Consider the following 57,671-nt stretch of genomic DNA (forward strand, 5'->3'; position numbering starts at 1 on the left):
CGACTACGGCGACATTGATTTTATCTGTGCGCCGTTTGTCGATTAATCTTGTATTTTTTATCTGCTTTCGGATGGTTCTATATGACTGAATCAGCGTTCCCAATTAGCACCGTAGCGGATCAAGTGCCGCCGCGGGCAAGAAAATCTTTGTATCCGCAAGCCATTTGTGACTTGCATGGCGCCGGGGGCGATACCGGCTTTGCGCCACGCACATAGCAAGCAGGACGAGTTCACCTACATCTTGCAAGGCTGTCCGAAACTGTACACCGACGCTGGCCCCACGCCGTTGTTGACGGTCATGTGCACCGGTTTTAAAGCCGGCATCTTAGACAGGCCGCCGCCGGAAACAATGGCGGAAATGCACCATCCTAACTACGTGGTGTGCAGCGACTTGTGGCGCTCGGTCGAATCGGCTCATGCGGTGGGGTTGGCCAATATGCATGTTACGGATAGCTTGTTTCGCGAATCGGTGCTTCCGCATTTCGGCGGCGGCCCGGTTACATTGCCCATTGCGGTTTGGGTGACATTTTGCCGGTTACTCTGGTTGGCCGGTTTCTCGCAAAACGGCAAAGCTTATGCAGCCGCCAATTGTCGGGCTCGACAGGCCGCAACCCGGCTGGCCGGGTTGGCGGAAGCGCATGGCAACGTTCTGCTGAACTGCCACGGCCTGATGAATTACCTGATTGCCCAACAACTGCGCGCCAACGGCTGGCCCGGCCTGGCCAAGTCGGGAAAGCGGTTTTGGAAGTGTGGGGTTAATGATTGTGGTGCCGTCAATTGTGGGCTGCGTGAGAACGTAAAGCTCTAGTTGCGTAGAATGCCATAATTACGGGATAGTAGTGGCTGGTGTCTGAGTAAATCTGACCATTGCAGTCGAACGTTCCATCTGACTCAATGGTTGAAATTTGATCTTTACCAATCACTGTTACTTTGTACCGATGGTATACGGAAGAGGAAAACAAATGCAAATCAAGGCTTTATTGTGTTGATGTAAATTTTGCGGTAAATATGTTGTTAACTATCTAATTCCCTGGGGAATTGCTGAATAAATCGATTCCGCTCATGGTTCGACAAGCTCACAACGAACGGAATCAACCACTTACCGTTCATCCTGACCTTGTCGAAGGATTTAACCAGCGCTTCCTTAGGTAAATAAACCAAAAGTCGAGCACCTTATATAAATGATTAAAGTAATACTGATAACTGGCGGTAGTCGTGGAATTGGTGCAGCAACGGCGCGGCTTGCAGCTGCTTGCGGATATTATGTGTGTGTCAATTATCATAAAAACCAAACAGCTGCTCACACAGTCGTTGAGGAGATTGAAGCAAGCGGCGGAAAGGCCATCGCTGTTGCAGCAGATGTTTCTTTGGAATCGGAGGTTAAAAATCTATTTAAAATCATTGATGAGAAAATGGGGCCTATTGCGGCACTGGTCAATAATGCCGGCATTCTTGAAAGGCAAATGAGGGTTGAGGATATTGATGCTGCCCGACTAAATAGAATTCTAGCGGCGAATGTAGTTGGTTCTTTTTTATGCGCAAGAGAGGCCGTGAAACGCATGTCCATAAAACATGGAGGGCAAGGCGGAGCTATTGTTAATGTATCATCTGCCGCATCAAGACTTGGGTCAGCGGGTGAATATGTTGATTATGCAGCATCCAAGGGCGCTATCGACACGCTTACTATAGGTCTATCCCGCGAGGTGGCGGAAGAAGGCATTCGCGTTAACGCTGTGCGCCCTGCATTTATTTATACCGACATGCATGCTGATGGTGGTGAGCCAGGGCGTGTAGATCGGATAAAAGAATCTTTGCCAATGAAACGAGGTGGACACCCCACCGAAGTAGCAAATGCAATCATGTGGCTGCTATCTGATGAGGCATCATATTCAACAGGCACATTCATTGAATTGGCAGGTGGAAGATAATGCCTAAGAGGCGCTCTCTGCATGACCTTAGCTCAACCTGATTGAACGCAAATCACTGGCGATTTCAATATTTCTACGTTTTACACGGCCTGGGTCGATCTGAACCATTGAGTTCTCTTCAATTTTGTATTCGTGGATGACTGCTTTACGGCTTGCTCTATTTTTCAAGTTGAAAAATGCCAAGCTAAATCCCTAAATAAAAACTGTATCGTTTTTCAGCCTGCCGATCATCTCGAATTGAATTATTTTGTTTACCTTTACAAAAAATGAAACGACCATCAACAAAAAATTCTCGGTAACGACATTTATTGCGGCCGACGAGAGCTTTCAAGTCACCAAAATAGTGATCATCCCTCCCGGAGATCATTATGGAACCCGTTGCCATTCCTAAAACCATCGACGACCCGATCCACCTTTTGCTGTGGAGCGCCGATGAAATCGTGCCTTTCATGGTGTGCATGCTCACCGGCATGCTGATCGATCAATTCATTCCCGCCCTGGCCATTGGCGCCATCGCCGTCAAATTCTACCGGCGCTTTCGGGACAATCGTCCTGACGGTTATACCCTGCATGCGATTTATTGGCTGGGTTTGCTGCCCAGCAAAGCGATCACCATTCCCAATCCCTTTATTCGGCGGTTCTACCCGTGAGGCTCTCGGACTTTCTGCGGACCTGGGAAGGGCACGAGGCCGAGAATCGCTTCAGCCGCATCATCATTCTGGGGCTGCTGGCGGTGTGCGTGATTACCTCGCTGGCCGCCTGGCGTACCGAACGCAGCATCATTCTGGTGCCGCCAACCTTGACGAAGGAAGTCGAAGTGACCCGGACGGCGGCTTCCAGCGAGTTCAAGGAGTCCTGGGGCCTGTTTCTGGCCGAGCTGTTGGGCAACACCACACCGGCCAATGCCGATTTCCTCAAAATCGCTATCGAGCCGTTGTTGGCGCCCGAGATCTACCGCACCGTGCTGGATGCGATGACCGATCAGATCAAGGCGATCAAGATGGACCGGGTCGCGATCAGCTTCACGCCCCGGCATGTCGATTATGAAGCCGAGACCAACAAGGTCTTTGTCAGCGGCGAACTCAAAAGCCAGGGGCCCAGTTCCAAGCCGGACATCAAGCCGCGCACCTACGAATTCATCATCGCCATCAAAAACTACCGGCCGCGTCTGGAGTTCATCGATGTCTATCCCGAAGACCCCAGAACATTGGAGCGCCTGAAAGCCGGGCCATCGCCACAGAGAGCCGCAACGCCATGAAAAGTGCCTGTTATCCACTCGTTTTATTGCTGATCATCAGTATGCCGTTATCCGCCGAGGAATTACCGGCTAACGGATTAGCCGCGCGTCCGCATCAAGACAATAAGGCTCTGGAAACCATGCCCTTGCAGGATGTGCCAAATATGGTAATTGATCAGTCTCCGCTGCAAGTCGAATTGCCGCCCGTCGATGCCAGTGTCCTGAATACGCCTCCTCAGCAGGCGGTCACTTCCGTCGCGCCGCAAACCCTTCAAGTCAAGCCCGGCATCAACGAGCTGATGCCGATTGCGGTCGGTCATTTGAACCGGCTGGTGACGCCCTTCGATAACCCGGTGGTGACCACGACCAGTCAGGCGACCACCAGCACCAAAGGCAAGATCGTCTATGTCGCGACCGCCGATGAAACGCCGGTGACCTTGTACATCACGCCCGGCGACAATCAGGACATCGCGCTCTCGCTGACGCTGATTCCCAAACGGATACCCGCCCGGGAAATCCATCTCAGCCTGGATCAGGAGACGTATAAACGGCTGACGCAATGGCAGCGGCAAAGCACGACTTCGTCCGAAAAATCCGCGAACCAGGAACAGGACTACATCACCACCTTGAAGCAGTTGTTCCGCGATTTGGGATTACAAAAAACGCCCGCCGGGTTTTCATTACGCGATCCCAGCCAGACCGAACAAATTCAGTGTCATCAAGACCGGCTAAGAATACACACCGGCCAGCTTCTGGAAGGTCAGGAGCTGCTGATATTCGTGGGTGTCGCCCGCAACACCGGCGTCATCCCGATCGAATTCGATGAACGCACCTGTGCCTCCACCCAGGACGAGGTCCTGGCCGTGGCTGCCTGGCCGAAAGTGGTGCTGGGACCCGGTGAATCGACCGAACTCTATGTCGCGGTCAGACGAAAAGACGAGGCTGCCACCATGGTCAGGCCGTCCTTGCTGAACGGGAGGATGCCTTGATGGCGGGTATCGATAAGGGGTGGTCGGCGCTGAGCCCGACTGCCAAACGGAATGTCGTCGTGGGCAGCATCGGTACCGTGTTGACCGCGACGATCATCGGCTTGGCTTCGGTGTCTCCGGAAGTGGTCAAACCGTCCAGCAAGCAGGCTACGATCCAGCACATACTCACCGATAGCGATCCACGGTCGTTGGGCATCGACGGCATTTCGGCCCAGTTACGCGACCTGCTGCAGAAAAATGAAGAGCAGGGCCGCCGTCTCGGGGCGATTGAAGAGCAGCAAAAACGCCAGCAACAATCCGATGAGATGCGCTTAAAACAATGGACCCTGGCCGAGCGGGAGGCCTATGACGCCAAGTTGAAAGCCGTCTCCGGCGAACTGGAAGCGCTCCGGAACAAACCGGCAGCGTCGGGGGCTTTGCTTCCGGATACGGGCTCGACAGCGGGTACCGTCTTACCTCTGCCCAATACGTCCGATCGACGAATGAGTGCATCGCGCACCACGCCGTATCCCAATGATCTGAGCCGTGTTTTCGAACAAGCCGCCGTAGCAGGTCCGAATTCAGCCAATCCCGGCATATCCGGAGGACGTGCGTCTTCTAATACCCCACCGCAGGCGGCCTTGCAGATTCGCGTGATCAAGGATGACAAGGCGTCACCGACAGGATCGGAAGGGAAACCCTCGCCCGAGCCATCCGCCCGGCACAGCGACGTCTTTATCCCGGCCGGCAGCATTCTGACCGGCGTCTTGTTGAACGGACTGGATGCGCCCACCGGTAAAAAGGCCAAGAAGGAGCCGATGCCGGTGCTTTTTCGAATCAAAAAGGAAGCCATTTTGCCCAATCGCTTCCATGCGGATTTGCGTGAATGCTTTCTGTTGGCCGCTGGCTTCGGTGACTTGAGCGCCGAGCGCGCCTATTTTCGCGGCGAGACGTTTTCCTGCGTGCGTCAGGACGGCGGCGTGATTGAAGTACCGATGAACGCTTACGCGACTGGCGAGGACGGCAAAAACGGCGTTAGAGGCCGTGTTGTGTCCAAACAAGGCGCCTTGCTGGCGCAGTCGATGATGGCCGGATTTCTCAGAGGCTTTTCCGATGCCTTCGGTCGTAACCAGGTTCCGGTGCTGCTGACCGGCGGTCTGGGGAGCCTAGCCGGCACGACGCCGTTTCAGAGCGCTTTTTCCGCCCAGTCCATGGAAGGCGGTGCGCTTAAAGGAGCCGGTTATGCGATGGAGCGCCTATCGCACTTTTACATGGATATGGCCGAAGAGATTTACCCGGTGATCGAAGTCGATGCCACCCGACAGGTGAATTTCATCGTGCAAAAAGGCACGGCGCTCAAACTGAAAACCCCGGCCTGATGCAAAAGATGGGTATTTTCGCCATTTATTGTCCGTGTTTGCTTGGCGGCAACCCGTAAGCTGTTGCCATCACTTCAATCCCTAACGATCGTCATCATGAATAGCCTTAACCGATTCGCTTTTCTGTCACTGCTTTGCATAGGCGCTGCCGCGATGGCCGCTGATGCGCCCAAGATTTCACCGGCCGATATCGCCGCCGGGTTGATGTCGGTCAAAATCGATGGCATGCAGGATTTGCCGATTACCGGGCTCAAAATGGTCAAGACCGGCGACCAGATCGTGTTCATGTCAAGCAACGGCCGTTTTGCTCTGTACGGCGGCAAACTACTCGATGTCTGGACCCAGCAGGAAATCAAGGATCTTCCCGACATCGATCGGATCGCCAGGCGGATTGATCTGTCAAGGATGAAACTCAATATCGACGATTTGGGTCCTGTCACCGTCGGTCGCGGCAAAGATTCCGTGCTGATCTTCATCGATCCGCGCTGCCCGTATTGCGGCAAGGTCATGAAAGACCTGCAAGCCTTGCAGGAACGCTATACCTTCAAACTGGTCATGGTGCCGATCCTGGGGCAGGAGTCGCAAAACATCGTCGTGCAACTGGCCTGTCAACAAGCCTCCAAAGATCAAAAAGTTCAGGACAGCGTCCGCCAGCGCCTCCTGAAACAGGATTATGCCGGTCTTCCAACCGATAATCCTGCGTCTTGTAACAAGGAGCCGCTGCAACGGGCGATCGTGACCGCCAAACTGTTTGGCCTGCCCGGCGTGCCGTTTCTGATTGCCCCGGATGGCCGCACGCACAGCGGCGCGCCCGAATCGCTGTCCGACTGGCTGGAAAACAAACCTGATGTCGTGCAAGCGCCTGCCAAGATCGACAAGCAGGAGAAAAAGCCGTGAGCCCGCGCCGGTTGATTCTACCGGTTCTCCTGGGATGGGTCGTCTTCCTCAGTGTCGGCTGTGCCACACAATACGGCTGCAAGGGCATGCCGGACGATCCCCAGTGTCTGTCCACCACTGAAGCTTATCAGGTGACCGACAAAGCCTTGCCGGAACCGCCCAAGCCTGAGCCCAACAAAATTGAGTTGGTTAAAGCTGGCGCGGCCACCGATTTCCCGCGCCACGCCCGGCAACCGGTCCCCAAAATCGACGATCCCACGCCGATCCGAACGCCGGCTCAGGTCATGCGCATCTGGATTGCGCCCTGGGAGGACAGCGACGGCGACCTGATGGTCTCGGGCTATGTGTATACCGAACTGGAACCCCGTCGCTGGATGATCGGTAAAAGCGCCCCGACGGTCAGCCCGTCGCTGATCCCGCTGCAAATCGAGCAACGTCCCCCGGAAAGGCCGCTAGATCGGGATCAGGCCGGTACCGACACCGAAGGCATGCCGCCAGGTTCATTGAAAGCCCCGAACACGCATTAAACCATCCTTCCGCCAATCCTTACCGGAATGAGCGAGATGCCGCGGGCAACCGCTTGGGCGAGCCGGACATTGGGTCCGAGACAGGGCGGGCAACCGTCTTTTCATTTCCCCATGAGGTCGTTTTTATGAGATTGTCACGTCAAACGGGCGCGTCGGTGGTCCTGGCATCCCTATTGCTGGTCATGCTGGCGCCCGATGCGCTGGCCGGAGCCGGCGGCACCGAGTTCAACAATGTCTGGACATTGCTCACCGGCTGGGTAGAAGGGCTGCTCGGCCGCATCATCGCCATCGTGTTTGTGATCGTGGGTTTAGTTGCAGGCGTCGTGCGAGGCAGCATTATGGGCTTTGTGCTGGGCATTGCCAGTGGCGTCGGCTTGTTCGCCGCCCCGACGATCATTACCAATATCGTCACCGCCACGCTGTGAGTTCGACATGAACGAGTTAACCGGAAGCCATTCCCATTCCGAGAAGGCGGCGGGCAACTGTCGAATTTCAACTCGGGTTTCCAATGGGGTGCGTGTGCAGGTCGTGGCGAGCGATGGGCGGGTGCTCAATGCCTGTCATCCGGCACGCGCCCGTGAACTCATCCGCAAAGGGCGTGCCCTGCGACTCAGTCGCCGTCCTTACACGATTTGTTTGATAGGGACGGCTATTCAGGAGGCTGAAGCCCAATCCATGCTGCAGGATGCCTCATGAAACCCTCCCGCATTCATCCTGCCGATTCCCTGTTTTCGGCCTTGGCGTATGATCCCGATCACCAGCTTTTTCTGCTCGCGGACGCAAGCATCGGCTTCGGTTTTATTTGCCGGCCGCTGACCGGCGCCGATCCGAGCGTTTCGGCCCGGGTCAATGTGTTGCTGAACCAGGACTGGCCGGCCGAGACCCTGCTGCAGGTCAGCCTCTGGACCTCCCCGGACATTGAGGAATCGTTGGCCATCATGCAGACCCGCCGTCTCAAACAGCAGAAGACGATCTATAAAGCGATGACGCAAGCCAGCATCGACTTTTTGCGGCAGGGAACCGGTAAAGCGCCAGAAACGGTTTCAGGCGCTCGCCTGCGCCGCAGCCAGGTGATCGTAACCGTCAAGCTGCCCATCGTTAACCCCCGGCCCAGCGAAAATGAATTGGTCAGGGCCTCAGAATTGCAGCGGGCGACCCAACAATCCTTGACCACGATCGGACTCACTCCTGACGTGCTCGATGCGGATCACTATGTGCGGGTGCTGAATACGGTCCTCAATTGGAATGATGATGCCGGCTGGAAAGACCGGGTGGTTCCCGAATGCGACCCGACGCAACTGATCCGCGACCAGCTGCTGGATTATGACAATGCGCTGGAGACCGACGAGAAGGGCGTTTGGCTGGGCCCCAAGCGGGTCAAAACCCTGTCCGCCAAGCGCACGCCCGATCATTTCTATTTCGGCAGCGCCAAAAGCTATCTGGGCGATATTCTGTCCGGCACGCGCGGCATTCGCCAGAATGCGCTCATCAGCCTGACCCTGCATTACCCGGATGCCGAATCCACTCGCGCCCGCCAGGAAGGCGTCAGACAGTTCATCACCAATCAGGTCAATACGCCGATCGCCCGTTTCCTGCCGGCGCTGATCCAGCGCAAGCATAATTTCGATGTGCTGTTCGATGCCTATGGCGATGGCGACCGGCCGATCCGGAGCTATTTTGGCCTGGTGTTGTTCTGCGACGACGGTGAGGAATCCGCGGCGATTTCCAATGCCCGGGTGTATTTCCGGGAGCTGGGTTTTCAGCTGCTGGAAGACAAGTATTTTTGTCTGCCGTTCTTTCTCAATTGCCTGCCGTTCGGGGCCGAACGAGCCGCGATAACCGATCTCAAACGCTACCGCACCCTGGCCACCCGGCATGCGATTCCGTTGCTGCCGCTGTTCGGCGATTGGGCCGGCACCGGCACGCCGACATTGAATTTTGTCTCGCGCAACGGCGAACACATGGCGGTGTCGTTGTTCGACACCACCGGAAACTACAATCTCTGCATCGCCGCCGAATCCGGCAAGGGCAAATCGTTTCTGACCAACGAAATCATCGTCAGCTACCTGACCGAAGGCGCGCAAATCTGGACGATCGATGTCGGCCGCTCCTATGAAAACCTTTGCGAAGTGCTGGAAGGCGATTTCGTCAAATTTACCCACGGCTCGGGGATTTGCATGAATCCCTTCGAAATCGTGCAGAACTTTGAAGAGGAAGCCGACATGCTGGCCGGACTGGTCAGTCAAATGGCCGCACCCACGGAAAAGCTCAGCGATTTTCAAACGGCCGGCCTGAAACGCGTACTGAAAAACCTTTGGACCGAGAAAGTCCAGGCAATGTCGGTCGACGACATTGCGGCGATTCTCTGCCGGGAAGACGATCAGCGCCTCAGGGATGTTGGCGAGCAGTTGTTCCCGTTCACGAGCCGCGGCGAATACGGGCGTTATTTCAACGGCCGCAACAACGCGCGCTTCAGCAACGATTTCACGGTGCTGGAGCTGGAGGAACTGAAAGGCCGGAAACATCTGCAGCAGGTTGTGTTGCTGCAACTGATCTATCAAATCCAGCAGGAGATGTATCTCGGCGAACGCAACCGCCCCAAGATCGTGATTATCGATGAAGCCTGGGATCTGCTCACCGAGGGCGATGTCGCCAAATTCATGGAGCACGGATATCGACGCTTTCGAAAGTACGGCGGCGCCGCGGTCACCATCACCCAGTCGGTCAATGACCTCTACCGCAATGCCGCCGGCCGGGCCATTGTCGAGAACTCGGCGAATATGTATCTGTTGGGCCAGAAAGCCGAAGTCATCGAAGGCATGAAGCAGGATCGACGGCTGCCCTTGTCGGACGGCGGTTACGAATTGCTCAAGACCGTCCATACCCTGCCGGGCGCTTATTCCGAAATTTTTTTCCTGACCGAGATGGGCTCGGGAATCGGCCGACTGATCGTCGACCCCTTCAAACGGCTTTTGTTTTCCACCAAGCCGGAAGATGTGCAGGCGCTGAAACAATTGCGCCGCCAAGGATTGAGTCTGGGCGATGCCATTCAGCAACTGCAAAGCAGCCGTAAAGCCAAAGAGCGGGAGGTCTACCATGGCCGCTAAGACCCAGTGGCTGGGTATCGGCCTCATGGCTTTGGTCTTGGGTCTCATGGGCGGCACGATCGCGGCCACTCAGATACTGAAAGAGCCCTTGCAACGATTGAACCTGATCACGCCGGTTTTTGTGCTGGATCGTGCCCGCCTGATCCAGGCGATTCCCCCGAATGCCACCCCGGATCAAATGGCCCGCACCGTCGAAGACTGGCAGCGTCTGGCCACCAAGTTGAGTAATGCCGGTTACCTGGTGCTGGATTCGACGGCCGTGGTCGCGGCACCGGACGATACCTATGTCAGGCCGGAAGGGCCGTGAAGCCATGAAACGAAAGACGATGTTTCGAAGCATCCAGCCCAAAGTCCCGCTCGGGCCGTTTCTGCTGAAAGCCTTGCCGCTTCTGATTCTACTGTTGTCCGTGGAGCACTACGTCGGCCAGCGGTTTTTGATCGGCGGCGATGATCAGGTCGACCGCTGTTTGCCGGATAAGCGCATTTATCTCATCGATACCTACAACAAGGATATCTGGCGCGGCGATTTGATCGCCTTTCGGGCCGAACGCATGAAACCGTATTTCAAGGACGGTCAGACCATCGTCAAGATCGCCGCTGGCGTCACCGGCGACCGCGTCCAGGTTGATAGCCGTCAAACCCGAATTAACGGCGCCGTCCTTATTGAGGGGCTGCCGCTGGCCGAGAAACTCAGAAAACCATCGTCCGCCTTCAAACGCGACGAAACCATCCCGACGGCCGCGTATTGGGTTACGGGTTTAACGCCGAAAAGTTTCGATTCGCGTTACTGGGGATACGTCTATGATCACCAGGTGATTGGCCGAGCTTATGCAATTTTTTAAGCACGCGATGCAATCACGTTCGGTGCGCCGGATGACCGGATTTATCATGCTGGCTACTTTGTTGATTCAGAGTCTCGCGCAGGCCGAAGAGGACTGGCTGGCTAGATCACAACACATTCTCGATCGTCTGGAAGGACAGCCAAGGGCAGACTGGCTGGACAGTAATCCCCATCAGGCCGAAGCCAACGGGCAAGCGTTGGAACTCGTCAACGCCTCAAAATCCAAAACCTTGGCTGCGATGCCCGATGGGCTGGCAACCCAGCCACAAGGCAAACCGGTACGGGTCATGTTCGTCTCGTTCTCACTGGGGGATCCGGTGCTCAAAGGCATCTTTCAGGAAGCCTCGGGTCAGGATGACGTTTTGCTGGTCTTCCGTGGCCCCAAGCCCGGGCAGAAATTGCCGGGGTTTTTCGCCGAGTTGAAAGCGCTGTTGAAAGACATCGGTCCGGTACCGAATATCGTGATCGATCCGACGCGCTTTCAGAAATGGAAGGTGACTACCGTCCCCGAAGTCGTCGTCGAGGCGCAGGGCAGGGCGCTGCTTCGGGTCAAGGGGGTGACCAGTCTCGATTGGGTCAAGGCGCGGCAGAACGCCGGACGCCAGGGCGATCTGGGGCGATTCGGCGAGGTGTATGACATTGCCGAAATCGATCTGCTCGAAGCCATCAAAAGCCGATTGGCTACGCTGGATGGGCCGCGGCTAAAACAGCAGGCCATTGCCCGTTTTTGGCAAAAACGTCCATTCGAAGTGTTGCCGGCGTCTCGGGAAGATCGGGACCGAACCATTGATCTGACTGTCACCGCGCCGCGGGATCTGATGGCGCCCAACGGCAACTTGATCATTCGTGCCGGACACACCGTCAATCCCCTGGACCAAATGGCCTTTGGGCTGTGCCTAATCGTCTTCGATGCCACCCAACCAGCCCAGCTCGATACCGTCAAGCAGTTGGCCTGCCGGAACAAGAACGCACGCGTCTTGTATCTTGCGACGCAGCTGTCGCGTCAGGACGGCTGGGAAGGCTTAAAGAATCTGGAAACAACGCTCGATGCGCCGGTGTATTTGTTGACGCCGGATGTGCGTCAGCGTTTTCAGTTGCAGCAGGTGCCGGCCGTGGTCGAACAGTCCGGCAACCGGATCGTCGTCCGGGAACGCAAAGTCCTAAGATCAGGGGCAGGAGCGCGGTCATGAAACGGCCGGTTCCAGCATGGCTGTTTGGGCTGCTTTTGAGCCTGGCGGTTGCCGGTCATGCCGAGACGACAAGCAAATCGGTGGATCCGCTCTGCGCCGATGCCGAGCTGTGGTCCGGCAAACTGATCACCGATATTTGCTGGAGCTGTTTGTTTCCGATCCGTGCGGCCGGTGCGTCGCTCGGAGGAGGCAATGTGCCGAGTATCGCCACTGATCAGAAGTTTTGCTTCTGCACCGACCCTTTGGGGCTGCCGCAATTGGGTATGACCGTCGGGCTATGGAATCCGGCTCGGTTGATCGAAGTGGTCAGAAATCCCTGGTGTTCGCCGGCCTTGGGCGGGCACACGTTCAGCGCCTCGAAAGTGCGTTTGATCGCGACCACCGGCAAGGCCGATTTCGATGCCAGCGAGATGGCGTTTTTCAATTACCACTACTTCGCGTTTCCGCTCACCATTCTGCTCGATCTGTTTTGGGATGATCGTTGTAACGCCGACGGCTACCGGGATTTCGATCTGTTGTATGTTTCGGAACTCGACCCCACCTGGAACAGTGACTTGCTGGCGTTTTTCACCAGTCCCGAAACGGCGCTGTTTGCCAATCCGGCGGCGATTGCCGCCTGTGTCGCCGATGCGGCCGCCGCCGCGACCGGCAACCCGCTCGATGCCTTGTTCTGGTGTGCCGGCGCCTGGGGGCACATGTATCCCTTGTCCGGGATTTCACCGACCAGCTACGGCACCGATCCGCGCATTTCCAGTTTACTGGCCACCCGGGCAACGGCGGCCTTGCATCGCCGGGGCTTGGCCTGGAAGACCTCGGGGAACGATGCCTTATGCGGCGGGCTGATTTATCCCTTCATCCCGAAGTCGCAATACCGGCTCAGCATGTTTTATCCGGTCGCGGAAACCGAATCCAATCATGCGATTGGCGAAACCACGTTCACCTGGGGTGCGGGGCGCACTTTCCCCGGCCCTGGGGAGGATCACCTTTATATCTTGTGGCGCTGGCAGGACTGCTGCGTGGGGCTTTAGATGGGTTTGGGAGCGTTTTTTGATCGTCATCTCTGGTTGACGCGCTCGCTCGCCATGACGCTGAGCGTCACCATGGCCTGGACGCCGTTCGCTGTGACCTGGGCGGATCCCATGCAGGCCGCGGGCAGCGAAGGGCAGCGAACCGGACAACAACTTTTGGAGGTCTTTCAGTTTCCCGTGGATGCTGGCGGTGGCACGATGACGCTGAATCCGGGCACGGCACAGGAAAGCTCGATTAATGTCAGCACCCTGTCTCCGGATGCAAACAATGCTAACAGTGTCGCGACCAACCTCACCAGTCTGTATGGCAATAACCCCGGCACGATCGCCGCAGGGCTCAATGCCCAAACGATCTTGAACGCTGAAAACAGCGCCACCGGCGAGGCCTATCGGACCCTCGTCAACAATGCCCACCAATCGCATCCGGACTTACAAAATGACCCGCTCTGGAAGGCCGGCGATCAGGTGTTTGTCGATTTTACGCCGTGGGCAGCGTCGTTCTCGGACTGTACGTCCACCACGACCCAAACCACGACCACGCAGCCGGTCCACATTCCCGACTATCAGCTGTGTTTAAGACAGCCAACCGTGCCGCAGAACTGTACCGCAACGCATGAGGTGAAAGTCGAACCGCTGCTCAGTTACGTGTCGGGAAATGGCGGATTGTCCAGTTGCGGGCCGGGCTGCATGGATTTGTATGTCGGCGTGGTCGGCGATAATTACTGGTCAGCGAGCTGCGCCGTGTTCAGCTGGCAGGTCACTTATCATGTGCTGCATCCCGAGGCGATTATCAGCGCCACCCTGGAGGATGTCGAGTTCGACGATCATGCCAGGGTTTTCTATGGCGGCAGCCTGATTTATACCGGTTCCAGCGGCTGGGGAGGTTCTTGCGAGCTCAGCAACAGCTGGGTCGATCATCCCAACAAGGATGTCACGTATGCGTTTAACAGTACTGGTAACAAGGTCTTTCGACAGGACACGCTGGTCGGCGGCAATGGCGAAGGCTACTCGCGCATCCGGCTACGTTACGACTTGTCGAAACTGATGACCCAGGACGAGTGGAGCTGGAGCGGTCCGAACTGCCAGAATCTCGCCAGCGCCATTACCGATGGCATTTGCCAAGCGGACAGCCAGCTCATCTGTACCAACGATCCGGCCAACGCATCCGGATGTTATGTCGATCCGGTCTCGCAAGTGATGATTTGCGAGTCCGATCTGGCTAAGGCGCCGGTGGCCGCTTCCGCAGGGATTCGCAATACCTGCATGAGCATCACCGCGGCCGGACAGTGCGATCTGAACAGCACCGGGCAATGCTGGACGGACTCCGCAGGCACCCATTGTCTGTCGCCGCCCGACACGGGCACCCCGAGCACGACATGTGCTGATCTGGAAAACCAGGGCTGCGCCTTCATCAAAAGCCAATGCCTGGACACCTTGGCCTCGGGGACCTGCTGGGACAGCGTGGATACCTATGATTGCGGCCAAGAGGTCGGCATTCCCGGCATTCAAAGCAGCACGCAACAGCAATGCTCGGGCCCGATTCGCTGCATGGGTGAAGATTGCATTGCCGTGAATCGGACGCAAAGTCAGGATTTTACCAAGGCGCTGGCGTTGCTCAATACGGCCCAGCAAATGGCGATGGATTTGAGCTGCGATTATGCCAATGCCGAGCTGCAACAAAAAGATCCCAGTTCCTGCGAGGTATTCAAAGGTGAAGACGCCAGCTGCAAAATGGTCGGCGGCGTGGTGACCCTGGTCGATTGTTGTAAAACGCCCGCCGGCAGCATGGGGCTGAGTCAATACATCGATTTGATCCTGGCCACCAGTCAACTGGACAATGCGGTGATGCGCATGGATGCCACCTCCGCGGTGAGGGGAGTTTGGGAAACCATGCGGACGCCCTTTTCCGTGGCGGGAGATGCCTGGAACAGTTTCCAGGCGGATTTCGCCTCGACCGTCAATGATCTGGTCGGCACCGACATGCTGAGCACCACCGATATCGCCTCGCAGGGCTTGTTGGATTCGTTGAAAGGCGAATTGATGAAAACGGTGGCGGAATGGATCGGCAGCACCTTTGGTGAGGCGGCCGGCAATGCGCTGTTCAGTGCCGGGGGGCAAGTGGCGTTTGATTCGCTGGGCAACCTGACGCCGGCCGCGCAATCGGGTGGTGTTCAACTGGGGGGCGGTGCGGCATTTGCCGGCACGATGTTGAGCACCCTGATGGCCGCCTACACCGCGGTCATGATCGCGATCATGATCATCCAGATTGTCTGGTCGTGCGAGATACCGGAGTATGAATTGGCGGCCAAGAAACAGTTGAAAGTCTGTAAGGACTTGGGTACCTACTGCGACAGTAAGGACCCGATTACTGGGCTCTGTTTGATTCGTAAGGAAAGCTACTGCTGTTACAATACGCCGCTGGCAAGGATCCTGAACGAACAAATCAAACCCCAATTGGGCATGGGCTTTGGTACCGCTGAAGCGCCCGAGTGTACCGGCATCAAAGTCGAGGATCTGGACAAAGTCGATTGGACTCAGGTCAATCTGGACGAATGGCTGGGACTCTTGGCGCAAACCCACCATTTACCCACGGCGGAAAATGCCGCTTCGATGCTCAACCTCGGCCAATTGACCGGCACTGGCAGCCGACTCAATCCGCAACGGTATGGTGCGGCCACTGGCAACCGGCAAGACACCTTGACCCGCACCCAGGGCCGCATGACCGAGTTGGATGTGCCTACGGTCAAACGGCAAGCGGAACTGGAAGGTTGGGGAATGGGACCACAGTAATTAGCCCCGAAGTAATCAAGCGTTAACCGCGTCTTTCAATCCTTTGCCGGGCTTGAAGGAAGGGGTTTTGGCGGCGGCAATCGTAATGGCAGCACCGGTTTGTGGGTTGCGGCCCGTGCGTTCCGCTCTTTCTTTAACCTCAAAAGAGCCAAAGCCTACCAAGGCAATCGAGTCACCGGCTTTCAAGGCAGATTCGATGGTTTTGGTCAGTCCGTCCAGCGCCCGGCCTGCGTCGGCTTTGGTCAGGTTGGCATGGCTGGCGATGGCATCGATGAGTTCGGATTTGTTCATATCATGTTCCTGTGGGCAGTAATTAAAAGCGATACTGAGTTTAAAGAGTTGATAATAGCTGAAAACCGTAGAAATTAAGGAAAACTTCTATACAATTGGCGTTTGGTAGCTATAGATACGGCCCTATGAAGTTTGAACTTTCATGAGGGGTGTTTATCCGAACGGCATGGATAAAGAAGACGCAAGAAATCAAACCCTGGAGCAATTACACGAGCGGCGCAAGCAAGTCGTGCGGTTGCATAACCAAGGCCACAAGCTCATGAAGATTGTCGCAATGACAGGACTGAGCTACCCGACAGTTCGCTATACCATCGATTTGTACACAGCCGGCGGCTGGTCGGCCATTCGTCCGACAGCGCGCGGGCGAACGCCAGGGCAAGGGCGCATCCTCACCGGAGAGCAAGAGCAACAAATTCAGTGTGCCCTCATCGACAAATGTCCTGAGCAGTTGAAAATGGATTTCTGTTTGTGGAGCCGGGCGGCGGTGAGGCAACTGATCGAACAGGCATTCGGCATTCAATTGCCGGTCAGAACCGTAGGCAAATACTTGAAACGCTGGGGCTTTACACCGCAAAAGCCGATCAAAAAAGCCTACGAACAACGCCCTGAAGCGGTCAAAGCCTGGCTGGACGAACGCTACCCATCGATAGCCGTTCGCGCCAAAGCGGAAGGCGGTGAAATCCATTGGGGTGATGAGACCGCCTTGACTAACACCGATGTCCGAGGCAGAAGTTATGCGCCCTCAGGTCAAACGCCGGTTGCCTATGCGCCTGGCGGGAAGCGTGAAAAATTGTCCATGATCGCCACCGTCACCAACCAAGGCAAAGCCCGCTGGATGATTATTGACGAGGCTTTCAATGCCGACAAGCTGATCGAATTTCTCAAGGCTTTAATCAAAGAGGTGGGCAAAAAAGTGTTTCTGATTGTCGACAACCTGCGCGTCCATCATGCCAAACCCGTCAAAGCCTGGTTGCAAGACCGCCAGGATCAAATCGAAATGTTTTACTTGCCTAGCTACAGTCCAGAGCTGAATCCAGAAGAGCGCCTCAATGCCGATTTGAAACAGGCCATCGGCAAAAAAGTACCGGTCAGAACCAAAGCCAAATTACGCGAGGCTGCCAATGAGCATATGACTCGATTGACTCAATTGCCTGACCGGGTTAAAAGCTTCTTTCAGGATCAACCAGTAAAGTATGCCGCTTAAAACTTCATTGGGCCGGATCAATAAGCAATCTCAAAAACGGCCCTTTTCTTTTAAAGAGATAGTCAGATCATGACTTTATTGCAGTCATAGAAAACGTGAACCTGCTTTGACTACCAGCTTGAATCCCTTTGCTTGGGTTTCAAAATTGAGGCTATTTCAGGGTGACTGTTCAGGAAAAGTAAAACCTCCGTAGCAGCCCCAAAGGCCCGAACTAAGGCAACTCCGGCGCGCCCAAGACCACGAAAGGCGCCCAGTAAAAAGGATGACGAAAAGGTCGGCTGGGAAGAATCTCTCCGTCGTCACTGCTGATCACATGGTTGTTGATCCTGTTGTGGGCGAAAGATTGGCCCTTGGTTTCGGGAATGAGCGCAATGGCCTCCTCATCGGTCAAGTTCTGCAGCCGTTCCTGGGCGATGGCAATCAGCTCCTGCCAATTGCGGGCCTTCGTATCGCGGGCAGCCTCGTATAGAAAATGATGGAACAGCCAGGAGGCGTCCTGGTTGACCTTCCATAGGGTGCCCAGGACCTGACGAGTCCCGGCAGCGATCAGGGTCTGGCCGATGCCGACCGGGGCCAGCAACGCTGCGCTGGAAAAGCCGCACAACGCCGATTCGCAGGCGGTCAGCGCCAGAAAGCGCTGGTTTTGCGGCAGGGCGCCTAACAGCCAACAACGCAGATTTTCCTCGCGGAGGTTATCGCGGTACAGCGTCAACGCCGAACCGCGCGGATCGGCGAAGTGATAGCGCCCGTGGCCGATGAAATGGGCGGCCCGGCTGCGCTTCAGGTGGATCAGTGCCTCCACGGTGGTCAATTCGGCGGCATCGCGGCAGGCTACCGGCTTTAATCCCAATCCGTGTTCCAGATAAGCGCCAGCTTGCCGCGCCTCGGCCTCGCGATGCAGGATGGGATCGGCCTCGGTGTGCCGGTCGTCTCCGAACAGCACCGAGCCGCCAGCAGCCGGACCGAATGTGGTTTCCGTCGTACGCCAACAACTTAAACTGACTGCCCGCTCGAAGGTCAAAGCGCTGCCGGGAAACCACTCTCCCAGCAAAGCCTCCCAAGGCAGTTGCGCCAGTTCGCCGTCCAGCAGCAAGATGAGGTGACTTACCTCGGCCTGTTGTGCCCAGGCAAGCCAATGCGCCAGCAGCCGGCGCGGCACGGCATGGTCTTCCAGCCGTTGCCACAGCTCTTCAAAAGGCTCCGGCGCACCCCCGTAGTCCTGCCGCCACCGCCGCCAGGCATGGAGCAGCGGCGCGATCGAATCGGCCTTTGCGCCGCGCCCGTTCTCGTCCGTGGCGTGGGAGACGACCTCCAGCTCCCGCAGGCTTAAACCGCCGTGATCCAGCCACAAGACGTGCACCAGCCCGTCGCCGGGGTCGAGAAAGCACTGCGCCAGGGCCTCGCCGGGCCGCAGTTTGGCCCGGCAATCCTCCGCGGAGGGTTTGGCCGGCAGCCAGGGTGGTTCTTTGAGCTTTCTGTCAACCCTGATCGCCCCGGTTTCGGATTTGACTTCCTGTTCCTCATACAACGGCGCGTTCAGGCCTGCCAGCCAGGCCTTGAGCAGCGGGGTAAAACAATCGCGGCCGGGCTGGAAGGGTGTAGTCCGAAATTCGTCGAAAATCTGTTTACCAATGAACTCGTGCCGTGCCGGACTCAAAGGCCGAACCTGCATGCCGCTCAGCGCAATGCGGCTGCGCTCCAGGGTTTCCCAGAGCTTGTCCAGGTCCGGTTGAGGCTGTTTAAGGATGACGCCAAGCAGATTGCGGCAGTAATGGTGCAGGCGCTGGGTCAAATCGTCATCGTCGCGCGGGCCTGGGTGGCGGTTGAGCAGACGGGTGCATTGCCGTTTGAATGTTTCAAGTGCCGTGCCCAAGGTCGTTTGATCCGTATCGGGTTCCTGATGCTGGAGCCATGCGCCAATATGTTCGACAAGCAAATCTTGGATGCGGCCCTGGATGACGGCCCGTAAGGCGGCGGCGTAATAAGGCGCCGCCTCTTCACCTAGTTTCGCTTCAATGAAAGAGTCCGGTGTAGCCTGCAGGGGCCCCAACTCACCGCCGCAGGCCACGGCAGCCAGCACATGCGCCAGTTCGAGCGCGGTCCGCTCGGCCTCGAGCCAGGCGCGATTCAAAACATCGGCGAGATCGCGTTCTTCCATAGAATCCATGGACGTAGGCGAAGCAGCAAACTTAAGAGGCGATCTGGCTTTTAGCAATTCGACATGACGGCGTACGGCGGGAACATAGCCTTCCGGCAAATTTTGCTCGAAATCCGGATGGGTTTCGAGATAGGTCAGTAATTCCGCGGCATAACGTTTCAGCCAGCCGTCCATAGCTGGCCCCTGACTTTTCAGGAGCTGCGGGGAGATGTCTTGCAGGCGCAAACCGGGAACGAGCCAACTTGCCAACGTCGGCCGCGTGCCGTCATCCTGAAGCCAGTGGACCCAGCCGTTCTGCGCCATTAGCCGATGAATGGCGTAGGGATCGCGCCAAAGGCCGGGGTGGGGCGTCGCCTCGTTTAAGCTTCCGGCCAACACATTGGCCAGCAACAATGTACTTTCTTGCGACAGACCGTCAGACCAGTGATGAAACCGTATTATGCTCTTGGCCAGCCAGCCGATCCCGGCGTCGCGTACCCGCTTCACGTCCAGTCCGTCCTTTTCCGCCAGGCGCAATGATTGGGCGGAACGGTTTTGGAGGGCTTGCCATTCCCTGAGCGTGTTGCGCACGCGGACATCCCGGCCGCGTTGCCACCAGCCCTTGCGGCCGGCCAAACGCTGCGTCCAGGCGTCGAGCGAGGATTCTGGGGCTAACCCTAAGCGCTGCCTTGCCTGCGCCAAGCGGTTCCGAATCAAGTTTTCTTCTCGTGCAGCCTGTGCCTGCCCCGCGTCGAGTTGGCTTTGCAAACGGTCAACCCGCTTTTCGACCGACGCCAGCCAAGCGTGCAAGGGCGCGTTTTCCTCGGCGTGCGCCAACAGCCACAACGCTTCCACAGCGCGGCAACAGTGGAGCAGGTTGCCGTTTAGGCCCACGGTATCGTCTACCAGCCGCCAGTCGAGGAGCCAGTCCAACAGTTCCTGTTGGAACAGTGTGGCGAGGGAGGCGTCGTGTATCCGTCCTTCGTTCAGGCAATACTGGTGATCTTTGTTTAAATTTGAATAGGCCTTTGTCCCATTATCCTGAAAGGGAAGTTGAGGGTTGATCGATGTCAAGGCGTAGCAGCGGAATACGGATTGCCAAGTGGAAATAGGACGAGGGAAAAGATTGAAGTAATTAATTGTTAAGGGAAGTAATAAGAGCGTAATATTGGCTGTTGGCGGGGAGAGCTTCAAGAATTCGGCACCGCAGTTCAGCCCTTGCCAGTACAGGGCGAGCGCTTTTTGCGTCGCCTCGGGCTCCGCCAGTTTGCTTTGCGTTATTCCCGCATTGTAAAACAGCTCTAGCGCTCCTTGCTGAATGCCTCCGTGATGGGGGTTGTCCAGAAGAAACGCGGGGACGTTTTCTAATCCTTGCCGGAGTAACGCGAATGCTTTTTGCGCCGCATCAGGCTCCGTCAGTCCACTTTGCGCTATGCTCGCGTTGAGGTGCAGTTTAAGAATTTGTGTTTGAACGCCGGCATGGTGGGGGTTGTCCTGAAGAAACGCGGGGACGTTTTCTAATCCTTGCCGGAGCAACGCAAATGCTTCTTGCGCCGCATCAGGCTCCGTCAGATGGATGTGCACGGTACCGGCGCTTAAGAATAGCCGAAGCACCAGTTCCTGCATTCCGGCGTGGTGGGAGTGGTCATGAAGAAACTTGGGGACGTTTTCCAGCCCTTGCCGATACAGCGCGAGCGCTTTTTGCGCCGCCTCGGGCTCTGCCAGTCGGCTTTGTGAGAGGCCCGCGTTGAAAAATAGCCGAAGCGTCCACTCTTGAATACCGGCATGATGCGGGTGATCTTGGATAAATGAGGAGGCCAGTTCCAGCCCTTTTAAGAAGTAAAGATCAAGGGCTTTTTGCTGTGCATTGGGCTCCGCCAGTTGTGTTTGCGCGACACCTGCGTTGCAGAAAAGCCCAAGCGCCATCTCTCGAATGCCGATATGGTGGGGGTGGTCTTTGATAAACCTGGGGACGTAATACAGCCCTTGTCGGTACAGTGCGAGTGCTTTGTGTGCCGCCCCGGGCTCAGCCCGATGGATTTGCGCGACGCCCGCGTTGAGGAAATTGAGAAGCTTCTGGTACGACATGCCTGCGGAGGTCCATTCCCACGCCGCATTCAAGCCCGCCCAATCGCGGTGCTCTGGCGGCACCTCCGGCAGGCTTTCGATATGGCGGGTAAGCTGCTCGATCTGTTCCGTTAAGCCGGGTTCTGTCGGTTGCGGTGGGGCGGTCATGGGTGGTCTCCTTGAGCGGAAGGGTTCAGGCGTCGGGTAACAGCTTGATGCGCAACACGTTGCGTTCGTCCTGCCAGTTCAGCGCGATCAGTATGCGGCCTTGCGCGCGGGCGGCGTCGAGCCGGTCGGCGCTCAGGCCGCAATGCTTGATCTCCAGGATTTGCGCGCTGCGCGGCGCGGCTTGCCAGTTGTGCCATTGGGCGTCGGCGGGTTGGGCGGGAACGTCGCCCAATTCTACGGCGGGTCCGTATTCAGGCGTAGCAGATAGCCAGTTCAGATACACGGCCAGACCGCCGTTTTTTTTAAGCTCCAGGCCGCGCACGGCCAAAGGCAGTCCGTCCGGTAAGCACGCTTTGCTCTCGCCATCGGCTAGCAGGCCACCGGCCAGCGCCTGGCTGCACAAGCGGGTGCCCTCCGCATCGAATTGAAACCATTCATTGAACCTGTCCTCGGTATCGAATTGTAACCATTCTTTGACGCGGCGGATGCCCTGAGCCAATGATTGCACCAACGGGGAGAGGGGGGCCGGTTGCGCCGCGTCTTGGCGAGCCCAATAGTCGGCCGCCGCGAACATCGCTTCGAGTTGGCGTGCGCATGCGGGGCAGCTTTCCAGATGCCGTTCAAAGCGGCTGAGATGATCGCCGCTCAAGGTCTCCTCGACATAGCAGGCCATCTCGTTGACGTCGAAGTGGTCGCCTACCGGAGTTTTGGGCAGGGCGTCGAGGTGGGCGAGCATGCGTTTTAAGCTTTCTTCGATGGATTTTTGTTTAGTTTGAGACATTGAATTGCTCCTGAGATTAAAATGATTTAGCGTACTCGGCATGCTCGTTATCGAGCACAGCGCGCAGTTCTTGTGCTGCCCGGCTGACGATGGTTCTCGCGTTGCCTTCCCGAATGCCGAAATGTTTAGCAATTTCCGGATAGGAAAGACCTTCCACGTGATACAGAAGCCAAGCTTCGCCATAGCGGGCCGGCTGAAGACTGTTGATGAGGTTGAACAAATCGGCATAGGCGAGGATTTCTTCAGGACTGCGCCGATGCAGACTGACGGGAGGGAGCGCGTCGTTGATTTCGTCTTCCGTCTCTACCGCATCGATTTGCTGTCTTTCTTTGGCGCGTTGATCCACCGTTCCCTTGCTCTTTTGAAGGCACCAAAAACATAGCGCTCCCCGATCTCCGGCAATATAGCCATATAAAGAATTCCGCAAGGGATCGAAGCGGTCGATGAGCTTGTTCGCAAAAAAATCCTGGAGAAATTCTTTGACCCATGCATTCAGATCTACCGATTCGATCAGATAACTCATTTTTTTTTGTTTTTTTTGTTTTTTTTGTTTGATCAAAAAACCGATCAGCAGCGTTCTGAAGTGTTTACGCCGGCATTCGTGATTTAACCACGTATGCAGGCTGTTTCGTTCCGCTGCCGACAGCTCCGCATAGGGTTTGAAAAACAGTTCGGCCACGTCAATATAGGATAATCGGCTTTGGTAGTGCCTCTGCGCGGTTTCGGGATCGAGCTTGGAATTGTGCAAGGGTTCATCGGTCCAGATTTTCACGATCGCATGATCTTCGGGACTCCATTGCGCCTTGGGTTTTCGGAATACGGCTTCCACATTTTTCGGTACAGGTTGGTCGCACATGGGGGCTCCTTGGTCGGGTTTGGATAAAGGTGAATTACATAAACATAATGACGGGAAAAAGGTGTTTTGTTACAGTGCCATTTCGGCCTGTAAAAATAGCCTGGGCGAATCGGCTGGTTTAAAACATCGAAACGCCCCGAACAGAGCCCTATTTTTTCAGAAAATGGGGTGGGCGCTTAGACCCACCCCATCCTCTACAGAATCTCGCTGAGCAAGGCCGGATCTCCCCAAGCCAGCACTTGCGCTTTGGCGGCGGTGAAATAGGCTTGCCAGAGGCTTTTTAAGGCTTCGCGCTGCTTCAAGCCGACATGGTTCTTGGGGGCGGGCATAAAGGCGGCACCGACCACGTAAACCTTTGTATTGGGCAGGGACGCCAGCAAGCCGTGATGCTTAACGGCGACCAGCACTGCTTTGGGATCGCTTACTGCCAGACTGTGTTTTCGGTAGAGCACAGCGATATCAGAATTTTCCACTAAATCACTGACAGCCACTAGGATTTTCTCGGGAACGGCAGGGTCGGTTATCGAAGCGATGCTGTGAATGGCTTTGAAAATTTCCGATTTAGCGGGGGTGTGGGCAAGGTTTTCGGACAACAGTCGAGTCAATTCTTTTTGCACCTTGCTCCGTGCCAACGCTATTTGCCGGGTAAAGCACGTTTTGGCGGCGTCGACCTGGGCCGCGGGGATGGCCGTGTCCCACTCGTCCTCGCTGGGAGGCACATCAATCCTAAGCTCGAGCGCGATAAAAGTAAAATAATGCTGACTCATACCGCTGAAGGTGACGATTTTGACGTGATCGCCGGGTTTAAGCGATCGAACCACACGTTCGACCGTATCCTGGACCAGCATCGGACTCAGGCGGGTGGTTTGATCTACGGCAATGGTGTAACTTCTTGAAACGGGCGTTTGTTGCAGCCGAAAATGAGTGCGGCAGGATGGGAAGCTTTTATTGCCGCCGTTGTGGCCGGCCGAAGATGTTTCGGCTTGGGCCAGGGCTGCATACCACAACGCGGCGAGAAGCAGTGCCAGTGTGAGGATTTTGTGCATAGTTGTTCTCCTAAAGTCAGGTGTGATCAAAACGCGCGGCCTTCGAGGCCGCGCGTCTTCAATCCTTTAATTCGCGCAGCCCTCGGTTTTGTTACACAGTCGGACTACGAATTTGGCCAGAGCGGCGGATTAGCTAACGGTCGAGGAACTGCGCGTGGAAAGGACCTCTTCCGGCGACCGCATTTCTTGGACGTAGCGCCGAAACGTTCTCTTGTCGAGATCGTTATCGTAGCCGCCGCCGTTGGCGTATTGGCGTTGGCGTTGTTGCAGTTTCTCCAACAGCCTCTGCGCCGTGTAAATTACGTAATCGTCACGGTGGCGATTGTAGCTTTCGAAAGCTTCCTTGTTTTGCGCGCATTTGAGGATCTGGTAAGCTTCCCGTGCCTGCTTTCCTATGAACCCGAAGTGATAACCGCATAAAAATCCAAGCGCTTGGGCCCCTAAAAAGATAAAGCCAAGCCCTAAGAAACCCCAGCGAGCGGTGGCTTCATTCACTTGGAACGCCGCCGACGCCGAAGCGTCGGAACCGGAACTCAGCAGCAAGGCTTCCTCCTCGGTCAGCGGGGGAGTTGCTGTTTGCTTTTGTGTTGCCACGGTTTGATCATGATGCAACGATTCTCTGAGCTTGTAAGTCGTGACACCCACTGTGCAAACAACGGTCAACGCCATGACGGTAGCCCAATGACGGGGTTGCACTTTGCCGCGATAGTCCAGCCGGCTCAAATGCTGGATGTAACTGGGCAGCCCGCTGTCGAGCGGATGGTCCAGGCTGACATCTGGAAAAGGCCTTAACCCCATCTCGGTCTCGCTCGCAGGCCGGTTGGCATATTCGTCTCGAATTTTCGCGATATGACTGTTTAAGTACTGCTCGCGCCCGGCGCTGTGGGTCAGATACAACAAAACCCCCGAAATCACGCAGCCGATGGCTACCCCGGCCCAGAGCTTATACCGTGCCGGGAGGTTTTGAACCACGAAGTCAGACAGTAGGATGCCAAAGGCCGATGCTTCCAGACACAAAATCAGAAATATCGCCGCACCCAGCCATAACGGACAGGGTTTTCGGCCCAGTTCGGAGCAGCGTTGGAGGTAGAGCGTCGCTTTGTCCCATAGGGAGCCGTAGTCGATCCATTCGGGGAGATACGGGTAGAAAATCGAACACAACACTCGCTCGGCCCGTGTCCATAAGGCATTGGCCGGTTTCTCGGCATCCTTCGCCAAACGGGTTATCAGCCCGATGAACGGCAACAGGCAGTAGATTTTTTTGAGTTCGAACGACACATGGTGCCTATAATGCCAAAGCAGGGACATCAGCAGCAGTCCGCCGAACATCCACCACAGCCAGATCGGTACGCCTTGAAAAAAAGCGTTAGATACTTCCATAAAGCCTCCTTCATTAAGCTTCAAATTTCAGTTAATACAATCAAGATGTAATGCTCCTGCCGAGCCGAGGTTTGGCGGGAATGTCTTCCTTGTCACATCTATAATTGCCTCGGGAAATCGATTTGTTACACGCGTTTACAAAGAACAGTAAGAGCCGACCTTTGAAAAAAATAGAAATCGCTTCGAGTCCCCTTCCTTTTCTTCATGGCGTTAAAAACACCTTAATCGCTTGCTCCGCCATGCCGAGGCTTGACGGAAAACGTCCTGGTCATATCTCTAATCGATTGGGAAAGTTGATTTGTTACGTGCGTTTATAAAAAAATGGCATAAGCACCTCTTTGTAAAACGTGGGTCTGAAGCAATAGCACTGGCACGGAGCACAGCGATGTGCGTTTCTGAGCCCCGTGCGGCAATGCCTGATGGGATGGAACGGTCTTATTGATCGCGGTCGAAATATTGGTAGTCGTTTTGCGAATTACAGGTGGGTTGAATATGGTTGATGAATGATGCGCCGGTTTGCTCCGCCTCTTCCGCCATTTTGGCATCATAGAACTTGACTATGTCGCTACCATAGCTGCACGTTTCGTGATTGACCTGAGCGATCCGCTCAAGTGTTTGCATCAAGGAACGTTCAATTTGTGGATTGGAGCGGGCGCAAGCCTGAATTTGCTGCAAAAACGCAGGGCCGTTGCGGTCCACATTCTTGCGGAAATCCTGATTGCCTGCGACGGTATAGAGACACGGCGGACTGACTTCCCGGTTCAGATTTTGCAAGATAAACGTCAAGGCCTGCCGGCGTTGGCTCATGATTTGGCACAATTCAAAATCGCGATTTCGAACCCAAGTGCCGGGTTTAGCTGCGGCATCCTCCAGCTTTTCCTGCGTGGCGATCCCATACAAAGCCATTGCGCTTCCGGTGGCGAGTGTGGCGGCGCCGGCCCATCCGATGCCTTTGCCGGCACTGTGGGACATAAGCCCCGCGGGAATTCCAATCGTCGCGCCCATCAAGAAAGGCAATTGAGACGTGAACGCGCCTTTCAGCTTTTCAGCCGGGGATGAACACGGGTTGGCAGTTCGATAGGCTTCGAGAAAGCCCAGTCCCGAAGTCATTACGCTTCCCGCCTCGGCGTGAATTTGTGGGCTGCATGTGACGAATGCCGTAATAGCTAAGAAAGGCATCAAAATTCGCTGTAGCATGGCACTGCTCCTAAAAGAAAAGAGTGAAAAACAAACTCCGGAAATCCGGCTAAGGAATTCACCTGAATTCCTCAATGCTTTAATTAAGGAATTCAGGCTCTTTGTTACAGAAGCAATGGCCTATTTTACCGATCCAGGTATTCGGGTGGATTTTGTTAGGGTGCGGAAACGTGAGAACGACATGAACGCAGTCGTTGAAGTCATGCAAGACGGGACAGTTGTAAATCTGGTTTTGGCTAAACTCAGGACCTCAGGATTCCGCCCGTTTTTAGAAGCGAAGGATGCCAGCCGAAATATTCACCGCGCCTATTCGATTGCCTACGGCCAAGACCTTTTCGGCAACTGGGTCGTGGAAACGACTTACGGGCGGATCGGCGGCAAAGGACGAACCCTGGTGACGATCGTCAATAACGAGTACGAAGCGCTTAAATACGTGCAAAAAGCTCTTAAACGCAAACAATACGCCCCTAAGCGGATCGGGGTAGGCTATGAAGTCCGAGCAACATCATAACCCCGGGCTATGATTTTGAGCTGAGGTAATTCCGAAGAACTAATTTTGAATAAGTACCTAAACAAGGATAGTAAACACACTTTACTCTATAATTACCAAATTCTTCTGGAAGCCACTTAACCAAAATAATAGGAACGGATCAAGCTTGGCCACGCATCAACAATTTGCATCAGGATTACGTATAGAAGCGCGCGATGCCGAATGGTGCATCAAGCGAGTTGATCACTCCTCCGATGGGGGCTATCTTCTGACATGCGAAGGGCTGTCGGAGATTGTGCGCGGGCGCGAAAGTTTGTTTCTTACCAAGCTTGAGGAACCCCCTTATGGTCCCAGCATCCGCATTCTTGATCCGGAAACCACGCAGTTGGTGGACGATCTGACGCCCAATTTTCGGGCCAGCCTGCTTTATTTGGATACATTACTGCGGAAGACGCCGCCCACCGACGAATTTATCCATATCGCTCAACGCGCAGCGATGGATCAGTTGCCTTTCCAGCTCGATCCAACTCTACAAGCATTAAGTCAGCCCCGCCAACGCATTCTGATCGCCGATTCGGTCGGCTTGGGAAAAACGCTCGAAGCGGGCATTCTGGTCAGCGAATTGATCGCTCGCGGCCGTGGCAAGCGCATCCTGGTATTGGCGGTAAAATCGATGCTGGCCCAGTTTCAGCAGGAGTTCTGGAACCGTTTTTCGATTCCGCTCGTTCGCCTGGATTCGGTCGGATTGCAGCGGGTCCGGAACCGCATACCGGCCAATCACAACCCTTTTCATTATTTTGACCGATCAATCATTTCCATCGATACTCTGAAGCAGGATATCGAATATCGGCACCATTTGGAAAAAGCCTATTGGGACATCATCATTATCGATGAAGCACACAACGTTGCTGAACGAAGCGCCAATTCCCAGCGCGCAAAACTGGCCAAGTTGTTGGCTACCCGTTCCGACACGCTGATTATGCTGTCCGCCACACCGCATGACGGCAAAGCGGCGAGCTTCGCTAGTTTGATGAACATGCTCGATCCCACCGCTATTGCCAATCCCCGCGATTATTCACAGCAAGATTTTCGCGATAAAGGCTTGGTCATCCGCCGTTTTAAAAAAGATGTGCGCGAGCAACTGAAACAAAACTTCCCGGAACGCGAAATCGATACCGTTCGCACCCCAGCGAGCGCTGTCGAAGAAGCCGCTTATGACCAACTGGTCGCGGCGAAATTTCATACCTTGGACGGGCCAGGCGCTGGGCAATTATTTCGAACCGTTTTAGAAAAGGCATTGTTTTCGAGCCCTGCAGCTTGTTTGTCGACGATCGAAAACCGTCTGAAACGGCTAAAAGGGAGAAGCGAAAACGACGATATTTTGGCTGACATCAGCACACTGGAGGGGTTACGCTCAGCCATTCAAGCCATAACATCCGATCGATTCAGCAAATATCAACGCTTGGTGGAGCTCCTGCGTCCGGACGGCTCAAAAAGTCTCGGTTGGAGCCCAAAGCATGCCGATGACCGCCTAGTCATCTTTACGGAAAGTTTGATTACGCTCGACTTCTTGGAAAAGCACTTGCCGGACGATCTCGGCTTGAAACCCCAACAAGTCTCTTCACTGCGCGGCGATATGAAAGATCGGGACCTGATGGAAGCCGTCGAACAATTCAACAAACTCGACAGCCAGGTCCGTCTGCTGCTTTGTTCGGATGTGGCTTCCGAAGGCATCAACCTGCACCATCTGTCCCATCGGATGATCCATTTCGACATCCCATGGTCGCTGATGGTCTTTCAGCAACGCAACGGCCGGATCGACCGCTATGGGCAGCAGCGGCAGCCGCAAATTCGTTATCTGTTGACCGAATCGGAGAATGCTCACGTCCACGGCGACCTTCGCGTTCTGGAAATCCTGATCGAAAAAGACAGCCAGGCGGGAAAAAACATCGGTGACCCTTCCGAGTTCATGGGCAAATTCAACCCCGAGGAAGAAGAAGCCTTAACCGCCATTGTTATCGAGCAGGATAAAAAAGACGATGACGATATTTCCGACATTTTTGCCGATCTACTCGGCGATACCGAATCATCCGGCGATCTGTTGGGGCATTTCACCCCGGACAGCGCACCCAGCACCGATTTTGCACAAGTCCTGAAACAAAGCCCCAGGCTATACCCGCAGGACCTGGATTATGCCGACCAAGCCTTAAGATGGCTGCGCGACAGCGGCGTCGATCTGCAAGCCGATATCGAAGGTGACCTGCTGCGTATCACCGCGCCTAATGATTTGGTGCAGAGACTGCGCTATTTGCCCAGCGAAGTGCGGCCCGACAATGACCGCTTCCTGCTATCCAGCAATAAGCAGCGCATCTATGACGAACTCAAGCGCTGCCGGGAAGAAGACAGCCCCTGGCCCGACATTCAATATCTCTGGGAGCAGCATCCTGTGATGGAATGGCTGGCCGATCGGGCGCTGAATGCCTTTGGCCGACACACTGCGCCGATTCTGCGCTTGGGCAGTTTACAGGCGCAGCAGCACATGGTGTTGATCTACGGCGGTTTTCCGAATAAACGCGGCCACATCATGGTGCATGACTGGCTAGGCATCGAGTTTCAGGAGCAAACCGTCGTGGGCATTCACTCGCTTGAAGCCGTTCTTGATAAACTTCAAATCCAGCCCGGCAAATTGGCCAATCGTGGCGAAGCGGGAGATTCCTCGGTATTGCAAAAACTGCTTGCCTTGGCCATTCCTCCGGCAAAAGAATCATTGCAAGCCTTACGGCAAGAAAAACAGGCAAGTCTCAGTCAACGTCTTAAAAAGTTGTCGGATAACCTGTACGAACTGAAAAGCCGCCACGTCGAGCAGCTTGAAATCGATTTTAGCGGCAGTGATCAACCCGAAGCGATCAAAAAGCACCGCCGCGAAGACCGTCTGTCGCATATCGAGCGCGTTTTTCAAGATCATCTTGCCTGGTTGGAAAATACGCAAACCACCGAAGAAGAGCCTTTTATTCAAGTCGCGGCGCTATTTACCGGTCAGGCCGCGCGGTAGAATCCCATCTTTCATTTTAGGAGCTAGATCATGCAACCCCAAGCCAATAACCGCGACCTCATGGCCCCCGAGACGGAGCCGACCGACGCGGAACTGCATCTGGTCATGAGCGAAGCGCTTAATTTAGCGATGGAACGCAAAAAAATGTCCGACGCCATGATGCGGCAACGCCTTTTAGACGAAGTTGCCCAAGTACGGGCCCGTTATCAAGCATCAAAATGACCGAAGCCGATTTGCAAAAAACTATCAAACGGCGTCTGCTTCGGTGTAACCCATCATTGAGTCTTTGGAAAAATAAAGCGTGAACTGGATCGGCATCACCAACGAAAACGAGTTTTACAGCCAGCATTACCTGTCGGAGATCTTTACCGGCGACGTGCGCGGCGTTCTGGAAGCCTGGGCCAATCAGGAAAGTGAATCCCGCGAAACCGCCCGCCAGCAAAACCTTAAGGAACCCGGTTATCGCGCGCCCCACAACCGTCTGAACGCGCAGTGGCGGGAGGCGCTGAACCAACTGGATAGTATTCAACGCCCACAGCCGCCGATTGAACGACTCGCCAAAGGGCGTACCTTGATTCGGCAACTGCTGAACATCTTCGATTTACCTTATCAGGCCACACGACAACCTCTCGGCGGCAATGACGACCTGGAATTGCCCTTGCTCGGCGAATTGCGCACACCGCAGGGTGAGCCTTTATTATGGGTGTTCGAAGCGCAAGCGCTCGACGAAGGTGACGAATTCGACGCCGATCCCTTGAGCTTGCGCGTCCATCCGGCGCAACTGACCAGCGTGAACACTATTCCGGTCGCTAAAACATTGACTGGAACCGACGCACCGGACTGGCAAAAGCTGCTGTCCACCTCCGTGTTTACCCAAACCCGGCCGCCGCGCTGGGTGCTTCTGGTCAGCCCGTTTCAATGGCTGCTGCTGGATCGCGCCAAGTTTGCCCAACACCGCTTGCTGCGTTTCGACTGGAAAGAACTGTTCAGCCGCCGCGAAATAGACACCCTGAAAGCCGTCTCGGTATTGCTGCATAAGGAGTCACTGCTCGACGCCCAAGGCCAAAGCCTGCTCGATACGCTGGACGAAAACGCCCACAAGCATGCTTATGGCGTCTCCGAAGACCTCAAATATGCCTTGCGCGAATGTATCGAATTGCTCGGCAACGAAGCCGCGCAGCAATTGATCGAACAGGCGCGCATCGATAAAAAGGGCATTTTCACCGGCAAGGGTGCGCTCGATCCGGCGGAATTATCGTTGCAGTGCCTGCGCTACATGTACCGGCTGCTGTTTTTGTTTTATATCGAAGCCCGACCGGATCTGGGCTATGCGCCGACCGATTCCGATGTTTACCTGAAAGGCTATTCGCTGGAGGCCTTGCGTGATCTGGAACTAATGCCGTTGACCAGCGAAGCGGAACGCAACGGCCATTATCTGCATCATTCGATCCAGATGCTGTTTCATTTGGTCGGCGAAGGCACCGAACATAAGCCTGAGCAAAACCTCTTCATGATCGGACAACAAACCGGCCGCGACGCTTTCGAACTGGCGCCACTCAAATCGCACCTGTTCGATCCGAACCGCACCGCGTTACTCGATAAAGTCGTCTTTCCCAACCACATCCTGCAACGCATCATTCAGCTGATGTCGCTGAGCCGCCCAGCCAAGGGCAAGCGTCGGCGCGGACGGATTTCCTACGCCCAGCTCGGCATCAACCAATTGGGCGCGGTGTACGAGGCGCTGTTGTCCTATCGCGGTTTTTTCGCCCAAGATGACTTGTACGAAGTCAAAAAAGCCGATACCGATCCCGACGATCTCGATACCGGCTATTTCGTGACTCGCGAAGCCTTGGAAGATTACGCCGACAACGAACGGGTTTACGACCGCAACGAGCGCGGCGAGAAAGTCCTGCGTCTGCACAAGAAAGGCAGTTTCATTTACCGTCTGGCCGGCCGCGACCGGCAAAAGTCCGCCTCGTATTACACCCCGGAAGTGCTGACCCGCAGCCTGGTCAAATATGCATTAAAAGAACTGTTCAAGGAACAACTCGAACCGCTCGCCGACGACCGCGCCCGCGCCGAAAAGCTGTTGACGCTGAAAGTCTGCGAGCCAGCCATGGGTTCGGCGGCGTTCTTGAATGAAGCGATCAATCAACTGGCCGAAAAATACCTGGAACTGATGCAATCGGCCATGAACGAGCGCATCCCGCAGCATCAATACCGGGAAGAATTGCAAAAGGTCAAAATGTACTTGGCCGACAACTGCGTGTTCGGCATCGACTTGAATCCGGTCGCGGTAGAACTGGCGGAAGTGTCGCTCTGGCTGAACGCCTTGTCCAAGGACCGTTTTGTGCCCTGGTTCGGGTTGCAACTCTATTACGGCAATTCGTTGATCGGCGCTCGCCGCGAAGTGTTCAACAGCGACCGGCTCAACCGTAAATCGAGCGACGAAGACTGCTGGCTCAATCAGGCGCCTCAGGCCGTGCCGATGTCCGTCCCACGAAAATCCGGGCAAATCTGGCATTTCCTATTGCCTGACAGCGGTATGGCAAACTACAGCGACAAGGAAGTCAAATCGCTCTATCCCGATCACATCAAAGCCATCAGCGCCTGGCGTAAAGAATTTACCAAGCCGTTCGATAAAACCGATTTGGCGCGGTTGGAAAAACTCAGCGACAAGGTAGAGGAACTGTGGCAGGAACATGCCCGGTCGCTGGCCGGGCTGCGTAAAAAAACGACCGATCCTTACCGGATTTACGGTTTTGAATTGAGCGGACAGCCCACTTCGCTGGGCTTCAAGGATCAGATTTTGGCGCAGGAACTGGAAGCCAAAGGTTTGGAAAATGCCGGCGCCTTCCGCCGCCTGAAGCTGGTGATGGACTATTGGTGCGCGCTGTGGTTTTGGCCGATCCACGACGCTCTCGATTTGCCTAGCCGCGAGGAATGGCTGTTCGACCTGGAAACCCTGTTATTGGGCGATACCGTGCCGGTGGGGCCCAGCGGCGAACAAATGGAATTGTTTACCGAAACCCAGCCGCGTCAGGAAGCCGTGCCGTTCGTCAACCGCTTCGGCGTGGTCAATCTCGGCAAGCTGTTCAAGGCTTCGCCTCGTTTGAAGCGAGCCGATGAGATTGCCCAGCAAAGGCGCTTTTTTCACTGGAATCTGGCTTTTGCCGATGTGTTTGCCACCAACGGCGGTTTTGATTTGTTCTTGGGAAATCCGCCCTGGCTGAAAGTGGAATGGAACAGTGGCGCGGTACTGGGTGACTTCGAGCCAAGTTTTGTGTTGAAAAATTACAGCGCCAAACAGATGGCGGACTTGCGGGAGGAAACATTTCATCGTGTTCCAGAGTTGGAAGCGGCTTGGCGGTCGGAGTTTGAGGAATCGGAAGGAGCGCAGAATTTTCTGAATGCCGTCGCCAATTATCCCGAACTCAAAGGCATGCAAACCAACTTGTATAAATGCTTTTTACCGAGGGCATGGGCAAATGGCTCAGTTAAAGGTGTTAGCGGTTTTCTGCATCCTGAAGGTGTTTATGATGATCCCAACGGAGGGGTGTTTCGGCGATCCCTTTATTCGAGGCTGCGGTCTCATTTTCAGTATCAAAATCAACGAATCCTTTTCCCGATTGGGCATCGTGTCAAATTCAGCACGAATATCATTGGGCCGGTATCACCCACACCTCGATTTGACACCATAGCCAATCTTTTTATGCCTAAAACGGTTGACCTTTGTTATAGCCACGATGGCAATGGCATAGTTGGCGGTATCAAATCGGACGAGGGTGATGACTGGGATGAAAGTGGGCATCGTGATCGTATTATTTCAGTGGGTGAAAAAGAACTTGCCTTGTTTGCTGAACTATATGATGAGCCTGGAACCGCGCCATTAGAAGCCCGATTGCCCGCCTTACATGCTAAGCAATTACTCGGTGTACTTAAGAAGTTCGCCACACAGCCGAAACGCCTGGGTGATTTGCAGGGGGAGTATGTTTCCCTGGAAATGTGGCACGAAACTAATGCTCAAAAAGACGGCACTATTCGCCGCGAAACCCGTTTTCCAAAAGATAGCCGCGAGTGGATATTTTCCGGTCCACATTTTTATGTTGGTTCGCCGTTTTACAAAACCCCGCGAGCAAAATGCACAGAAAAAGGGCATTACGACGTGCTGGATCTGGAAACCCTGCCTGATGATTATTTGCCGCGGACGAATTATATGCCTGCGTGTTCGGAGGAAGACTATCGGGTGCGGACGCCGAGGGTGAGTTGGGTTGAAGAGGAGCAAGCCGAAGCAAATTTAGTCACAAACTATTTTAGGCACATCAATAGACGAGCAATTGGGACATCGTCTGAAAGAACGGCCATAGGATCAATAATCCCTCCATCAACAGCGCATATTGACGGAGGATTTACTCTTTGTTTCAAAAATATTAGCAATCTGATAGATTTCAATGCGGCATTTTGCTCAATTCCCTTCGATTTTTTTATTAAAACAACTGGTAAATCCGATTGCAGAGCCGACTTAATTGGAATGTTACCGCTTGTGTCATCGAATAAGTCCAAAAATGATATTAAGCTTCGATGTTTAGTGCTTACCTGTATAACGCAAATGTACACTGATCTCTGGAAACAGTGCTGGCAACCAGAATTTCAACAAATAAGTTGGTCTAAGGTTAACCAAGACAATAATTCTGGTGTTCGTTTATTACCACTAGATTTCTTCGCTAATCTCACCCCTAATTGGCAACGCCACTGCACTCTGCGCACTGACTACGCTCGCCGCCAAGCGCTGCTAGAAATCGACGTACTGGTCGCACAAGCGTTGGGCATGACACTGGACGAACTGCTGACCATCTACCGTGTGCAGTTCCCGGTGATGCGCCAATACGAAGCTGACACCTGGTACGACCAAAACGGCCGCATCGTCTTCACCCCCAGCAAAGGCCTGGTCGGCATAGGCCTGCCGCGCAAAGCCCGTAAATCCGATCTCAACGAAGGCATACGCTACTGCATCCAAAGTGACGACCGTAACGAACAAGACATCGCCCTCGGCTGGGAAGACATAGCCAGCCTCAAATCCGGCCAAGTAAGCAAAACCTTTCTGGATGACACTCTCCCCGGTGGACCCACCGAACGGACGACCACTTATGTCGCCCCATTTTTCAAACCCAATCGCGAAGAAGATTATCGTATCGCCTGGAAGTATTTTACAAAGGCTAATGGAGAACAGGATAGTGCATAAAAATAAGTAAGAGATAAATTACATTAATACTTAATATAACTTTAAAAAATGAGTTTCTCCGTATGATTCAAAATGCCAGATTAGGCACCCTCACACAAGGGACAATATTTTCATGCGCATATGCAGAACGTTATCAAAACTGCTCAGTGTGGGGTGTAGTAATAACAGCTAGATGTGATATAGCTCATGCAAAAGCGCCAGTATATAGTTACCTTCCAATTGTATCTATTGAGGATTGGTTTATACACGATGGTAAAGATATTTTAATTTCAAGGATAAAGAAAGAGATAGAAGGAAATATTAAAAACAAGCTTGCGGCATGTGATTTATCAGATAGCTTGTTAAAGGTATATAATCCACGATTAATTTATGAGGTAAATATAAAAAAATTAGAAAGCGATAGCAAGAAAAAGAAGCTTGCAAATGATTTTTCAGACTTAGTGGAAAATTTTGAAAAAATAGATTCTATATTAAGTAGAACGCCAACTCTAGAGGAAATGCAGGACTTGGGTTCAAAATACCCTAAGCTATTGGAAGGGATAATCAAAGAACTTATTTCCTTTAATTTGGCTGGTTATTACTATATTCCGAATATAGAACTTAAATCAACTAGCCTCGAATATGTCGTAATTCTCAGAGAAGTTCACCATATCAGTTCAGATGCTGCATTGTTGATTGGAAATGGCATTGATAAAGACACTTACAAATCTGATTTCAAAGACTTAAATAAAAAAAATATTTGCCCTAAATTTGGTTTAGAAGATGATTTTGCAATGCCAATATCTCACCTACAATCTCCATGGATTGAGCATCTAATGCAAAGTTTTTCCAATTTATTTATTCGCATCGGATTACCCGATTTTCAAAAAGGGGCGGTTTCTGAAATTTCCAGAAAACTCAAAAAAAAGGAAAATAAATAATGAAATTTATCTATATAGATGAAAATTCCGCCTCTGAGTTAGTATCAGAACGATTTTTACAGTCAACTGAGTTTGATCAGGGTAGAGACTTAGTTGATTTTTTATTCGGCAAAAAAGTCCCAGAGAGACCGACACCTAAAACAATTTACCATAAGTATGATGATGGGCTCTATATTTTACCTTCTGACATAAAGCCATCAATTAATTATCTAGTAATTGATCTTGAGAAAGCAGGTTATTTCCTAACACTTGGTGATGAAGGCTGCCTTTTTGTTTTACAGAAAATACTGAGATTTGCTACAAAATACTGGAAAGATTTAAAACCAAGCATTTCTGAGCGATTTATTCCAAATAGTTCTAAAACTGTTATTTTTCCATACCCTATTGGTCAGCAAACGTCACTTCGAGTGACAGTGGAAAGAAATCCCGATGCGAAACGACGTGAAAAAAGAGAAAAGGGAAAAGCACTTCTTGTATATAGGATAGGCACTGACGAAGGTGGTGGACCCAATGAAGAAGCCAGTGTAACGAATTTTAGAAGGTCAATGGAAGGACTTCAAGGAGCCATTGAGGAAATTAATTCAAAAAAAACTCTCGATCAGAAAAGTGAAAGTAATATAACTGCTATGTCAGTAACTTGCCTTTCGCATGAGCCAATAGAAAAGCTTCCAGGAGAAATAGGCTTTGATACTTGGCTTAAAAAACTTACGACTCTACAGAAGCAATTCGTATCCTCTTCGTTCACTACACCTCAAAGAATAGAAGGTCCAGCTGGCACAGGCAAAACACTCTGTTTAGTCTTAAAATGCCTTCATAATTTATTAGCGGCAAAAAACAATGGTATTCCCTATAAGGCACTATTTATCGCACATAGTGAAGCGACAAGACAATCGATTCAAGATTTGTTTTTTGCAAACGATCAATGGGGATTTAGTAATCAATATTCTTCTAATACTTCTCAATCCGTCAAAATTGCAACATTGCACATACTGTGCGGCGATGTTCTTAATACTGACATATCAGAAACAGAATTTTTAGATAGGGATGCATATGAATCGAAGATGGTTCAATTACTCTATGCATATGAGTCCCTTATAAAAATTATTAAGGGTGATCTAGAGTCTCATAAACCTTATTTATCTACTCAATTCTTAGATTTCTTAGCAGAAACAGATGAATGGGTACTTGCTGAAATGTTGCAGCATGAAATAAGCATAAAAATTAAAGGTCGCGCAGAAGAAGATTTAGATAAGTATAAAAAACTTCCTCGTCTTAATTATGGATTACCCGTTGAAAATGATGGCGACAAAACATTTGTTTTCTTGATGTATGACGCCTATCAGGAACTTTTAAAGATCGGGGGGCAATTTGACACAGATGATGTTGTGTTAAGCGCATTAGCCCAATTAGGTACTCCTATCTGGCGACGTCGTCGTTCGCGAGAAGGATTCGATAGTATTTATATAGATGAAACACATTTATTTAATCTTAATGAGTTGTCTGTATTTCATCGACTTACAGTTTCCGAAAGTCGTTTTCCTATTGCTTACTCTGTAGATCGATCTCAGGCATTAGGTGATCGTGGTTGGTCTGAAGTCTCTTTCGAGCTTGCTCTTGATCCTGAACGGCGTTCAGAAGCTAACGGTAAAACTATAAAAGTCCAATCAGTTTTTAGATGTTCTCCGGATATTGTAAATCTTGCTTTTTCCGTTACAGCATCGGGCGCGACATTGTTCACTAACTTTGATGATCCAATGGTGCACGCTATAAGTACATTCACAGCGGAAGAAGAAAAAAAATGTTCTGAACCAAAATATTTGCAATATATATCCGATACTGATCTTATTACACAAGGGTTAAAAAGAGCAGAATGTTTAGCTAGAGAAATGGATATAACGAATTCAGACATCGCAATTGTCGCTTTTGCCCCCGATCTATTTAATTCCCTAGTTGAATATTGTAAAGATAAAAATAAACCAATTGAAATTATAAAGCAACGAGGCGACTTTGAAATCGTAAAAAAGGCAAAAAAGAGTGGAAGGTTTTTATTGAGTAGCCCTGATTACATAGGTGGTCTTGAATTTGATGCGGTAATTTTGATTGGTGTTGATGCAACACGTGTTCCACCAAAATCATCATGCGAGAATGACGAAAGTGCAAATTTTTTAAGTTATTCTGCTCATCAAAGACTGTATGTTGCAATAACACGTGGACGTTTTCGAGTTGAAATTCTTGGCACTAAAGCAAGAGGTATAAGCAAGCTTCTTTCAGCAGCTATTGAAAGTGGTTTGCTTAAGATTGAGGAAGGCTAATAAATAGTACATTACTTTTAAATAGACTTTGCCTTATCAAACTATTTAAAATTACTACGCATAAATTATAATTTTTGATAATTTTAAAAATCCATTCCTTTACTGTTACTTTAATTACTTTAGTTTAATATGTTTATCTAGGGCCGGCTTATTTTTTTATCTACCAAGATGAGCAATGTATTCCTTGAGTCAGGAAAATAAAGCCTATGCTACCTATTATCGTTTCTCGCCAGATAGTTGAGGGTTTAAAAACTTTTTTGAGACTAACATTCCCAATAACTACCCAAGTATTTAGATTCCATTCAAGTCGTACCTTGATCGACGACTTTCTCGACAAAGACGGAAATTTGGCGAAAGGCCCCTGGCTGGAGGTCAAGCTGCCTTACCGAACCGCCGAAACCGGCGAGCAGTTGCCGTTCTCCCGTTATTCAATACCATTTACGCCCTATCAACATCAGGTGCGGGCGTTTAGGCGTCTGGCCGGCAGCGGCGCGCGTTCGACGATTGTCGCCACCGGCACCGGCTCGGGCAAGACCGAATGCTTCATGTATCCGATATTGGATTATTGTCTGTCTCATCGGCATTCGGGCATCAAGGCGATCATCATTTACCCGATGAATGCGCTGGCGACCGATCAGGCGCGGCGTTTTGCGAAGGAATGCAGCAAGCTCGACATCAAATTGAGCGTCGGCCTGTTTACTGGCGACGATGGCTCGAACAATCGAGGGATGACGCCGGAACAAGTGATTACGCATCGGGAATCCTTACGCGATAATCCCCCGGATATTTTGTTGACCAACTACAAAATGTTGGACTTTCTGCTGATGCGACCGCAGGATCAGCGTTTGTGGCAATTCAATTCGCCGGGCGTGTTGCGCTATTTGGTGGTTGACGAACTGCATACCTTCGATGGCGCGCAAGGAACCGATCTAGCCTGTTTGATCCGGCGCTTGCGCGACAAATTGAGCGCCGGTGATGAAATGGCGTGCGTGGGAACTTCGGCCACTATCGGCGATGCGTCGGCTGTCGCCGATCTTAAGGACTATGCCCAACAGGTATTCGCCACCCCGTTTGATGACGATGCGATCGTGCTGGAAGATCGTTTGGCGGTGGATGAATATTTGAGCCGTCATAGCGTGCATCAGGAGGTGATCGCGCGATGGCCGGTCGAGGCACTGGCCGAATTGCGACCCGGAGAATCTGACGCGGGCGTTTATTTGCGCCGTGCTGCCGAGTTGTGGCTGGGTCAGTCGTTGGCTTTGGATGCCGCTGACGAATCTGCCCGAATCAAGGCTTCTGTCCTATTGGGCGAGCAATTGTTGCGGCTGACGGCGTTCCAGGAGTTGTTAAGGCAAGCGCATGTCTTGTGCGATGCCAGAGCGTTGGCGAACGAATGGCAGCAGCGCCTGCGTCTGCCCAACCAGGAGGCTGCAGAAACCTTGATCGATAGCTTGGCGGCTTTGATCTCGGCCGCCCGGCGCTGGAAAAATCCGGGGTATGATGTAAAGCGGCCTGTGACAAAGGACGATGTCGAACCTTTCTTGCAGGTCAGGGTACAGCTTTGGTTGCGCGAGCTCAGACGGATGGTCGCCAGCGTGAGTAAAAATCCTGAACTGACTCATGCCGATGATCTGCGCAATTTGGCCGATCCTCTGCATCTGCCGCTTCTGCACTGCCGAGAATGCCATGCCGTTGCCTGGGGCTCGGTCGTTGCCGAAGGCGAACGCAGAATAAAGCCCGATTTGCAGGGTTTTTATCAATCCTGGTTCGCACAAAAACCGGATGCGGCCTTATTTTTTCCATTGGACTCCGAACGCAGAAGAGCCGATAACGAGAAAGTCTGGCTTTGTGTTCGTTGCCATCAATTGTCGCCGTTGAAAGGCAGCAATGTCTGTACAGGCTGTGAAGGAGAACGCATTGCGGTTTGGGCGCCGGACATTCGTAAACCGGTTCAGCGGAACGGCATCAATAGGACCGTGGTTTCGGCCGATTGTCCTTGTTGCAGTGGACATGAGTCGCTGTCCGTGATCGGTTCCCGCGCGGCAAGCCTGTCCAGTGTGATGATCGGAGAGTTGTTCGGATCATTTTTCAATGACGATTACAAACTGATCGCGTTTTCCGATTCGGTTCAGGATGCAGCGCATCGCGCCGGCTTTTTTGGCGCGAGAACGTATTCGCAAACGCTGCGCAATGCCTTGGCTCGATATATTCGTAGCCAAGGAGAAGGACTGTCGTTACCCCGTTTGTCGCAAGAGTTTCCGAATTTTTGGCGGCAGCAATTGGCCAGTGAGGAAACCTTCGTCGGCACTTTTATCGCGCCGAACATGGAATGGTTGCAGGGTTATCAGGAATTGAGGACGAATGGCAAAATTCCAAGCGGCAGCGATGTCGCCAACTTGGTTTCCAAACGTCTGTCTTGGGAGGTGATCAGCGAATTCGGGCTGCGTTGCCGAATCGGGCGGACGCTCGAACGCTCTGCGGTTGCAACCGTGGTGCCGGATAACGATCGCTTGCAAAACAGTTGCGACCGTCTGACACATCGATTACGAGAAGAACTGGGCATGCTTTCGGGTGTGCCTGTCAACGATGTTCGCTATTTTCTGTTGGGGATGTTAACGCGGCTTCGGCAAAAAGGCGCATTTTATACGAAGGAGCTGGAGACTTACGTCAAGGAAGGCGGCAAGGAGTTTTTGCTGACCCGATTGCCGTTCATGCCGGGTTACGGATTTGGCAACCGGCCGCCGTCTATGCTGAGCGTGGATCCGGTCTCCACTAATTTCGAAAATTTGCTGAGCCAAAGTGCTTGGTATCGCGACTGGTTTAACAAATGTCTGGCGGCTGATCAACCCTTGGCTTCGGCCGAGTATCAACAGGCGTACACGATTACGCTGGATGTGCTGGAAAAGGATGGCTGGCTACATGCCATGCCGGTTCGGCAGCAGATGGTTTGGGGCCTGAATCCGTCGCAATGGCAGGTGACCACGCAAATGGTCGATGTCGCCTGCAAGGACTGTCAACATCGCTTGTCGACGCCAAGCCGGCAACTGCATTGGCTAATCGGCATGAAATGTTTGCGGCAGGGGTGTTTCGGCAATTACCAGCCGGCGCCGATGCAGGCGCGATCCGGGCATTATCGCGCGTGGCCCCGGCGTTTGGTTCCCAGCGAACATACCGGTTTGCTGGACGGAGAGAAACGCCACGCCATTGAGTCCTCGTTTATCAATGGCGGCAATGCCTGGGATATTAATCTCTTGTCCGCGACCCCGACGCTGGAAATGGGGATTAATATAGGCGATTTGTCGACGGTGTTGCTCTGTTCGGTGCCACCGGCGCAGGCGAACTATCTGCAACGCATTGGGCGGGCGGGGCGCCGAGACGGTAATGCGCTGGCGGTTACAATCGCGACTGGGCATAGGCACGATCTTTATTTTTACACCAGCCCGAAAGAAATGATGGAGGGACAGATTTCTCCGCCCGGTGTTTTTCTGCAAGCGATGGCGGTGCTGGAAAGGCAGTTGATCGCATTTTGTTTTGATCGATGGGTGGCAACCGGCGTCGATGCCTCCGCCATTCCTGGCACCTTGCAGATGGTGCTGGATACGGTCGAAACCGGTAGGCTGGATGGCTTTCCGCACAATTTGCTTAAATTTGTCGATGAGCACGGCCTTTCGATCTTAGATCGATTTTTGGTGCTGTTTCCTGATCTGGATGCCGAGGGTATCGGGCACATTAATCAGTTTTTGTTGGGCAGTAAAACCGAAGGAGCTTTGGGATGGCGCATCTTGAATCGGCTCAACGAGCTTGCGCAAACCCGTTTGTCCGTCAGAGGCCGCGCCGATGAGTTGAAAAAACGCATTGCGCAATTGGAAGCCCAACCTGCCGATGAAGCCCGCGATCAATTGTTGGCGGATTCCAGGAGCGAGCGGGGGGCATTGCTGGCATTGATTGGCAGCATCAATCGACGATTGACGCTGAATTTTTTCACCGATGAAGGCTTATTGCCCAATTATGCCTTTCCTGAGGAAGGGGTCACGTTAAATTCGGTGATTCTCCGCCGTAGGGAAACACGTGATGAAGGCGATGAGCGCAAACGATATGAAGCCTTGAGTTTTTCATTTCAGCGTTCCGCTCAAGCCGCTCTGGGTGAATTGGTGCCGGAGGCTCGTTTTTATGCGGCAGAGCATCAATTAAATATCGAACAAGTCGATCTAAAACTTTCCAAGCCACAAACCTGGCGTTTATGTCCTTCGTGTCATTACAACGAAAATCTTGAAGAGAGCGGCGATCCGCACGGCGTATGCCCCCGCTGTGGTAATGCGCAGTGGGCCGATACCGGTCAAAAGCGCACGCTACTTAAACTGCGGCAAGTCTATGCCAGAGCGGATGCGCGCAATGATCGTATCGGGGACGATAACGATCAACGCGAACCGGTGTTTTATCAGCGGCAATTGCTGGTGGATGTGCCGCCTGTATCGATGCAGGGCGGCTATCGGATTGCCGGAGACGAGCTGCCGTTTGGATTCGAGTATTTGCGCAATGCGCGTTTTCGGGAAATCAATTTTGGAGAACCGGGTGATTCAGCCGAAACGTTTCATGTCGCCGGTAGAAGCGATGCGCGCAAAGGCTTCGTGATTTGCCGGCATTGCGGCATGGTCAGACGGCTACGATTGCGCAAAGGTCAATATGCGCATACCTTGGATTGCCCTTTATCGAAACCGGGGGCACAAGTCAGCGAATCTGACTGGATCAGCAGTCTTTATCTGTATAGGGAGCTGAATTCCGAAGCCATTCGTATTTTATTGCCGCTGGCCGATGTCGCACAGTCCGAGGTACGAAGAACATCATTCATCGCTGCTCTGAATATGGGACTGCGTCAGTATTTCCGTGGCAACGTGCAGCACCTTGAAATTACCGAAATGTCGGAATCGGGTGCGAATGGTCACTCTCCTCGTCAATATCTGGTGATCTATGACCGCGTCCCGGGCGGAACCGGTTATTTGAAGGAGTTGATGCGTACCCCCGATAATTTGATGGGATTGTTGGAGCAGGCTCATGATCTGTTGTTGAGTTGCTCCTGTGCGGATCAGGCCGATCAGGACGGTTGTTATCACTGTATCCTGGCTTACCGGGATAGCCGTAACATGGCGGCGATTTCGAGAAAAGCGGCGATCGAATTGTTGGAGCGAATTCTGGCTTTGCGCGATCAATTGCAGCCAGTCGAGCAATTAAGCCAAATCGACATGAACAGCGCGCTGGGTAGCCCTTTGGAGGCGTTATTTGTCAGTGCGTTGTCCAAATCTGTCGGAATGACCAAAAAGACAGTCAATGGCAAACCCGGCTATTGGATTCATGCGCGAAGAGAAGACGGCGCTGATCAAGTGTGGGAGCTTGAACCTCAGGCAAAACTTGGGCCGTCTCAAGACGTTTTATTACAAACCATCCCGGATTTTATGCTGCGCCCGGTCAGGGAAAACGATCTGGCCAAGTTTGGCGAGTGGGCCTTGTACTTGGATGGATTCGGACCGCATTTCAATAACCAGACCGATGATACGCGAAAACGCCTGGCGGTGATGCGCTCAGGGCGGCGCGTATGGAGCTTGGGGTGGCAGGACATACCGCAGATCGGCGAACAGCCCAATTCCGTTATCAATGATTATCTATTAAATCACCATCAACCAGCGATGTTGGCTCAATACGATAAATTGGCGGAAAGATTTGAATGGCAAAAAGCAACAAAGATTGAGGATGCTCTGACAGCCGGGCCGTTTAAGCTTTTGCTGGCATTTTTGCAGAAGCCGGCAGAAACCTTAGCGCAACTCCAACAAATTACGCTTTGCAATACGATCGGTTGGCTCTATTTGCCTTCCTTGAAAGCACGGCTTTGGGACGATCCGGCAATGGGACTGAATAGTGTTGTTCCAGGCACGGTTTGGCAATGGCTGCAGACTCAAGAAGATGCGATGGCATTTGGCGGTTTGCTCAAAGGGATTCAAACTGGAACCTCCCCGGTCGATATCGCCGTTTATTTGCCAGCGGCTGCACTGAGTTCGAAACAGCGCCTGTTAGAAGAGGTTGGCATCTCGGTTACTCTCGATGATACCGTGGCGGCACAAACCAAGGAATTTGAAAAGATCTGGCGCGGCTTTTGGCATGCGGTCAATGTGCTGCAATTTGCTCCTTATTTTACGGTGGCGACTCGAACCGGTGTCGCCCAACAAATGTATGAAAATTTGCTGGAAGGCTGGCCGTCGTCGAAGCAACTGAAAAAATCGGCTGCACTGCAATCCACCGATGAACGCTGGCAAGAGGTTTATGACTTGTGTCAGATCGACCAGGTTGCATTGGAGCAATTGGTTGCCGCAGGGGTTGATTGTCCGGAAGTCGGTCTCGACCTGTACCTGGATTCGCAAGTCGTGGCGACGGCTGAATTGGCTTGGCCTAACCGTTCCATAGCGCTGATGATGGAAAACAGGGGTGAACTCCCTAACATACCAGAATGGGTAATGATTAGCGTTCATAGCCCGGATTGGATGGATCAGTTGTTGACTTTGCTAACGAACCCGGAGCGATAAGTGGAAAATCTAAAAATTGCGATTGGGGATGGCTTTCTAGAGTCGTTTGCCCAAATTCCGAAAGCCAAACAGAAGAAGGTGATGGAATTTGTCGCAAAGTTTCGTTACAACCCGATGGCGAACGGCATCAATTACGAAAAAATCAACGATGCACGAGACGTGAACTTTCGTTCGGTTCGAATCGATCAGGATTATCGGGGCATTGTGCTGAAACCGGCGCAAGGCAACGTTTACATTCTTCTGTGGGTCGATAAACATGATGACGCCTACGATTGGGCACGTAGTCACCGCTGCGACATCCATCCGCAGACAGGTGCTTTGCAATTGGTCGAGATACTGCAAGGCAATCAAGCGGAGATCGAACCGGTCAAGATTGAAACTCAGACAGCGCAGGAAAATCGTCTATTTGATTTATCGGACGAGACATTATTGAGTTTGGGAGTCCCTTCGGATGATTTAGCAAGAATCCAAAGCTTGACCAATGTCGAGGCATTGGAGGCGATTGAAAAATCGCTGCCCATAGAAGCCTTCGAAGCGCTGTATCTGTTGGCGGCAGGGACATCGTTGGACGAAATATTAGCCGATTACGCCGCGAAAAAATCGACAACGGTTGATACTGAGGATTTTGCCGAAGCACTCAATCAGGATGCATCGCGACGACGCTTCTATGTCGTGGCCGACGAAATGGAGTTATTGGAAATGCTGGAAGCGCCGTTAGAAAAATGGCGGGTTTTTCTGCATCCTTCTCAGCGCAGACTCATCGACCGTCATTGGTCCGGGCCGGTTCGCGTGCTCGGCGGTGCAGGCACTGGTAAAACGGTCGTTGCGATGCACCGTGCTAAATGGTTGGCTGCACAAGCGACCGAAACGAATGAACGGATTTTGTTTACGACCTTCACCAGCAATTTAGCCGTCGATATTCAGGAGAGTTTACGCAAGATTTGTACGGCACAGGAGCTCAGACGCATTGACGTACAACACATCGACGCATGGATAGTGGATTTTTTGAAGCAGCGAGAATATGACTTCCGAATTGCTTATCCAAATGGCAAAGACAGTGAATATGAAAAATGTTGGTCTTTGGCTGAGGGGTTAATTTCGCCCAACTTAGGGTTACCGACAAGCTTTTATAGGGAAGAATGGGAAAGGGTTATTCTGCCGCAGTTCGTTCGGTCGCGTCAGGCTTATTTAACTACGAGCCGCATGGGGCGTGGCGTACCGCTAACCAGAAAACAGAGGGCCGATATTTGGTCGGTTTTCGAAGAAATGCGTATCCAATTGACACAAAGAAAGCTGACTACAATCGAAGATGCGGCCTTTGATATTATGTCCATGCTCGATTCGGGCGCGAATATTAAGCGTTATCGGTCAATTGTGGTTGATGAAGGACAGGATTTCGGGCCGGAAATGCTTACCTTGTTGCGCCGCCTGATTCCAGAAGGGCCAGACGACCTCTTCATCGTCGGTGATGGGCACCAGCGGATTTATCAGCGTAAAGCCGTTTTAGGCAAATGCGGGATTAATATTCGGGGGCGAGGCAAAAAACTGAAAATCAATTACCGAACCACCGAAGAAATTCGACGTTTCTCTACACACGTCTTAGAAGGAATTGTTATTGATGACATGGATGATGCTCAGGATACGTTGACCGATTATCGATCGCTGATGCATGGGGACTTTCCTGAAATTAAGCACTTTAATTCCATTAATGAAGAAGCTAAGTGGATAAGGGAGAAAATTGAAGCATTAATTGAAAATGGCTTGCTCTCTCAAGATATTTGTTTAGTTGCTCGAACCAATCATTTAGTCGATGAATATGGCTCTCAATTACAACAGTTGGGAATCGAAACCCGAAAATTGTCTCGACAACAATCGGATAACAGAAATTTGCCGGGTATTCGCTTGGCGACGATGCATCGTGTAAAGGGGTTGGAATTTAAAGCGGTTTTAATGGCAGGTATTAATGAGGGTGTTGTGCCATTGAAAATCAGTATCGAAACGCAAGATCCGACAGAAGCCCGCTTACGCGATGAGAATGAACGCGCCTTGTTCCATGTTGCGGCTACTCGGGCTATAAAGGGGTTGTTTATATCTTCGCATGGAATAGTTAGTCCATATTTAGCAAAGTACCCTTTATGATAGACCAATGTGTAGAAGGATTTTTGTCACATTTAACCAATTACACGTATCGATGAGAATTTTGATTCGCATGTAAATTGCTAGTGCAGGATATTCTGATTTCTATCCGGCCAACCAAAGAAAGTCAATAATTCACCCTGAACGTCGGACTATCTTCCGGTTGGGGCTTCCGGTGATCGTAAATCCGCGCCGTGGCGGTGTTGGCGTGGCCTAGCCACTCTTGCACCTTGGCGATATCGGCTTGATAGTCGAGCGCTTGGTGGCCGCGGTAGCCCGGAGGAAGTGCGCGACGATCGTAAAGCTCAATTGGCTGGAATACGCTCGCACGAGCTTGTAAATCTCGCCGTGTACATTTATTACGACCCCAGCATGAAGGCATCTATACCGTCATTAATATGAGGGGTGGAGACTTCTCAATTTTCAACATCCTTTTCGTCGCATTCACTTTCGTTGTCGTTTTCTGAGATTGTCTCCGGTTCTGCCAATAACCCCGATTCTTCTCTGGCTGAACGTACTTCATCACCTTTCCCTTGAGCATAGGCGGCTTGGTGTGCCCGCTGTTCGATCGAGACAATACGCCGGGCTAATCGGTGTAATCGTTGTTGCCATTGATACCTCGCGGTTGAACATTGCTTGCTGGTCAATATCTGGCAAAGCCATAGCGTGTCAATGGCGATCATCAGCTGATCCAGTAAACGGATCAGCTCCACAAACTGGGCGATTTGCGGTGAGGTGATGCGGGCCTTGAAATCCGTGGGGTGGGTATAGCGCGGCGCTTCAGCAATGCCGTTATCGGCGCAGAGTTTATCGAGCCGGGCTTTTTCCTGCTGCAGTTGCAGCGCACAGTCGCCGATCATTTGACTGACGATCTCCTCGATATCATCGATCGCTTGCTCTGCGCCAACGATTCGCAAGGTGACGTCAATCGCATACAGCGAGCGAATCAAGCGGCCGTAGCTACGGCGAATCACCCGAATGGCTTGTTCGCTCTGGATTTTAATGGTGCGTTCGAAAACCGGACGACTGATGGCCGGACGAACGATCTTCTCCGGCACTGTCGTGTCTGCCATGCCTTTTCCTTTGAGTGGTTGCCATATCACACCCGATAGTAAGTTGCTTTATTCTTATCCATCGTGCAAAAAATGGCCGATTGAACGATCTATTGCTGCCAGTGATGAGGAGTTATCCGCTTCAATGTTCGGCAATAACGCTGATTTTCGTTTTTATATCAGCCTGGCTTTTTCCATGGGTACTTTTTGCTGATCAAATGGAAACATAACATTTCCTGCCGTCTTACGAGACGTTGTGGACCGACTCTTCGTCGGCGTTCCGCCTGCAGGCGGCGTGGATGATATTCATCGACGGGTCGGGTGCGTTAAGCCCGATGATGTGAATGCATTGTGCATTTGTTAATCCTGTTCTGGGAAAGCCAATTCCCCGGTCGGGGTGATTTGCCTCCCGAGCATCTAACTCACAGCCGTGCCGGTGGGTTTAAGTTCAAAGTCTTGATCCGGGCACGGACGGAGGAGGTTAGCAGTATGGCAAGTCGCGGTGTTAACAAAGTCATCCTGGTCGGCAACTTGGGCGCCAATCCCGATATCCGGTTTTTAGCCAATGGCGACCGGGTTACGGTGATTCGTCTGGCAACGGGCGAAGTCTGGAAAGATCAAAACGGAACTCAGCAGGAGCGCACCGAATGGCATCAAGTGGTGTTTTATCGCCGCCTGGCTGAAATCGCCGGTGAGTTACTGAGGAAAGGCAGCAAGATCTACGTCGAAGGCAGTTTGCGAACCCAGCCATGGGAGAAAGACGGTGAGAAACGTACGACCACCGAAGTGGTCGCCAACGATCTGCAAGTTCTGGATCGGGCAAACGGTCACGAGACTGCTTTCGGGAATAGCGATAAGCAGAGTTTCGCCAAGCCTCGGCAACACCGCTCGAACGCATCGGCTCGACGCTGAGGAGTTGGGCGGTGAGCAATGGGTGAGTTAATTTTTCAACTCACAGAAAAAAGCTTTTCATTTCGAGTATTCATTAACCCTGCCGTTGCAGTTCTCGCTGTTTCGGTATTTTTAAACCCCATGGGGACGTCATTCCCCGATTGGGGCATTGCGTCCTCACTTTATCAAGGAGAAACGCAATGAGCTATCCATCCAAAAACACGCAGCCAAAAACCCGGAACCTGCCGATGCCGGCCGACGCGCATCAGGTTTATGGTCTCTCGGAGCAATCCTGGAAAGTGCTCACCGAAGTGACCTTTCCGACGGCCAAAACTCCGGAAGCTATCATGATGGCGCTGGATTATTGCAGGGCCCGCAAGCTCGATATTTTCAAAAAACCCGTGCATATCGTGCCGATGTGGAGCACCGCCTTGGGGCGCAATGTGGAAACTGTCTGGCCATCGATTATGGAAATACAGACCACGGCAACCCGGACCGGCCTGTGGGCGGGCATGGATCGGCCGGTCTGGGGGCCCGATGTGACTCACACCTTTACCGGCAAATTCAAAGACGACACCGAGACCTGGCAGGAAAGCACGGTCACCGTGACCTTTCCCGAGTGGGTAGCGGTGACGGTTTACCGTCTGGTCGGCGGGCGCCGCTGCGCGTTTACCGAAGAAGTGTACTGGATGGAGGCCTACAGCACCGCGGGCGGTAAGAACTCCCAGCTGCCGACGGCCATGTGGATCAAACGTCCCAAGGGCCAGTTAGGGAAATGCGGTAAAGCCGCCTCGCTGCGCGCCGCCTTTCCGGAGGAGTGCGGTTATGCCGCCGAGGAAATGGACGGCAAAAGCCTTGACGAGCTGAACGACGGGGCCGTGATAAACGGCAGTGCCAGCCGACTCGATGCGGTCGATGTCGACACTGATGCCGACACCGGTCCCCGTGTGATCGATCTGTCGATGATTAGCCCCAAGGTCCAAAAAGCGGTCGCGGAATTGGTCAGGCGCACGGCCATGGCCGGTGCCTGGAAGGCTGCCTACGACTACGCCAACAACAAGTTCGCGGGGTTGGAGTTGACCTATGCCATTACCGAACTGGACAAGGCGTCGCAGGCGGCGAAAGCCACATCGAACGCCTTCGATCCTGGAAATCAGACCATCGACGAAGCTTCGATGCCGCCGGTTTCCACTGTCGCATCGGAAGCCTTGCATAAGGCCAGAGAGACCTTGGGTTCGTTACGCTAGTTGAGGTCAAGCCTTTCCTTTTCACGCCGGCAACCCAGTCGGTTTATCCACCCTTCCAGGGCGTCATGTTTCGCCCCCGGGGTGAATTTCATGGCGTCCTGCATTAAAAGGAGATGTCATGAACGCCATCGATCAATCATTCAATCGAATACCCTGTCATACGGACTGGCATCGTTACGACTCGCCCACGGTGATTCGCCGCCATGGCCGCAGTTTTTTGGAACGGGCCTGGAAACCGGAAGGGGCAGTCAAAAACACCGCTAAATTATCAAAAAATCAGCTTCACAGTCTGGTCGAAAGCTATGGCGGTCACTGTGTGACGACAGCTGACTCCATTCTGCTGATCTTTGATGACTATCACTGGACTCGCCGTTGTGATGCGCAACTCGTCAAGCTCGGTCAACCGACGCAGCGTTGGGGGTGCTACATCCAGTTGCACGGGGTGGGGTGATGAAAGTCATCAATGTTTCGCAGCGCTCGCCCGAATGGCGGGTGTGGCGGTCACAAGGCATCAGCGCCAGTGAAGCGGCGATCATCATGAACCGCTCGCCGTACAAGACGCCCTGGCTGCTCTGGGCGGAAAAGAAAGGACTCGTGCTGGAACAGCCGCTGGAAAATAATCCGTTGATTCGCCTGGGACTCGAATGTGAGCCGCACGCGCTGCAACGCTTTGAGGATACCCACGAGGTGCTGTTGTTGCCGCTCTGCGGGGAATCGGAGCGCTATCCTCTGATGCGGGCATCGTTTGATGGCTTGTCCGAAAGCCATGAGCCTGTGGAAGTGAAATGTCCGCATGAAAGCACTTTTCTGGATGTGCTGTTAAACCGCGAGCAATCGGCGGCCTATCAATTGTATTGGTGCCAGGTGCAACAACAGCTCCTGGTCGCCGAAGCCGCACGCGGGTTTTTGTTTTTTTATCACCAGGGGCAAGATGTGGAGTTCGTGATCGAGCGTGACGAAGCCTTTCTCACGCAACTGATCGAAACGGCCATGGATTTCTGGTCGGCCGTCAAAACCGGACGGGAGCCGAAAAAAGATCCGGAACGCGATCTTTATCTGCCCCAAGGGGATGATGAACAGCAGTGGCAACGATTGGCCGCTGACTATCGCCAGAATGCGGAGAAGATAGACGACATCAAGGCCCAGCTCAAAGCGATGGAGTTGCAGCAAGCCACGATCGAACACACGTTGGTCGGTTTGATGGGACCCTTCCTGGCGGCCGAGCACTCCGGATTGCGGATCAGCCGCTTTCAGGTGCAAGGGAACATTGATTACAAAGCGGTCCTTAACGCCATGCTGCCGGAGGTGACGGAATCGGCGCTGGAACCCTACCGGAAAAAACCCTCCGAGCGGGTTCGAATCACCTGCCGCGATGACGACGGCAAGCGCGCGGAAGTGCCTTTCGATGCGGAAGCGTTGAAAGACCTGGCGGGTGTCGATTACTGGTTCTGAAGGTTGTCTTTGATGGAACTGGACCCCTGCATGGCCTATTGGGCCTGTGGGGCGTCCTGATCCTTTAGCGAGGACCGGCATAGTCAAGAATGTCAGTCTGATCGGCCAAGTTTCCTGGTTTTTCCTCTGATCTTGCGCGCCAAGAGTAGAGGAAAAGTCAGAACATTCAGGCGTTCCTTTCGGGGAACCCCGAATCCGGCGCTTGCCGGCGTTCCGCTGTTGAGCGGCAGGAAAGGTCACCCTTTTCCTGTATCAGGTGCGTCAAGCCTGATGTTGTCGTCCCGTCGGGGTTCATCGCCCCGCCGGGTCATGGTGGCCCCTTATTTTAATTAGAGGAGGTCCCTCATGAACAAAGACTTTTGGAAAACCTTATATGCCTGGCTGGAAACGGCCAGTCTGGAAGAGATCAGGGTCAAACAGCAATGCGTGCGGCAACTGCTGGGTGAAAGCAGCGACCGCGACTTGAAAGCCGACATTCGCCGGATCTTGCGCTTTATGGACGAAGAGATGGTCGCCCGCGCCGAACTGGCAAACGTCATGCGCTTGTCCATGGCCCACTGATCTCGATTTCTTTACCTTTACTCATCATTCATCCCCTGGACTGCCAGGGAATCTACTAACCCGAAGGGGACACAGCGCCCTTCGGGGCATGGTGTGTCTCCGGTTTCGGGTTTCAACCCAAATTTAAGGAGTTCACCATGATGCAACAGTATTCCATTGCCGACACCTTCGGCATTCCTGCGCCCGCTTCAATGAAAGTGGAAGGTTTTAGCCCGGCGCACAATCCGTATGTACCGATCAAAAAGTCCTATGTGTTTCGCAAGGATCATCTGCGCGATGTCCTGGCGTTTCTGGGCTCGGCCAATGGCGATGGCTTGTATCTGACCGGTCCCACCGGCTCGGGTAAAACCTCGCTCTTGGAACAAGTGGCCGCCCGGCTGCATTGGGGCGTCCATTCCGTCACCGGCCATGGACGCCTGGAACTCAACGATTTGCTCGGCCAATACATGCTGGCCGATGGCGGCGCCATGAAATGGATCGACGGTCCGTTGACACTGGCGGTTCGTCTCGGGCACATCTTGTTGATCAATGAAATCGATGCGGTCGACCCCGCCGAATTGATCGGTTTGAACGAAGTCGTTGAAGGCAAGCCATTGACGATTCCGCAGACCGGGGACGTGATCCTGCCGCATCCCAAGTTTCGGCTGGTCGCCACCGGCAATAGCCAGGGTGCGGGCGATCCGTCGGGTTTGTATCAGGGTGTATTGAGACAGAACCTGGCCTTTCTGGACCGGTTCCGTTTGATGGAAGTGGGGTATCCCGAGCCCGAAGACGAAATGAAACTCCTGGCCGACGTCGTGCCGAGCATGCCGGAAACGCTGCGCGAAAGCATGATCAAAGTCGCCAATCAGATCCGCAAGGTCTTCATGGGCGGTCAGGATGGCGCCGGGATGTTGTCGGTCACGCTGTCGACCCGCGGTTTAGTGCGGTGGGCGACACTGGTAGCGACCTTTAAAAGCGCCCCCAATGCCTTGGCCTATTCCTTGGACAGGGCCTTGACCCTCAGGGCGGAAGCGTCGGAACGCGAAGCGATTCATCGCATCGCCAAGGACGTGTTCGGCGATGACTGGCAGGTGTAGTCATGGCAGCGTGGCGTTTATACCGTTATCGCCACAGCGATGGCCGCTCGAAAGACTGGGCGGTCAGCGCGAATGCGGACGGTACGATCACGACTCGTTGGGGTAGAACCGCCCCGCGTTTGTCTGCGGTGAGTACCCGTAAGGGTGTGAGCCAATTCGATATCGAAAAGCAAAAACAGGCCAAAGGCTATGTATTCGTCGCCGAGGTGGAGATCGACAGCGAAGGACACGTGCTTTTTCCTGATCCAGCCCAGTCTGATCCGCCGCCTACTTTGGGCGGAGCCTTGTATTGGCATATCGATTGCCGGGCCAGTCAGGAAACCTGCTTGGCCTTGGCCAGCGAAATCAGGCGTTTGATCGATGCGATTCAATCCTTGCCGGACTATGCCGCGATGCCCCATCCCATCCGGGAAGGCTGGCAGCAATTGAGCGGTCTGGCACTGAGCGCCGAGCCGTTTTCGCAGAGCGGCCAGATCAAACCCGGCCATGGCGTCCTGCCCTGGCTGTTCTTGATGACGTTGAAACAGCAGGGCTTTGCCGGCGTTGAGATCGGTATCGCCACGGAAAACAACCGCGAGGTTTCCGCCGATCTGAAGGCTGAACAGGACGTGTTGGATTTTTTCGGCACGAATCTCGACCAAATCAGAGCAACGGCTGAAATGTTAGGTTTACTGAAGCCCCGGTTGAATCTGGCCTCGGTGTTGTCCGATACAGACGATCGTTGGTTTTAGAAAGTTATTCCCGTTCATTTTTATTTAACCCGGAAGGGGCGTGTCTGCCCATCCGGGCCGGCTGCGCCTCTTTCTCCCAAGGAGGTTCTTATGACTCAAGCAGCCACTATCATTTTAGACCGTGTCGTGTTGGTGAAAGTCGAAGCCAACATTTACGGCGCCCGCAAAAAACTGAAAAAGGAAGACCTGGTGCTCGCCGACGGCAGTAAATTGCCGCCCGAGGATTTAGCCAGTCTGGGTTCCAAGCGTTTGCTCGATCCGGACAGGTTGACGGTGTTCAACCGCCTGAAAAAGGAAGCCGAACGCATCTGTTTGCGGGTCGGTACCCGGTTTTTAGGCGGTTTTGCGATTCCCTGCGAATCGGCTGCCGGCATTACCCTCGAGCTCGAACGGATTGCCCAGGACTTTGCCAGCGCCAAAGCGGAGTTTTTGGCCGGCTACGATGCCGCGGTGACGGACTGGGTGGTTCGCCATCCGGAATTTGCCGGCATTATCGAGCAAGCGGTGGATTCGGTGGAGTTCGTCTCGACGCGTTTGTCGTTTGACTTTTTGATCGTTACGGTCGGCGTGCCGGATACGTTGCCAGCGGAAGACATTGCACGCCTGGAAACCAAAATCGGTTCCTTGAGCGAGCAGATGTTCTATGAAATCTCGGTAGAAGCCAATCACTTGATCGAGCAATCGCTATTGGGTAAGGATCAGGTCACGCGCAATGCGCTCCGGCCGATTCGCCGCATGCGTGACAAGCTCGATGGTTTGGGCTTTCTCGATTATCGGGTGGCGCCCGTGGTCGGCACCATCGATGCGCTATTGGCCAGGATTCCTGACAAAGGCGCGATTACCGGCAGTATCCTGCAAGAGATTCTCGCCACCGCCATGCTGTTGGCCGATCCGGACAAAACCCGGCGCCACGGCGAAGGGCTGCTGGCCGAGCAAGGTCATGTGATGGACGATGACGGCCGGGAAGTGGATGATGATCTTGTGGAACCCCCTGATTTGCTGACAACGGCGGATCAGTCTTTACCGCTGCCGCTTTTATCACCGCCAGTTCTGTCTGACTGTGACATCGGCGTGCCTTACGGACAAGATGAGCCATCCACCGCGGTCGAGACCCAGAAAGGTGGGGTTATTACCATCGCTGCCCGAGAAAGTACCGAGCCCAGTCCGGACAGCGATCTGTTTTCCGGGTTGTTCGATGGCATTTTCGAGGACGAGGGGGCAGGGGATATGGAACAGGGTGATCGCCGAACGGAGAGTTGGGATGAACTCACCCGGATGGCCGAAAGCATTGGCCAGGCGTCAAACTCCACTGCTCTGGCGGACGTAACCATCGAGGCATCCAATCCGGACGCGTCACCAGTGTCTAACGCCGAACCGGAAACGGTGATGACGGTAGACGATGACAATGATGAGACGGGTACAGACCCCGATTATTGGTTTTAACGGATAGCATTCATTTATTTGATACCCAACGGGGCAGTTCATCGTCCCTTTTGGGGCGGTGGCTTGCCCCTCATTTTTAGGAGCAAGCCATGAGAGATAACACCTTACACCATGCTTTTCCGATTGTGGCGGCCGCCATCGGTAACCGCTTCGGCATCCAGGTCAAAGTCGGCGGCGATCAAGCCTATACCGATGGCAAGCTGATTCAATTGCCGGCTTACAACGGCAACGATCCCGATTATCAGGATTATGCCTGGGGATTGTTGGCACACGAAGCCGCGCATCTTCGCTATTCCGACTTCACCCTGGCCTATGGGCCGTCGGTATTACGGCGCCGGCTGTGTGGCGCCATCGAAGATGTCCGCATCGAATACGAACTGGCGAAGGACTTTCCCGGTACCCAGCTCACCCTGCGTACCGTGATCGAAAAAATGATCGCGAGCGGTGGCTTTGTCGCCGCTACTCAGGACGATCACCCAGCCAACGTGTTGTACGGCTATATGCTGAAAAGCCTGAGGGCTCGCGTGCTCGGTCAGACGGCTCTGGATCCCTTGGTCGAAATCAGCGAGCAGGTGCTGAAATCGCTTTTTCCGGCCGGTGCGGTGATACGACTGAAAGGGCTGTTATCCGAAGTCCCGGACAGCCTGACATCGGAAACCGATTGCCTGCATCTGGCGGATCGCATCCTGACCCTAATTGAACAGGAATGTGAGAATCCCGCACAGGAAGACACGCAGCAACAGCAAAACCAAGCGGCTCAGGGAGATGCCGATACCGAAGCGAGCGGTAGCAAAGGCGATATTGAGTCTGACGATGATCACGATCGTTCGGGTACAAACACGGACGATACCGACTCTACACAGGCTTCGTCTGGCCCAGACGAAGCCGCCGATCGCGATGATACGGCCGGCAGGGATCTCATGCCAAGCCAGATGTCTGACAAGGAATTGGCCGGGCAGGAAGACGGACCGGACTACCAGTCTTTGATGGCAACGCTGCAATCGGCCTCAGAGGCAGATTTCGACCGCGACGTGTTTGATGTGGTCAAGTCCACTTTGGCGCTGGACGATCGGGATGCGCCTGAGACAGTGATGCCGGTCGGGCTTAAGCCACTGGGCAATGTAGCGGCAGGCCTGAGTCTGCTCAATCAGGTACAAAGCGAATCGGTGAAAATCCGTGCCGCCTTGCAAGGCTGGGTACAATCGCAAAGCCTCACTCGAAGCCATCCCGCAGGCCGGGGCCGGCGCGTGATCGGCCGGCGGCTTCCTCAACTCGCATTGGGCGATCCCCGGGTATTTGCGCGGCGTGTGGTCAAACCCGCACCGAATACCGCCATCCATCTGCTGCTGGACAAGTCCGAGAGCATGGATGAACCGGTGTTGGGCGATAAGCATCAGTCGGTGGCAAACCGGTTATCGATCGCCTTGGAAGCGTCCATGGCATTGGCCCTGGCATTCGAGGGCATAGCCGGG

The 57,671-nt window shown here is 53.4% G+C and carries 44 protein-coding genes (2 of these 44 only partly in view); 35 read left to right on the forward strand and 9 right to left on the reverse strand.

All coding sequences use genetic code 11. The features are described from left to right. The 3 genes from JJL52_RS07365 to JJL52_RS07375 form a co-directional block, all read left to right on the forward strand. Nucleotides 1-46, forward strand: the end of a protein-coding gene (locus JJL52_RS07365) for a DinB family protein (RefSeq protein ID WP_202051751.1). It extends 455 nt beyond the left edge of the window; 46 of the gene's 501 nt are visible here — the last part of the coding sequence; its start codon lies beyond the left edge, outside the window; its stop codon occupies nt 44-46. Between the two features lie 153 nt (nt 47-199). After that, nucleotides 200-808 (forward strand): cupin domain-containing protein, encoded by a 609-nt coding sequence (locus JJL52_RS07370; protein ID WP_202051752.1) that lies wholly within the window; start codon nt 200-202, stop codon nt 806-808. 373 nt (nt 809-1,181) lie between these two features. Continuing rightward, nucleotides 1,182-1,928 carry an SDR family oxidoreductase gene (locus JJL52_RS07375; protein WP_202051753.1) on the forward strand — a complete coding sequence of 249 codons (747 nt, stop codon included), beginning with the start codon at nt 1,182-1,184 and terminating at the stop codon, nt 1,926-1,928. Between the two features lie 27 nt (nt 1,929-1,955). Here the strand turns inward: JJL52_RS07375 and JJL52_RS07380 are convergent, their stop codons facing one another. Then, the gene (locus tag JJL52_RS07380) at nt 1,956-2,111 is read right to left on the reverse strand and encodes a hypothetical protein (protein WP_202051754.1); all 156 of its coding nucleotides are present in this window, start codon (nt 2,109-2,111) and stop codon (nt 1,956-1,958) included. Between the two features lie 185 nt (nt 2,112-2,296). On the opposite strand from JJL52_RS07380, the gene traL reads away from it, so the two are divergent. The 14 genes from traL (at nt 2,297) to traN (ending at nt 15,892) form a co-directional block, all read left to right on the forward strand. Further along, nucleotides 2,297-2,578 carry a type IV conjugative transfer system protein TraL gene (gene traL / locus JJL52_RS07385; protein ID WP_020563525.1) on the forward strand — a complete coding sequence of 94 codons (282 nt, stop codon included), beginning with the start codon at nt 2,297-2,299 and terminating at the stop codon, nt 2,576-2,578. Continuing rightward, complete coding sequence (locus JJL52_RS07390; RefSeq protein ID WP_202051755.1) at nt 2,575-3,186, forward strand: TraE/TraK family type IV conjugative transfer system protein; 612 nt, start codon at nt 2,575-2,577, stop codon at nt 3,184-3,186. The genes traL and JJL52_RS07390 overlap by 4 nt, the downstream gene beginning before the upstream one ends. Further along, nucleotides 3,183-4,154, forward strand: coding sequence for a TraK domain-containing protein (locus JJL52_RS07395; RefSeq protein WP_202051756.1), 972 nt, complete (start codon nt 3,183-3,185; stop codon nt 4,152-4,154). Before JJL52_RS07390 ends, JJL52_RS07395 begins: the two co-directional genes overlap by 4 nt. Further along, nucleotides 4,154-5,512, forward strand: a complete 1,359-nt coding sequence (locus JJL52_RS07400; RefSeq protein ID WP_202051757.1) for a TraB/VirB10 family protein — start codon at nt 4,154-4,156, stop codon at nt 5,510-5,512. The genes JJL52_RS07395 and JJL52_RS07400 overlap by 1 nt, the downstream gene beginning before the upstream one ends. A 96-nt stretch (nt 5,513-5,608) precedes the next feature. Continuing rightward, on the forward strand, nt 5,609-6,409 hold the full coding sequence (locus tag JJL52_RS07405) for a DsbC family protein (RefSeq protein WP_236994119.1): 801 nt from the start codon (nt 5,609-5,611) through the stop codon (nt 6,407-6,409). Next, nucleotides 6,406-6,936 (forward strand): TraV family lipoprotein, encoded by a 531-nt coding sequence (locus JJL52_RS07410; protein WP_202051758.1) that lies wholly within the window; start codon nt 6,406-6,408, stop codon nt 6,934-6,936. Before JJL52_RS07405 ends, JJL52_RS07410 begins: the two co-directional genes overlap by 4 nt. 125 nt (nt 6,937-7,061) lie before the next feature. Further along, nucleotides 7,062-7,361 carry a TraA family conjugative transfer protein gene (traA, locus tag JJL52_RS07415; protein ID WP_005369504.1) on the forward strand — a complete coding sequence of 100 codons (300 nt, stop codon included), beginning with the start codon at nt 7,062-7,064 and terminating at the stop codon, nt 7,359-7,361. 7 nt (nt 7,362-7,368) lie between these two features. Continuing rightward, nucleotides 7,369-7,632, forward strand: coding sequence for an RRXRR domain-containing protein (locus tag JJL52_RS07420; RefSeq protein WP_202051759.1), 264 nt, complete (start codon nt 7,369-7,371; stop codon nt 7,630-7,632). After that, nucleotides 7,629-10,043, forward strand: a complete 2,415-nt coding sequence (gene traC, locus JJL52_RS07425) for a type IV secretion system protein TraC (RefSeq protein ID WP_202051760.1) — start codon at nt 7,629-7,631, stop codon at nt 10,041-10,043. Before JJL52_RS07420 ends, traC begins: the two co-directional genes overlap by 4 nt. After that, complete coding sequence (locus JJL52_RS07430) at nt 10,033-10,350, forward strand: hypothetical protein (protein ID WP_202051761.1); 318 nt, start codon at nt 10,033-10,035, stop codon at nt 10,348-10,350. The genes traC and JJL52_RS07430 overlap by 11 nt, the downstream gene beginning before the upstream one ends. A gap of 4 nt (nt 10,351-10,354) precedes the next feature. Continuing rightward, nucleotides 10,355-10,885 (forward strand): signal peptidase I, encoded by a 531-nt coding sequence (gene lepB / locus JJL52_RS07435; RefSeq protein ID WP_236994120.1) that lies wholly within the window; start codon nt 10,355-10,357, stop codon nt 10,883-10,885. Between the two features lie 7 nt (nt 10,886-10,892). Beyond that, nucleotides 10,893-12,074 carry a TrbC family F-type conjugative pilus assembly protein gene (locus JJL52_RS07440; RefSeq protein ID WP_236994121.1) on the forward strand — a complete coding sequence of 394 codons (1,182 nt, stop codon included), beginning with the start codon at nt 10,893-10,895 and terminating at the stop codon, nt 12,072-12,074. Next, a complete protein-coding gene (locus tag JJL52_RS07445; protein WP_202051763.1) occupies nt 12,071-13,102 on the forward strand; it encodes a TraU family protein in 1,032 nt (343 codons plus the stop codon). The genes JJL52_RS07440 and JJL52_RS07445 overlap by 4 nt, the downstream gene beginning before the upstream one ends. Then, complete coding sequence (gene traN, locus JJL52_RS07450; RefSeq protein WP_202051764.1) at nt 13,103-15,892, forward strand: conjugal transfer mating pair stabilization protein TraN; 2,790 nt, start codon at nt 13,103-13,105, stop codon at nt 15,890-15,892. A gap of 15 nt (nt 15,893-15,907) precedes the next feature. Here the strand turns inward: traN and JJL52_RS07455 are convergent, their stop codons facing one another. Next, on the reverse strand, nt 15,908-16,183 hold the full coding sequence (locus JJL52_RS07455) for an HU family DNA-binding protein (RefSeq protein ID WP_202051765.1): 276 nt from the start codon (nt 16,181-16,183) through the stop codon (nt 15,908-15,910). Nucleotides 16,184-16,349: 166 nt separating this feature from the next. On the opposite strand from JJL52_RS07455, the gene JJL52_RS07460 reads away from it, so the two are divergent. Then, complete coding sequence (locus tag JJL52_RS07460) at nt 16,350-17,387, forward strand: IS630 family transposase (RefSeq protein ID WP_202051766.1); 1,038 nt, start codon at nt 16,350-16,352, stop codon at nt 17,385-17,387. A 211-nt stretch (nt 17,388-17,598) separates the two neighbouring features. Here the strand turns inward: JJL52_RS07460 and JJL52_RS07465 are convergent, their stop codons facing one another. The 6 genes from JJL52_RS07465 to JJL52_RS07490 all read right to left on the reverse strand — a co-directional run bounded on the left by JJL52_RS07465 (nt 17,599) and on the right by JJL52_RS07490 (nt 26,932). Continuing rightward, a complete protein-coding gene (locus JJL52_RS07465) occupies nt 17,599-21,759 on the reverse strand; it encodes a CHAT domain-containing protein (protein WP_202051767.1) in 4,161 nt (1,386 codons plus the stop codon). 25 nt (nt 21,760-21,784) lie between these two features. Then, a complete protein-coding gene (locus JJL52_RS07470) occupies nt 21,785-22,540 on the reverse strand; it encodes an anti-sigma factor family protein (protein WP_202051768.1) in 756 nt (251 codons plus the stop codon). Nucleotides 22,541-22,556: 16 nt separating this feature from the next. Continuing rightward, the gene (locus JJL52_RS07475; protein WP_202051769.1) at nt 22,557-23,396 is read right to left on the reverse strand and encodes an RNA polymerase sigma factor; all 840 of its coding nucleotides are present in this window, start codon (nt 23,394-23,396) and stop codon (nt 22,557-22,559) included. Nucleotides 23,397-23,590: 194 nt separating this feature from the next. Beyond that, nucleotides 23,591-24,442 carry a hypothetical protein gene (locus JJL52_RS07480; protein WP_202051770.1) on the reverse strand — a complete coding sequence of 284 codons (852 nt, stop codon included), beginning with the start codon at nt 24,440-24,442 and terminating at the stop codon, nt 23,591-23,593. A 129-nt stretch (nt 24,443-24,571) separates the two neighbouring features. Continuing rightward, the gene (locus tag JJL52_RS07485; protein ID WP_202051771.1) at nt 24,572-25,822 is read right to left on the reverse strand and encodes a hypothetical protein; all 1,251 of its coding nucleotides are present in this window, start codon (nt 25,820-25,822) and stop codon (nt 24,572-24,574) included. 435 nt (nt 25,823-26,257) lie between these two features. Continuing rightward, nucleotides 26,258-26,932, reverse strand: a complete 675-nt coding sequence (locus tag JJL52_RS07490; protein WP_202051772.1) for a hypothetical protein — start codon at nt 26,930-26,932, stop codon at nt 26,258-26,260. Nucleotides 26,933-27,017: 85 nt separating this feature from the next. On the opposite strand from JJL52_RS07490, the gene JJL52_RS21295 reads away from it, so the two are divergent. The 8 genes from JJL52_RS21295 (at nt 27,018) to JJL52_RS07530 (ending at nt 47,746) form a co-directional block, all read left to right on the forward strand. Next, entirely contained in the window at nt 27,018-27,530 is a 513-nt protein-coding gene (locus tag JJL52_RS21295; RefSeq protein ID WP_236994123.1) for a WGR domain-containing protein, read from the forward strand. A gap of 145 nt (nt 27,531-27,675) precedes the next feature. Continuing rightward, nucleotides 27,676-30,561 (forward strand): DEAD/DEAH box helicase, encoded by a 2,886-nt coding sequence (locus JJL52_RS07500; RefSeq protein ID WP_202051773.1) that lies wholly within the window; start codon nt 27,676-27,678, stop codon nt 30,559-30,561. A gap of 30 nt (nt 30,562-30,591) precedes the next feature. Then, nucleotides 30,592-30,783 carry a hypothetical protein gene (locus tag JJL52_RS07505; RefSeq protein ID WP_202051774.1) on the forward strand — a complete coding sequence of 64 codons (192 nt, stop codon included), beginning with the start codon at nt 30,592-30,594 and terminating at the stop codon, nt 30,781-30,783. Nucleotides 30,784-31,519: 736 nt separating this feature from the next. Beyond that, the gene (locus JJL52_RS07510; RefSeq protein WP_236994124.1) at nt 31,520-35,803 is read left to right on the forward strand and encodes a hypothetical protein; all 4,284 of its coding nucleotides are present in this window, start codon (nt 31,520-31,522) and stop codon (nt 35,801-35,803) included. 62 nt (nt 35,804-35,865) lie between these two features. Next, a complete protein-coding gene (locus tag JJL52_RS07515) occupies nt 35,866-36,723 on the forward strand; it encodes a hypothetical protein (protein ID WP_202051776.1) in 858 nt (285 codons plus the stop codon). After that, nucleotides 36,723-39,035: a UvrD-helicase domain-containing protein gene (locus JJL52_RS07520; RefSeq protein WP_202051777.1), complete on the forward strand. Its 2,313-nt coding sequence runs from the start codon at nt 36,723-36,725 to the stop codon at nt 39,033-39,035. The genes JJL52_RS07515 and JJL52_RS07520 overlap by 1 nt, the downstream gene beginning before the upstream one ends. Before the next feature lie 314 nt (nt 39,036-39,349). Next, nucleotides 39,350-45,607 (forward strand): DEAD/DEAH box helicase, encoded by a 6,258-nt coding sequence (locus tag JJL52_RS07525; protein ID WP_202051778.1) that lies wholly within the window; start codon nt 39,350-39,352, stop codon nt 45,605-45,607. Then, nucleotides 45,608-47,746 carry a 3'-5' exonuclease gene (locus tag JJL52_RS07530; RefSeq protein WP_202051779.1) on the forward strand — a complete coding sequence of 713 codons (2,139 nt, stop codon included), beginning with the start codon at nt 45,608-45,610 and terminating at the stop codon, nt 47,744-47,746. A gap of 413 nt (nt 47,747-48,159) precedes the next feature. On the opposite strand, the gene JJL52_RS07535 is transcribed toward JJL52_RS07530, so the two are convergent. Then, on the reverse strand, nt 48,160-48,816 hold the full coding sequence (locus JJL52_RS07535; RefSeq protein ID WP_202051780.1) for a hypothetical protein: 657 nt from the start codon (nt 48,814-48,816) through the stop codon (nt 48,160-48,162). 468 nt (nt 48,817-49,284) lie between these two features. Here JJL52_RS07535 and ssb point away from each other — a divergent pair, with 468 nt between their 5' ends. From ssb to JJL52_RS07580, 9 genes are all read left to right on the forward strand, one after another. Further along, a complete protein-coding gene (ssb, locus tag JJL52_RS07540; RefSeq protein ID WP_202051781.1) occupies nt 49,285-49,707 on the forward strand; it encodes a single-stranded DNA-binding protein in 423 nt (140 codons plus the stop codon). Between the two features lie 179 nt (nt 49,708-49,886). Further along, nucleotides 49,887-50,933, forward strand: a complete 1,047-nt coding sequence (gene bet, locus JJL52_RS07545; protein ID WP_202051782.1) for a phage recombination protein Bet — start codon at nt 49,887-49,889, stop codon at nt 50,931-50,933. Between the two features lie 118 nt (nt 50,934-51,051). After that, on the forward strand, nt 51,052-51,384 hold the full coding sequence (locus JJL52_RS07550) for a hypothetical protein (RefSeq protein WP_202051783.1): 333 nt from the start codon (nt 51,052-51,054) through the stop codon (nt 51,382-51,384). Further along, nucleotides 51,384-52,385, forward strand: coding sequence for a YqaJ viral recombinase family nuclease (locus JJL52_RS07555; RefSeq protein ID WP_202051784.1), 1,002 nt, complete (start codon nt 51,384-51,386; stop codon nt 52,383-52,385). The genes JJL52_RS07550 and JJL52_RS07555 overlap by 1 nt, the downstream gene beginning before the upstream one ends. 345 nt (nt 52,386-52,730) lie before the next feature. Next, nucleotides 52,731-52,946, forward strand: coding sequence for a hypothetical protein (locus JJL52_RS07560; RefSeq protein WP_202051785.1), 216 nt, complete (start codon nt 52,731-52,733; stop codon nt 52,944-52,946). A 137-nt stretch (nt 52,947-53,083) separates the two neighbouring features. Next, nucleotides 53,084-54,025: an AAA family ATPase gene (locus JJL52_RS07565; protein ID WP_202051786.1), complete on the forward strand. Its 942-nt coding sequence runs from the start codon at nt 53,084-53,086 to the stop codon at nt 54,023-54,025. A 2-nt stretch (nt 54,026-54,027) separates the two neighbouring features. Continuing rightward, nucleotides 54,028-54,756, forward strand: a complete 729-nt coding sequence (locus tag JJL52_RS07570; protein WP_202051787.1) for a hypothetical protein — start codon at nt 54,028-54,030, stop codon at nt 54,754-54,756. 90 nt (nt 54,757-54,846) lie between these two features. After that, complete coding sequence (locus JJL52_RS07575; RefSeq protein WP_202051788.1) at nt 54,847-56,199, forward strand: DUF3150 domain-containing protein; 1,353 nt, start codon at nt 54,847-54,849, stop codon at nt 56,197-56,199. Nucleotides 56,200-56,288: 89 nt separating this feature from the next. Beyond that, nucleotides 56,289-57,671, forward strand: partial view of a VWA domain-containing protein gene (locus tag JJL52_RS07580; protein ID WP_202051789.1) — the 5' portion only. It continues 402 nt past the right edge of the window; 1,383 of the gene's 1,785 nt are visible here — the first part of the coding sequence; the start codon lies at nt 56,289-56,291; its stop codon lies beyond the right edge, outside the window.

The organism is Candidatus Methylomicrobium oryzae (assembly GCF_016745425.1).
Classification (GTDB): domain Bacteria; phylum Pseudomonadota; class Gammaproteobacteria; order Methylococcales; family Methylomonadaceae; genus Methylomicrobium; species Methylomicrobium oryzae.

Excerpts from the sequence above, each read along its gene's own strand:
- JJL52_RS07420 (WP_202051759.1), top strand. The coding sequence starts at position 7,369 with ATGAACGAGTTAACCGGAAGCCATTCCCATTCCGAGAAGGCGGCGGGC.
- traC (WP_202051760.1), top strand. The coding sequence starts at position 7,629 with ATGAAACCCTCCCGCATTCATCCTGCCGATTCCCTGTTTTCGGCCTTG.
- JJL52_RS07505 (WP_202051774.1), top strand. The coding sequence starts at position 30,592 with ATGCAACCCCAAGCCAATAACCGCGACCTCATGGCCCCCGAGACGGAG.
- JJL52_RS07535 (WP_202051780.1), bottom strand. The coding sequence starts at position 48,816 with ATGGCAGACACGACAGTGCCGGAGAAGATCGTTCGTCCGGCCATCAGT.
- JJL52_RS07555 (WP_202051784.1), top strand. The coding sequence starts at position 51,384 with ATGAAAGTCATCAATGTTTCGCAGCGCTCGCCCGAATGGCGGGTGTGG.
- JJL52_RS07445 (WP_202051763.1), top strand. The coding sequence starts at position 12,071 with ATGAAACGGCCGGTTCCAGCATGGCTGTTTGGGCTGCTTTTGAGCCTG.
- bet (WP_202051782.1), top strand. The coding sequence starts at position 49,887 with ATGAGCTATCCATCCAAAAACACGCAGCCAAAAACCCGGAACCTGCCG.
- JJL52_RS07570 (WP_202051787.1), top strand. The coding sequence starts at position 54,028 with ATGGCAGCGTGGCGTTTATACCGTTATCGCCACAGCGATGGCCGCTCG.
- traL (WP_020563525.1), top strand. The coding sequence starts at position 2,297 with ATGGAACCCGTTGCCATTCCTAAAACCATCGACGACCCGATCCACCTT.
- JJL52_RS07515 (WP_202051776.1), top strand. The coding sequence starts at position 35,866 with ATGATTCAAAATGCCAGATTAGGCACCCTCACACAAGGGACAATATTT.
- JJL52_RS07400 (WP_202051757.1), top strand. The coding sequence starts at position 4,154 with ATGGCGGGTATCGATAAGGGGTGGTCGGCGCTGAGCCCGACTGCCAAA.
- JJL52_RS07475 (WP_202051769.1), bottom strand. The coding sequence starts at position 23,396 with ATGTGCGACCAACCTGTACCGAAAAATGTGGAAGCCGTATTCCGAAAA.
- JJL52_RS07405 (WP_236994119.1), top strand. The coding sequence starts at position 5,609 with ATGAATAGCCTTAACCGATTCGCTTTTCTGTCACTGCTTTGCATAGGC.
- traN (WP_202051764.1), top strand. The coding sequence starts at position 13,103 with ATGGGTTTGGGAGCGTTTTTTGATCGTCATCTCTGGTTGACGCGCTCG.
- JJL52_RS07465 (WP_202051767.1), bottom strand. The coding sequence starts at position 21,759 with ATGACCGCCCCACCGCAACCGACAGAACCCGGCTTAACGGAACAGATC.
- JJL52_RS21295 (WP_236994123.1), top strand. The coding sequence starts at position 27,018 with ATGGCACTGCTCCTAAAAGAAAAGAGTGAAAAACAAACTCCGGAAATC.
- JJL52_RS07490 (WP_202051772.1), bottom strand. The coding sequence starts at position 26,932 with ATGACTTCGGGACTGGGCTTTCTCGAAGCCTATCGAACTGCCAACCCG.
- JJL52_RS07550 (WP_202051783.1), top strand. The coding sequence starts at position 51,052 with ATGAACGCCATCGATCAATCATTCAATCGAATACCCTGTCATACGGAC.
- JJL52_RS07560 (WP_202051785.1), top strand. The coding sequence starts at position 52,731 with ATGAACAAAGACTTTTGGAAAACCTTATATGCCTGGCTGGAAACGGCC.
- JJL52_RS07470 (WP_202051768.1), bottom strand. The coding sequence starts at position 22,540 with ATGTCTCAAACTAAACAAAAATCCATCGAAGAAAGCTTAAAACGCATG.
- JJL52_RS07375 (WP_202051753.1), top strand. The coding sequence starts at position 1,182 with ATGATTAAAGTAATACTGATAACTGGCGGTAGTCGTGGAATTGGTGCA.
- JJL52_RS07575 (WP_202051788.1), top strand. The coding sequence starts at position 54,847 with ATGACTCAAGCAGCCACTATCATTTTAGACCGTGTCGTGTTGGTGAAA.
- JJL52_RS07395 (WP_202051756.1), top strand. The coding sequence starts at position 3,183 with ATGAAAAGTGCCTGTTATCCACTCGTTTTATTGCTGATCATCAGTATG.
- JJL52_RS07440 (WP_236994121.1), top strand. The coding sequence starts at position 10,893 with ATGCAATCACGTTCGGTGCGCCGGATGACCGGATTTATCATGCTGGCT.
- ssb (WP_202051781.1), top strand. The coding sequence starts at position 49,285 with ATGGCAAGTCGCGGTGTTAACAAAGTCATCCTGGTCGGCAACTTGGGC.
- JJL52_RS07460 (WP_202051766.1), top strand. The coding sequence starts at position 16,350 with ATGGATAAAGAAGACGCAAGAAATCAAACCCTGGAGCAATTACACGAG.
- JJL52_RS07455 (WP_202051765.1), bottom strand. The coding sequence starts at position 16,183 with ATGAACAAATCCGAACTCATCGATGCCATCGCCAGCCATGCCAACCTG.
- JJL52_RS07520 (WP_202051777.1), top strand. The coding sequence starts at position 36,723 with ATGAAATTTATCTATATAGATGAAAATTCCGCCTCTGAGTTAGTATCA.
- JJL52_RS07480 (WP_202051770.1), bottom strand. The coding sequence starts at position 24,442 with ATGCACAAAATCCTCACACTGGCACTGCTTCTCGCCGCGTTGTGGTAT.
- lepB (WP_236994120.1), top strand. The coding sequence starts at position 10,355 with ATGAAACGAAAGACGATGTTTCGAAGCATCCAGCCCAAAGTCCCGCTC.
- traA (WP_005369504.1), top strand. The coding sequence starts at position 7,062 with ATGAGATTGTCACGTCAAACGGGCGCGTCGGTGGTCCTGGCATCCCTA.
- JJL52_RS07485 (WP_202051771.1), bottom strand. The coding sequence starts at position 25,822 with ATGGAAGTATCTAACGCTTTTTTTCAAGGCGTACCGATCTGGCTGTGG.
- JJL52_RS07430 (WP_202051761.1), top strand. The coding sequence starts at position 10,033 with ATGGCCGCTAAGACCCAGTGGCTGGGTATCGGCCTCATGGCTTTGGTC.
- JJL52_RS07565 (WP_202051786.1), top strand. The coding sequence starts at position 53,084 with ATGATGCAACAGTATTCCATTGCCGACACCTTCGGCATTCCTGCGCCC.